Source organism: Terrabacter sp. 05T424 (assembly GCF_056396225.1).
Window position 1 is genome coordinate 168,562 of record NZ_JBFTLB010000005.1, and the last position, 56,320, is coordinate 224,881.

At 69.4% G+C, this 56,320-nt stretch carries 53 protein-coding genes and 1 tRNA gene (1 of these 54 cut by a window edge); 28 read left to right on the forward strand and 26 right to left on the reverse strand.

The window, feature by feature from the left end:
- Positions 1-1,403, reverse strand: partial view of an MDR family MFS transporter gene (locus AC1DE0_RS12995; RefSeq protein WP_478101100.1) — the 5' portion only. It extends 106 nt beyond the left edge of the window; only the first 1,403 of its 1,509 coding nucleotides appear in the window; its start codon is at positions 1,401-1,403; the stop codon falls past the left edge of the window.
- A gap of 150 nt (positions 1,404-1,553) precedes the next feature.
- Here AC1DE0_RS12995 and AC1DE0_RS13000 point away from each other — a divergent pair, with 150 nt between their 5' ends.
- The gene (locus tag AC1DE0_RS13000) at positions 1,554-2,675 is read left to right on the forward strand and encodes a carboxylate-amine ligase (protein ID WP_478101102.1); all 1,122 of its coding nucleotides are present in this window, start codon (positions 1,554-1,556) and stop codon (positions 2,673-2,675) included.
- 18 nt (positions 2,676-2,693) lie between these two features.
- On the opposite strand, the gene AC1DE0_RS13005 is transcribed toward AC1DE0_RS13000, so the two are convergent.
- The 3 genes from AC1DE0_RS13005 to AC1DE0_RS13015 all read right to left on the reverse strand — a co-directional run bounded on the left by AC1DE0_RS13005 (position 2,694) and on the right by AC1DE0_RS13015 (position 4,723).
- The gene (locus tag AC1DE0_RS13005) at positions 2,694-3,404 is read right to left on the reverse strand and encodes a hypothetical protein (RefSeq protein ID WP_478101104.1); all 711 of its coding nucleotides are present in this window, start codon (positions 3,402-3,404) and stop codon (positions 2,694-2,696) included.
- Between the two features lie 142 nt (positions 3,405-3,546).
- Positions 3,547-3,623 (reverse strand) — tRNA-Pro (locus AC1DE0_RS13010).
- A gap of 161 nt (positions 3,624-3,784) precedes the next feature.
- On the reverse strand, positions 3,785-4,723 hold the full coding sequence (locus tag AC1DE0_RS13015; protein ID WP_478101106.1) for a metallophosphoesterase: 939 nt from the start codon (positions 4,721-4,723) through the stop codon (positions 3,785-3,787).
- Between the two features lie 80 nt (positions 4,724-4,803).
- Between AC1DE0_RS13015 and AC1DE0_RS13020 the strand changes: the two genes are divergently transcribed.
- Entirely contained in the window at positions 4,804-5,259 is a 456-nt protein-coding gene (locus tag AC1DE0_RS13020; RefSeq protein WP_478101108.1) for a GatB/YqeY domain-containing protein, read from the forward strand.
- Between the two features lie 155 nt (positions 5,260-5,414).
- Here the strand turns inward: AC1DE0_RS13020 and AC1DE0_RS13025 are convergent, their stop codons facing one another.
- The gene (locus AC1DE0_RS13025) at positions 5,415-7,841 is read right to left on the reverse strand and encodes a penicillin-binding protein (RefSeq protein ID WP_478101110.1); all 2,427 of its coding nucleotides are present in this window, start codon (positions 7,839-7,841) and stop codon (positions 5,415-5,417) included.
- 284 nt (positions 7,842-8,125) lie between these two features.
- Between AC1DE0_RS13025 and AC1DE0_RS13030 the strand changes: the two genes are divergently transcribed.
- A complete protein-coding gene (locus tag AC1DE0_RS13030) occupies positions 8,126-8,431 on the forward strand; it encodes a WhiB family transcriptional regulator (RefSeq protein WP_478101112.1) in 306 nt (101 codons plus the stop codon).
- An 85-nt stretch (positions 8,432-8,516) separates the two neighbouring features.
- On the opposite strand, the gene bagB is transcribed toward AC1DE0_RS13030, so the two are convergent.
- From bagB to AC1DE0_RS13050, 4 genes are all read right to left on the reverse strand, one after another.
- Entirely contained in the window at positions 8,517-9,692 is a 1,176-nt protein-coding gene (bagB, locus tag AC1DE0_RS13035; RefSeq protein ID WP_478101114.1) for an ATPase BagB, read from the reverse strand.
- Positions 9,689-10,723: an ATPase BagA gene (gene bagA / locus AC1DE0_RS13040; RefSeq protein ID WP_478101116.1), complete on the reverse strand. Its 1,035-nt coding sequence runs from the start codon at positions 10,721-10,723 to the stop codon at positions 9,689-9,691. Before bagA ends, bagB begins: the two co-directional genes overlap by 4 nt.
- A 70-nt stretch (positions 10,724-10,793) precedes the next feature.
- Positions 10,794-11,660: a hypothetical protein gene (locus tag AC1DE0_RS13045; protein ID WP_478101119.1), complete on the reverse strand. Its 867-nt coding sequence runs from the start codon at positions 11,658-11,660 to the stop codon at positions 10,794-10,796.
- A gap of 198 nt (positions 11,661-11,858) precedes the next feature.
- Positions 11,859-12,728: an alpha/beta hydrolase gene (locus tag AC1DE0_RS13050; RefSeq protein ID WP_478101121.1), complete on the reverse strand. Its 870-nt coding sequence runs from the start codon at positions 12,726-12,728 to the stop codon at positions 11,859-11,861.
- Here AC1DE0_RS13050 and AC1DE0_RS13055 point away from each other — a divergent pair.
- The 5 genes from AC1DE0_RS13055 to AC1DE0_RS13075 are packed head-to-tail and all read left to right on the forward strand — an operon-like array spanning position 12,727 to position 15,697.
- Positions 12,727-12,882, forward strand: a complete 156-nt coding sequence (locus AC1DE0_RS13055; RefSeq protein WP_142179199.1) for a DUF4177 domain-containing protein — start codon at positions 12,727-12,729, stop codon at positions 12,880-12,882. The two genes, AC1DE0_RS13050 and AC1DE0_RS13055, sit on opposite strands and share 2 nt — an antisense overlap.
- A gap of 11 nt (positions 12,883-12,893) precedes the next feature.
- A complete protein-coding gene (locus AC1DE0_RS13060) occupies positions 12,894-13,358 on the forward strand; it encodes a RidA family protein (protein WP_478101124.1) in 465 nt (154 codons plus the stop codon).
- The gene (locus tag AC1DE0_RS13065) at positions 13,355-14,209 is read left to right on the forward strand and encodes an NUDIX hydrolase (protein ID WP_478101126.1); all 855 of its coding nucleotides are present in this window, start codon (positions 13,355-13,357) and stop codon (positions 14,207-14,209) included. Before AC1DE0_RS13060 ends, AC1DE0_RS13065 begins: the two co-directional genes overlap by 4 nt.
- Before the next feature lie 40 nt (positions 14,210-14,249).
- The gene (locus AC1DE0_RS13070; RefSeq protein WP_478101128.1) at positions 14,250-15,047 is read left to right on the forward strand and encodes an MBL fold metallo-hydrolase; all 798 of its coding nucleotides are present in this window, start codon (positions 14,250-14,252) and stop codon (positions 15,045-15,047) included.
- Positions 15,044-15,697, forward strand: coding sequence for a nucleoside/nucleotide kinase family protein (locus tag AC1DE0_RS13075; protein ID WP_478101131.1), 654 nt, complete (start codon positions 15,044-15,046; stop codon positions 15,695-15,697). Before AC1DE0_RS13070 ends, AC1DE0_RS13075 begins: the two co-directional genes overlap by 4 nt.
- Before the next feature lie 69 nt (positions 15,698-15,766).
- Here the strand turns inward: AC1DE0_RS13075 and AC1DE0_RS13080 are convergent, their stop codons facing one another.
- Together AC1DE0_RS13080 and AC1DE0_RS13085 are read right to left on the reverse strand one after the other, a co-directional pair.
- On the reverse strand, positions 15,767-16,444 hold the full coding sequence (locus AC1DE0_RS13080) for a Crp/Fnr family transcriptional regulator (RefSeq protein WP_045190795.1): 678 nt from the start codon (positions 16,442-16,444) through the stop codon (positions 15,767-15,769).
- A gap of 88 nt (positions 16,445-16,532) precedes the next feature.
- Positions 16,533-17,129, reverse strand: a complete 597-nt coding sequence (locus tag AC1DE0_RS13085; RefSeq protein WP_478101134.1) for a YqcI/YcgG family protein — start codon at positions 17,127-17,129, stop codon at positions 16,533-16,535.
- A 183-nt stretch (positions 17,130-17,312) separates the two neighbouring features.
- Between AC1DE0_RS13085 and nth the strand changes: the two genes are divergently transcribed.
- The 5 genes from nth (at position 17,313) to AC1DE0_RS13110 (ending at position 21,904) form a co-directional block, all read left to right on the forward strand.
- Positions 17,313-17,972, forward strand: coding sequence for an endonuclease III (gene nth, locus AC1DE0_RS13090; RefSeq protein ID WP_478101315.1), 660 nt, complete (start codon positions 17,313-17,315; stop codon positions 17,970-17,972).
- The gene (locus tag AC1DE0_RS13095) at positions 17,969-18,706 is read left to right on the forward strand and encodes an NUDIX hydrolase (protein ID WP_478101136.1); all 738 of its coding nucleotides are present in this window, start codon (positions 17,969-17,971) and stop codon (positions 18,704-18,706) included. Before nth ends, AC1DE0_RS13095 begins: the two co-directional genes overlap by 4 nt.
- Positions 18,706-19,908, forward strand: coding sequence for a MarP family serine protease (locus AC1DE0_RS13100; protein WP_478101137.1), 1,203 nt, complete (start codon positions 18,706-18,708; stop codon positions 19,906-19,908). The genes AC1DE0_RS13095 and AC1DE0_RS13100 overlap by 1 nt, the downstream gene beginning before the upstream one ends.
- A 38-nt stretch (positions 19,909-19,946) precedes the next feature.
- Positions 19,947-20,930, forward strand: coding sequence for a magnesium transporter CorA family protein (locus AC1DE0_RS13105; RefSeq protein ID WP_478101138.1), 984 nt, complete (start codon positions 19,947-19,949; stop codon positions 20,928-20,930).
- Between the two features lie 173 nt (positions 20,931-21,103).
- Positions 21,104-21,904, forward strand: a complete 801-nt coding sequence (locus tag AC1DE0_RS13110; RefSeq protein ID WP_478101140.1) for a GNAT family N-acetyltransferase — start codon at positions 21,104-21,106, stop codon at positions 21,902-21,904.
- 89 nt (positions 21,905-21,993) lie between these two features.
- On the opposite strand, the gene AC1DE0_RS13115 is transcribed toward AC1DE0_RS13110, so the two are convergent.
- The 4 genes from AC1DE0_RS13115 to AC1DE0_RS13130 are packed head-to-tail and all read right to left on the reverse strand — an operon-like array spanning position 21,994 to position 25,523.
- Positions 21,994-22,386 (reverse strand): universal stress protein, encoded by a 393-nt coding sequence (locus tag AC1DE0_RS13115; protein WP_478101142.1) that lies wholly within the window; start codon positions 22,384-22,386, stop codon positions 21,994-21,996.
- Positions 22,383-23,936: a tripartite tricarboxylate transporter permease gene (locus tag AC1DE0_RS13120; protein WP_478101144.1), complete on the reverse strand. Its 1,554-nt coding sequence runs from the start codon at positions 23,934-23,936 to the stop codon at positions 22,383-22,385. Before AC1DE0_RS13120 ends, AC1DE0_RS13115 begins: the two co-directional genes overlap by 4 nt.
- Positions 23,936-24,478 carry a tripartite tricarboxylate transporter TctB family protein gene (locus AC1DE0_RS13125; RefSeq protein WP_478101147.1) on the reverse strand — a complete coding sequence of 181 codons (543 nt, stop codon included), beginning with the start codon at positions 24,476-24,478 and terminating at the stop codon, positions 23,936-23,938. Before AC1DE0_RS13125 ends, AC1DE0_RS13120 begins: the two co-directional genes overlap by 1 nt.
- Before the next feature lies 1 nt (position 24,479).
- Positions 24,480-25,523 (reverse strand): Bug family tripartite tricarboxylate transporter substrate binding protein, encoded by a 1,044-nt coding sequence (locus tag AC1DE0_RS13130; RefSeq protein WP_478101149.1) that lies wholly within the window; start codon positions 25,521-25,523, stop codon positions 24,480-24,482.
- A gap of 101 nt (positions 25,524-25,624) precedes the next feature.
- Here AC1DE0_RS13130 and AC1DE0_RS13135 point away from each other — a divergent pair, with 101 nt between their 5' ends.
- Both AC1DE0_RS13135 and AC1DE0_RS13140 read left to right on the forward strand, forming a co-directional pair.
- Positions 25,625-27,322, forward strand: a complete 1,698-nt coding sequence (locus tag AC1DE0_RS13135) for a sensor histidine kinase (protein ID WP_478101151.1) — start codon at positions 25,625-25,627, stop codon at positions 27,320-27,322.
- Positions 27,319-27,993, forward strand: coding sequence for a response regulator (locus tag AC1DE0_RS13140; RefSeq protein WP_478101153.1), 675 nt, complete (start codon positions 27,319-27,321; stop codon positions 27,991-27,993). The genes AC1DE0_RS13135 and AC1DE0_RS13140 overlap by 4 nt, the downstream gene beginning before the upstream one ends.
- A gap of 96 nt (positions 27,994-28,089) precedes the next feature.
- Here the strand turns inward: AC1DE0_RS13140 and AC1DE0_RS13145 are convergent, their stop codons facing one another.
- From AC1DE0_RS13145 to AC1DE0_RS13165, 5 genes are all read right to left on the reverse strand, one after another.
- Positions 28,090-32,007 (reverse strand): S8 family serine peptidase, encoded by a 3,918-nt coding sequence (locus AC1DE0_RS13145; RefSeq protein WP_478101155.1) that lies wholly within the window; start codon positions 32,005-32,007, stop codon positions 28,090-28,092.
- A gap of 141 nt (positions 32,008-32,148) precedes the next feature.
- Positions 32,149-33,372, reverse strand: a complete 1,224-nt coding sequence (locus AC1DE0_RS13150; RefSeq protein WP_478101157.1) for a glycosyltransferase 87 family protein — start codon at positions 33,370-33,372, stop codon at positions 32,149-32,151.
- Between the two features lie 120 nt (positions 33,373-33,492).
- Entirely contained in the window at positions 33,493-34,320 is an 828-nt protein-coding gene (locus AC1DE0_RS13155; RefSeq protein WP_478101160.1) for a serine hydrolase, read from the reverse strand.
- A gap of 1 nt (position 34,321) precedes the next feature.
- Entirely contained in the window at positions 34,322-35,233 is a 912-nt protein-coding gene (locus tag AC1DE0_RS13160; RefSeq protein WP_478101163.1) for an alpha/beta fold hydrolase, read from the reverse strand.
- Positions 35,234-35,252: 19 nt separating this feature from the next.
- Positions 35,253-35,756, reverse strand: coding sequence for a phage holin family protein (locus AC1DE0_RS13165; protein ID WP_478101165.1), 504 nt, complete (start codon positions 35,754-35,756; stop codon positions 35,253-35,255).
- A 379-nt stretch (positions 35,757-36,135) separates the two neighbouring features.
- Here AC1DE0_RS13165 and AC1DE0_RS13170 point away from each other — a divergent pair, with 379 nt between their 5' ends.
- The gene (locus AC1DE0_RS13170) at positions 36,136-37,257 is read left to right on the forward strand and encodes a hypothetical protein (protein ID WP_478101167.1); all 1,122 of its coding nucleotides are present in this window, start codon (positions 36,136-36,138) and stop codon (positions 37,255-37,257) included.
- Between the two features lie 23 nt (positions 37,258-37,280).
- Here the strand turns inward: AC1DE0_RS13170 and nhaA are convergent, their stop codons facing one another.
- Complete coding sequence (gene nhaA, locus AC1DE0_RS13175) at positions 37,281-38,654, reverse strand: Na+/H+ antiporter NhaA (RefSeq protein WP_478101169.1); 1,374 nt, start codon at positions 38,652-38,654, stop codon at positions 37,281-37,283.
- 219 nt (positions 38,655-38,873) lie between these two features.
- Between nhaA and AC1DE0_RS13180 the strand changes: the two genes are divergently transcribed.
- Positions 38,874-39,128, forward strand: coding sequence for a hypothetical protein (locus AC1DE0_RS13180; RefSeq protein ID WP_478101171.1), 255 nt, complete (start codon positions 38,874-38,876; stop codon positions 39,126-39,128).
- A 76-nt stretch (positions 39,129-39,204) separates the two neighbouring features.
- Here AC1DE0_RS13180 and AC1DE0_RS13185 read toward each other — a convergent pair whose 3' ends face one another.
- Entirely contained in the window at positions 39,205-40,659 is a 1,455-nt protein-coding gene (locus AC1DE0_RS13185) for a hypothetical protein (protein WP_478101173.1), read from the reverse strand.
- A gap of 263 nt (positions 40,660-40,922) precedes the next feature.
- Between AC1DE0_RS13185 and AC1DE0_RS13190 the strand changes: the two genes are divergently transcribed.
- The 10 genes from AC1DE0_RS13190 (at position 40,923) to AC1DE0_RS13235 (ending at position 51,104) form a co-directional block, all read left to right on the forward strand.
- The gene (locus tag AC1DE0_RS13190) at positions 40,923-41,096 is read left to right on the forward strand and encodes a Flp family type IVb pilin (RefSeq protein WP_478101175.1); all 174 of its coding nucleotides are present in this window, start codon (positions 40,923-40,925) and stop codon (positions 41,094-41,096) included.
- Positions 41,097-41,405: 309 nt separating this feature from the next.
- Positions 41,406-41,582, forward strand: coding sequence for a Flp family type IVb pilin (locus AC1DE0_RS13195; RefSeq protein ID WP_478101177.1), 177 nt, complete (start codon positions 41,406-41,408; stop codon positions 41,580-41,582).
- A 58-nt stretch (positions 41,583-41,640) separates the two neighbouring features.
- Entirely contained in the window at positions 41,641-42,069 is a 429-nt protein-coding gene (locus tag AC1DE0_RS13200; protein ID WP_478101179.1) for a TadE/TadG family type IV pilus assembly protein, read from the forward strand.
- 38 nt (positions 42,070-42,107) lie between these two features.
- Positions 42,108-43,262 carry a Tad domain-containing protein gene (locus AC1DE0_RS13205; protein WP_478101181.1) on the forward strand — a complete coding sequence of 385 codons (1,155 nt, stop codon included), beginning with the start codon at positions 42,108-42,110 and terminating at the stop codon, positions 43,260-43,262.
- A 48-nt stretch (positions 43,263-43,310) separates the two neighbouring features.
- The gene (gene cpaB / locus AC1DE0_RS13210) at positions 43,311-44,111 is read left to right on the forward strand and encodes a Flp pilus assembly protein CpaB (RefSeq protein ID WP_478101183.1); all 801 of its coding nucleotides are present in this window, start codon (positions 43,311-43,313) and stop codon (positions 44,109-44,111) included.
- Complete coding sequence (locus AC1DE0_RS13215; RefSeq protein WP_478101186.1) at positions 44,108-45,286, forward strand: CpaE/TadZ family protein; 1,179 nt, start codon at positions 44,108-44,110, stop codon at positions 45,284-45,286. The genes cpaB and AC1DE0_RS13215 overlap by 4 nt, the downstream gene beginning before the upstream one ends.
- Positions 45,283-46,677, forward strand: coding sequence for a CpaF family protein (locus AC1DE0_RS13220; RefSeq protein ID WP_478101188.1), 1,395 nt, complete (start codon positions 45,283-45,285; stop codon positions 46,675-46,677). The genes AC1DE0_RS13215 and AC1DE0_RS13220 overlap by 4 nt, the downstream gene beginning before the upstream one ends.
- A gap of 4 nt (positions 46,678-46,681) precedes the next feature.
- Positions 46,682-48,673: a type II secretion system F family protein gene (locus AC1DE0_RS13225; RefSeq protein ID WP_478101192.1), complete on the forward strand. Its 1,992-nt coding sequence runs from the start codon at positions 46,682-46,684 to the stop codon at positions 48,671-48,673.
- Position 48,674: 1 nt separating this feature from the next.
- Entirely contained in the window at positions 48,675-49,586 is a 912-nt protein-coding gene (locus AC1DE0_RS13230; RefSeq protein WP_478101194.1) for a type II secretion system F family protein, read from the forward strand.
- 861 nt (positions 49,587-50,447) lie between these two features.
- Entirely contained in the window at positions 50,448-51,104 is a 657-nt protein-coding gene (locus AC1DE0_RS13235) for a hypothetical protein (protein WP_478101196.1), read from the forward strand.
- Between the two features lie 30 nt (positions 51,105-51,134).
- Here AC1DE0_RS13235 and AC1DE0_RS13240 read toward each other — a convergent pair whose 3' ends face one another.
- The 4 genes from AC1DE0_RS13240 to AC1DE0_RS13255 form a co-directional block, all read right to left on the reverse strand.
- Positions 51,135-51,551, reverse strand: a complete 417-nt coding sequence (locus tag AC1DE0_RS13240) for a hypothetical protein (protein ID WP_478101198.1) — start codon at positions 51,549-51,551, stop codon at positions 51,135-51,137.
- A 312-nt stretch (positions 51,552-51,863) separates the two neighbouring features.
- A complete protein-coding gene (locus AC1DE0_RS13245) occupies positions 51,864-52,412 on the reverse strand; it encodes an NADPH-dependent FMN reductase (RefSeq protein ID WP_478101200.1) in 549 nt (182 codons plus the stop codon).
- A 104-nt stretch (positions 52,413-52,516) separates the two neighbouring features.
- Positions 52,517-54,343, reverse strand: a complete 1,827-nt coding sequence (locus AC1DE0_RS13250) for a DEAD/DEAH box helicase (protein WP_478101202.1) — start codon at positions 54,341-54,343, stop codon at positions 52,517-52,519.
- A gap of 114 nt (positions 54,344-54,457) precedes the next feature.
- Positions 54,458-54,790 carry a hypothetical protein gene (locus AC1DE0_RS13255; protein ID WP_478101204.1) on the reverse strand — a complete coding sequence of 111 codons (333 nt, stop codon included), beginning with the start codon at positions 54,788-54,790 and terminating at the stop codon, positions 54,458-54,460.
- A gap of 61 nt (positions 54,791-54,851) precedes the next feature.
- Between AC1DE0_RS13255 and AC1DE0_RS13260 the strand changes: the two genes are divergently transcribed.
- Positions 54,852-56,090: an HNH endonuclease signature motif containing protein gene (locus AC1DE0_RS13260; RefSeq protein WP_478101206.1), complete on the forward strand. Its 1,239-nt coding sequence runs from the start codon at positions 54,852-54,854 to the stop codon at positions 56,088-56,090.
- Positions 56,091-56,320 lie beyond the last annotated feature (230 nt).

Here is a 56,320-nt window from a genome sequence, read left to right on the forward strand (position 1 = left end):
ACGTCCTCGGCTCGGGTGTGCGGCATGAGCAGGCCTGCCACGATGCTCACCGCCGCCGCGACGAGCATCGCCAGGAAGACGGCGCTGGAGCCGGCCTGGATCGCCGTTGCCGAGCCGTCCCCGCCGCGGGCCGCGATGACGGCGTTGGCGATGGCGCCGAAGATCGCGACCCCGACCGCGCTGCCGACCGACCGCATGAACATGTTGGTGCCCGTGACGACGGCCCGCTCGTGCCAGGCAACCGACGCCTGCGCGGCGACCAGGGTCGGGGTCGCCACGAAACCGAGCCCCAGGCCCACGACGAAGCACGCCGCAGCCGCGGTCCACGGGCTCGGGGACGCGGAGGCGACCCACAGGCCGAGCGCGCCGACGGTGGCGAGCGACAGGCCGATGAGGGCGGTGGGGCGGAAGCCGATGCGCAGGTAGAGGCGGCCCGACTGTGAGGCCGAGATCGGCCAGCCGACCGTGAGCGCGGCGACGGCGAGACCGGCCACGATCGGGGTGGCCCCGGTCGTGCGCTCGAGGAAGGTCGGCACGTACGACGTCATCCCCACGAGCACGGCGCCGATGCCCACCGAGATGAGACACGTCGCGACGATGAGTCGCCGCGTGAAGATCTCGAAGGGAAGCACCGGCTCGGCCGCCCGACGCTCGATCGCGACGAAGACGGCGAGCAGGACCGCTCCGACCCCGAACGAGGCGATGCTCTGCCACGAGCTCCACGCCCACGCCTGGCCACCCTCGAGGACGGCGAGGATGAGCAGTGTCAGCGACACCGTGAGCACGACGGACCCGGCGTAGTCGATGCGGTGCGTTCGGCGCTCGAGCGACTCGGAGTAGGTGCGCCACAGCATCGTCGCGGCCAGCAGGCAGAGGGGGATGTTGACGAAGAAGATCCAGCGCCACGAGACGAACTGGGAGAAGACGCCGCCGAGCGTCGGCCCGACCACGGACGAGGTCGCCCACACGCTCGCGAGGTAGCCCTGGGCCTTGGCGCGCTCGGCCACGGTGTAGATGTCACCGGCGATGGTGACCGTCACCGGTAGCACCGCTCCTGCCCCGAGCCCCTGGACGGCGCGCATGACGATGAGCGAGGTCATGTCCCAGGCGAACCCGCACATGACCGACCCCACGAGGAAGAGACCGACGCCGAAGAGGATGACCGGCTTGCGCCCCACCGTGTCCGCGAGCTTGGAGTAGACCGGCACCGAGACGGCCTGCGCGAGGAGGTAGACGGAGAAGAGCCACGGGAACTGGCCCATCCCGCCGAGGTCGTCGACGATCGACGGGACGGCGGTCGCGAGGATCGTCGAGTCGAGCGCGATGAGCGACGTCGACAGCATGAGGGCGATGAGCACGGGTCCGCGTTCCGAGCGGAAACCGACGGTTGACGAGATCGACATGGTCCTCCTGGTGGGCTGCAGGGCGACATCGAGTGACAGCGCCACCGGCCCGAGGATCATTCCCTGCAACCCGGTTGGCAGCCCGCCGGCCGCACTCGGGTGGCGGGCTCGGGTGGCGGGTTCGGGGCCCGCGCTGGGTAAGGAGCGGTCATGGTGCGCACCCTCGGGGTCGAGGAGGAGATGCTCCTCGTCGACGTCCGCAACGGGAGGCCGCGTTCGGTGTCGGGGCGGATGCTCGTGCGGGCGCCGCACGCGCCGCCCGAGGTCGCGGGCGTCGGCGTGCACGGAGCGCTGGAGGGCGAGTTCCAGCAGCAGCAGATCGAGACGCACACCGCCCCGGCCGCCGACCTCGAGACGCTGCGCGAGGAGGTGCTGAGGTGGCGGGGCGCGGCCGTCGCGGCGGCCCGCGAGACCGGCTCGAGCGTCGCGGCCCTCGGCACGTCGCCCCTGCCGGTGCACCCGATCGCAGCCAGGTCGACCCGGTACGCGTGGATGGAGGACCGCTACCAGCTGACTGCCCGCGAGCACCTGACGTGCGGCTGTCACGTGCACGTGTCGGTCGAGAGCGACGACGAGGGCGTCGGCGTGCTGGACCGGATCCGCGTGTGGCTGCCGACGCTGCTCGCCCTGAGCGCGAACTCGCCCTTCTGGAACGGCGTGGACTCCGGTTTTGCCAGCTACCGGTCGCAGGCGCTCGCGAAGTGGCCGTCGTGGGGGCCGACCGACCGCTTCGGCTCGGCGCAGGCGTACCACCGTCTCGTGCGGCAGATGGTGCTCTCGTCGGTGATCCTCGACGAGGGGATGGTCTACTTCGATGCCCGCCTGGCCACGCACTACCCGACAGTCGAGATCCGTTCGGCCGACGTGTGCTTCACGGCCGACGAGGCCATCGTCGTTGCCGCCCTGTGCCGCGGTCTCGTCGAGACCGCCGCAGGGGAGTGGCGTTCTGGCAGCGAAGCACCCGACGTGCCGACCCAGATGATCCGCCTTGCCACCTGGCAGGCCGGACGGGAGGGACTCGACGGGCACCTGGTCGACTGGCGCACCGGACTGCCGAAGCCGGCCTGGTCGGTGCTGGCCGCTCTCGTCGACCACGTAGGGCCGGCCCTGGAGGCGGCGGGCGACCTCACCGTCGTCGAGGACGGTCTGCTCCGCGTCCGAGAGGAGGGGAACGGGGCCGTGCGTCAGCGCGCGATGCTGGAGAAGACCGGCCAGCTCGTCGACGTCGTGGCCGAGGCGGTGCGGGCGACCACGCCGTCGGGCGAGGAGTGAGTCGGTCAGCGGTGGACCTCAGCCCGGCGTCGGATAGCGCGCGTTCAGGGGCTTGCCCTTGAACACTCGCCGTCCCACCGCCAGGTGCCCGGCGACGTAGGCCAGCCCGGCGAGGACTCCCGCCACCGTGACGATCGGTGTGCTGGCATCGACGGCGCTCGCCACGAGGGCACCCAGCGTGCCGGCCACGATGCCGTTGACCGTCATGAGGAAGAAGGACGTGCTGCCCATGACGTGCAGCGGCAGACTGCGTGGCTGCCCGACGGCATACGTCAGCAGCACCCCGCGGTCGTCGTCGTGGGTCGAGACCGTGAGGTACGGCTCGATCTCCGGCGTCAGCTCGACGTACGCGTGTCGGAGGCGGTTCATCGCGGCCACGAGGCAGGCGTCCTCCTGGCTCGCCATGTTGACGCGGATCGCGGTCAGGGTCCCCATCACGAGCGCGACCGACGCGAACCCGATGGCCATGACCCGGAAGGGCGCGCCGAAACCGGTCTTCTGCACCGTGAGGACGAGGACGACGAGCAGCGCCGAGACCACGGTCAGGTGAATCGTGATGCGGTTCATCACCTCGGACCACGTCATCGACCGGGTGCCGAGCAGGCTCCAGTGCTCGGTGGACAGGAAGACCGGGAGTGCCGACGACGTCGCGCCCGCGCCGGCCGGCCCGGTCGCCTCGGGTGCGCCGGGGACTGCCGCCAGTCGGGTCGGGTCGACATCTGCGCTCACAGGAGACTCCCTCCGGGCGGGCACCGGGCGCCGTGCTGGGTCCGACGTCCCGCGTTGCTACCCAGTGTCGCGCCGAGCCGTCGGCACCACAGGAAAAAGCAAGGACCCCCTGCCAGTGGCAGGGGGTCCTTGAGCTGCAGTCTGGTCGGGGTGACAGGATTTGAACCTGCGACCTCTTCGTCCCGAACGAAGCGCGCTACCAAGCTGCGCCACACCCCGGTGCTGCATCTGCCACCCGCTCCGTGGGCTCGTCCGTGGACGCTTCCGTGGATCGGAGGCAGCAAGGAGAGACTTTAGCGCAGCCCCCCGCCCAACTCCGAATCGGGCCCGGAGCCCGGTTCGACGAGCAGTTCGGCGGCGTGTTGCGTGCCCGCTGGAGGTCAGCCGCGCGACCGCGGGACGAGCGTCAGGAGGGTGGCCTCGGGGCGGCAGGCCAGGCGTACGGGAGCGGTCGGAGCGGTGCCCAGACCGGCTGACACCTCCAACCAGGCGGCGTCCGCCGGCGCCTCGGACGACGGCGTCGAGCCCGCCCCCGGCCACCAGCGCGAGAGGCCCTTGACGCGGGAGGTGTCGAGGTCGCAGTTCGTCACGAGGGCGCCGTAGCCGGGCACGCACACCTGGCCGCCGTGGGTGTGGCCGGCCACGATGAGGTCGGCGCCGTCGGCGGCATACGCGTCGAGCACCCGCTGGTAGGGCGCGTGCGTGACGCCGAGCGTCAGGTCGGCCTCGGCGGAGGCCGCGCCCCGCACGAGGTCGAGGCGGTCGTAGCCGAGGTGCGGGTCGTCGACGCCGACCACGTCGATGCGCAGTCCGCGCACGCTCACCGTGTCGCGCCGGTTCGTCAGGTCGACCCAACCGCCCGCGCGCAGCCCACGCACGAGGTCGGCCGTGGGCAGCCGTTGGGTCGTGCCGACGCCCTTGGCGTGGTTCCTGGTGAGATAGCCGAGAGGGTTCTTCAGCTTCGGCGCGAAGTAGTCGTTGGAGCCGAGCACGAAGACACCCGGCAGCGGCAGCAGCAGCTCGTACGCGTCGAGCAGCGACGGCACCGCGTCGTCCGCCGCGATGTTGTCGCCCGTCGTGATGACGAGGTCTGGGTCGAGCGACGCGAGGCTGTGCACCCAGCTGCGCTTGGCCCGCTGGCGCGGCAGCAGGTGCAGGTCCGAGAGGTGCAGCACGCGCAGCGGCTCGGTGCCCTCTGGCAGGACGGGCACCTCGAAGCGGCGCAGCACGAAGGCGTTCCGCTCGACGAGCGAGGCCCAGCCCAGCACCCCGGCTCCGGCGGCACCGAGGCCGAGGACTGTCTTGGTCACGGCACGCATGGGCCCCATCCTCGCACTGCTGCGCACGCCCCCATGCGAGCGCCTCGGGGGCCGTGTCGCCGACCTGACAGACTGGGCGCATGAGCACCCTGAAGGAGCAGCTGAAGGCCGACCTGACGTCCGCGATGCGTGCGCGCGACCAGGTGCGGGCCGGCTCGATCCGCATGGCCCTGACCGCCGTGACCACCGAGGAGGTCGCCGGCAAGGAGCACCGCGAGCTCAGCGACGACGACGTGCTCAAGGTGCTCACCAAGGAGGCCAAGAAGCGCCGAGAGGCCGCCGAGGCCTACACGGGCGCGGGGCGCGCCGAGCTCGCCGCCAAGGAGGAGGCCGAGCTCGCCGTCCTCGAGACCTACCTGCCGAAGCAGCTCGGCGACGACGAGCTCGAGGCGATCGTGCGTGAGGCCGTCACTGCCTCCGGCGCCACCGGTATGCCGCAGATGGGCCTCGCGATGAAGGCAGCCAATGCCGCCGTGGCCGGGCAGGCGGAGGGCGGCCGCGTGGCGGCGGTCGTGCGCCGCGTGCTCGCCGGCTGACGAGGAGCGGAGGCGGCCGGGCCACGGGACGGCAGGTCCCGACCGTTGCCGGACGGTTGCCGGACCGTTTGCAGGGCCGTGGGAGACAGGAGGCCCGACGCGATCTGCGTCGGGCCTTCTGTCATGCCTGGGCTCTGGTGGCGCCGCCGGGCGGGTCAGCCGCCGTGGCCGCGACCGCCACCGCCACCACGTCCACGGCCATTGCCGCCTCCGTTGCCGCCTCCACCGCCGGCGGGCGGAGGGACGACCACCTGGGGCTGTGGGCCCGGCTGGTTGCCTCCGCCGCCGCCACCGCGCGAGGTGTAGAGGGTCACGAAGCTGCCGCCGGCCGCCTTGCCGTAAGGGGAGGTGCCGGCGACGAGACCGCGCGGGACCGACGAGCTCATCGTGCCGCCGACGCCGGCCGAGAAGCCCGCCGCCTGCAGGGCCGCGATGGCGTCGGTCACGGAGAGCCCCGTCACGCTGGGCACGTCCACCTGGTCGCCCTGCGTGAGCTTGGTGGAGGGCTCGCCGAACTTGATCTCGGGTTGGCCCTCCAGGGCCCCGTTCATGATGCCCTTCCAGATCGGGGCGGCGACGGCGGCACCGTGCATGACGGGCACGAAACGGTCACCGATGCGCAGGTTCGACATGACGCGCTTGTTGCCGTCGTCAGGCGTGCCGACCCAGACCGCGGTGGCCAGCTGCGGGACGTAGCCGACGAACCACGACTCGTTGTTGCGGTTGGCCGTGCCGGTCTTGCCCGCGGACTGGCGACCGTCGAGCTGGTTGCGGCGGCCGGAGCCGTGGGTCATGTTGTACTCGAGGAACTTGTCGGTGGCACGCACCACGTCCGGCTCGACGACCTGCGTGCACTTCGTCGCAGGCAGCGCGATGTTCTTGCCGCCGCGGGTGATCTTCGTGATGGCCACGACCGGGCACTTCTTGCCGTCGGCCGCGAGCACGCCGTAGGCCTGCGCGACGCCCTGCGGCGAGACCTCGGACGCGCCGAGGATGTACTGGGGGGCGTAGCGGCCGACCGGCTGCCCGTCAGCCTGGTGCAGGCCCAGGCGCAACATCGTGTCGCGCACCTTGCAGCCACCGAGCTGCTCGGCGAGGGCGATGAACGCGGTGTTGGTCGACAGGGCCGTCGCCTCCATCAACGAGATGCGCCCGCCCTTGAACGGGCTGTCGTTGAAGACGTTCCACTTGCCGCCCGGGCCGCAGTTGGCGATGCCGCCCGGCCACTCCTTGGGGGTGTAGGTGGCCTGCGTGTTGCCGCCGGCGGCCTTGGCGTTGACGCTCGACTTCGTGTTCAGGCCGGACTCCATGGCCGTGACCAGCGCGAACGCCTTGGCCGTCGAGCCGAACTGGAACCCGCCGCTGCCGCCGTACTTCTTGTCGAGGGCCCAGTTGATGCCGGTCTTGCCGAGGGACTGCTTGCCGACGGTGTACTGGGTGTTCTGCGCGAAGGCCTTGACCTCGCCGGTGCGCGGGTCGGTGACGTATGCCGCAGCACCGACGTCGGACTTGTCGCCGATCGGGACGTTCTTGGTCACCTCACGCTGCGCGATGCGCTGGATGCGCGGGTCCAAGGTCGTCGTGATGGTGACGCCGCCCCGGTAGAGGGTGCGCTTGCGCTCCTCGAGCGTCTTGCCGAGCTGCGGCATCGCGAGGGCGTAGTTGATGACGAAGTCGCACCAGTAGGGGAACTCGGACGAGAGGCACGTGCTCTTCGGCGTGGTGACCTTCATGTCCTGCTTGAGCGTGCGCTTCTTGGCTGCCGTCCACTGCTTGGTGGTGATCCGGTTCAGCGCGTGCATGCGATCGAGCACGACGTTGCGGCGGGCGATGGCCTTCTTCGGGAAGTTGACGGGGTCGGTGGTGCCCGGGTTCTGCGTCAGGCCGGCGAGGAGTGCGGCCTGCGACAGGCTCAGCTTGCTGGCCGAGACGCTGAAGTAGTGCTGGGCCGCGGCCTCGACGCCGTACGCCCGGTCGCCGTAGTAGACGAGGTTGAGGTAGCCCTCGAGGATCTGGTCCTTCGTCAGCTTCTTCTCAAGGGTGATGGCGTACTTCAGCTCCTTGAGCTTTCGCATGTAGTCCTTCTTGACGGCCGCCTGGGCCGCCTCCTCGTTGCCTGCGCTGATGGCGGAGTACTGGAGGGAGATCTTCACGTACTGCTGGGTGAGCGACGAAGCACCCACCGAGGAGCCGCTGCGCAGGTTGGAGATGACCGCGCGCGCAGTTCCCTGGATGTCGATGCCGCCGTGCTCGTAGAACCGGTGGTCCTCGATCGCGACCTGCGCCTCGCGCATGATCGGTGCGATCGACTTGAGCGGCACGATAGTGCGGTTCTGCTCCTGCGGCGTCGCGATGACGCTGCCGTCGGCCGCGAGGATGCGCGAGGTCTGGGCGAGCGGGTCGGTCGTGAACTCACTGGGAAGCTCGTTGAACACGTCGACGCCGCTGCGGGCGAGGGCCCCTGTGGCGCCCACCGCGGGCATCACCAGGCCGGCGGCGAGCAGTCCGAGCACCAGCGCGGACGCGAGGAACGCGCCGAGCAGGCTGATGACGCCGCCGATCGAGGTAGTGCGTGAAGACATGCGGCCAAGGGTAACGGCTCACCCTATGGCCACCGGTTCTCCGCACGTTCGGCGGTGCAGAGATGTCTCAAACGGACGATTCGCGACTCTGGATGACCATGAGGGATGCGCGGCGGTGACTAGTCACCCGGTCTGCGAAATGGTCCGTAGAGGCTATGTCCGACGGGGCTCTCCGCTCGTAATGTCTCGTTTGGGCCTTAGGGGGGTCCGCTTGATCGGGACCGGTGGGACGGTCCGGGTCTGCTCGGTGTCATGGGAGGTGCCGAGCGGGGAGGGGAAACATCATGAGTGCAGTCGCAGTCATCGACCAGTGGGTCGACGAGTGGGCCACGCAGGCCAACTGTTCGGGTCAGGACCCGGACGCGCTGTTCGTCCGGGGCAAGGCCCAGCACGACGCGAAGGCCGTCTGCAAGACGTGCCCGGTTCTCGCGCAGTGTCTGGCCGAGGCCCTCGACAACAAGACCGAGTTCGGTGTCTGGGGTGGCATGACCGAGCGTGAGCGTCGGGCTCTGCTGCGCAAGCGGCCTGACATCACCTCGTGGAAGTCGGCGCTCCGCGCGGGCATGGCCGCTCAGGCCAAGCCCGTCTGAGCCTCCGCGCCGCCCAGATGTGGGGTCCGGCGGCGAGGAACGACACAACTTCACGCGTGAGCGGGGCCGTGGCCACTCGGTGGTGTCACGACCCCGCTAACGCGTGCCCGATCTGACGCAGGCTGTCGAGGTCGTGGACGTCACATCCGAGCGCGGGAACCTGCACCACGGGTATGCCGGGGTGTGACCGTGAGAAGCGCTGTGCGAGCTCGCGCTGTCGTTCCGCCGTGCGGACCAGGGCGGCGTGGAGCCGGAGCAGGGCGGCCGCATTCGTCGCCGACTTCGGTCCGCCGCCGTCCTCGAGCGACTCTGCGACCGACAGCGCACGCGACGGCGAGATGCCGGTCGCCGCGACGCGGCCGATGCGGTTGACGACCAACCCGGCGAGCGGCATCCGGTCCGCCTCGAGCCGGTCGACGAAGTAGGACGCCTCGCGCAGCGCGTCCCGCTCCGGCACCGCGACGACGAGAAAGGCCGTGCCGTGCTCGGACAGCAGGCGGTAGGTCTCGTCGGCCCGCTCACGGAAGCCGCCGAACATCGTGTCGAGGGCATTGACGAACGTCTGCACGTCGGTGAGGAGCTGGCCGCCGAGGATCTTCGTCATCGCCCCGGTGACCAGCTGCACGCCGACTCCGAAGACCTTGAGCCCCGCCCGTCCTCCGGCCTTGGCCGGAGCGGTGAGCAGCCGGATGAAGCGGCCGTCGAGGAAGCTGCCGAGGCGGTTCGGGGCGTCGAGAAAGTCGAGGGCCGAGCGTGATGGCGGCGTGTCGACGACGACGAGGTCCCAGGGGGCGTCCTCGGTGCCGGCGACGGCCTTGAGCTGGCCGAGCTTCTCCATCGCCATGTACTCCTGCGTGCCGGCGAACGAGCTGCTGACGGCGAGGTAGAAGGGGTTCGCGAGGATCTGCTCCGCCTTGTCGGGTTCGGCGTGGGCGAGCACGACCTCGTCGAAGGTCCGCTTCATGTCGAGCATCATCGCGTGGAGGCTGCCGCCGGCCGACGTGTCGATGTCGGTGACCGGCCGAGGCGTGTTGTCGAGCTCGGTCAGGCCGAGCGACTGGGCGAGCCGGCGGGCCGGGTCGATGGTCAGCACGACGACCCGCCGGCCCGCCTCGGCGGCGCGCAGCCCGAGGGCGGCCGCGGTCGTGGTCTTGCCGACCCCACCCGCGCCGCAGCACACGATGATCGAGGTCTCGGGGTCGGCGAGGAGCGCGTCGACGTCGAGCGCCGGTGCCTCCTTCGCGACAGGGCCGGGGCTCATGGCTCGACCCGCTCGAGGTGCGGCACGAAGGTGGTGACGAGCAGGTCGGCGAGCTCGCGCACCGAGCCCGAGTCGACGCCGCCGGGCAGCGCCGGAAGCTGGACGATCGGCAGTCCGGTGGCCTCGAGCATCTGCAGCTGCTCGCGCTCGAGGTCGATGCGCTGCGCGTGGTCGCGCGCCTCCTCGAGCAGGCCGTCGACGAGCGCGGGGGTGGCCTCCAGGCCGGCGTCGGCGAGCTGGGCGCGGATCGAGGCCTTGTGCAGGCGCCCGGCTCGGGCCTGGTCGAGGGCGACGTCGTCGAGCAGCGGGTCGCGCACCATGTTCACGACGATGGCGCCCGGGTGCAGGCTCCTGGTGCGCAGCTCGTCGACCGCTTCGAGGGTCTCCTGCACCGGCATCTCCTCGAGCAGGGTGACGAGGTGCACGACGGTCTGCTGCGACTGCAGCAGCCGGGTGATCGCGCCCGCCTGGGAGTGGATCGGGCCGACCCGGGCGAGGTCGGCGACCTCGGAGTTGACGGAGAGGAACCGTCCGATGCGCCCGGTCGGAGGGGCATCCAGCACGAGCGCGTCGTACGCCGGGGCGGCGTCGCCCTTGTGCCTCCCGTCGCGGCGGCGTCGGTTGGCCTCGTAGATCTTGCCGATGAGCAGGACGTCCCGGACGCCCGGCGCGATGGTCGTGGCGAAGTCGATCGCGCCGAACTTCTCGAGCAGCCGGCCGGCGCGCCCCAGCTTGTAGAAGAGCTGGAGGTACTCGAGCAGGGCGGCCTTCGGCTCGACCGAGAGTCCGACGACCTCGCCGCCGCCGGAGAGGCGCACGATGCGGGTCTCGTCGGTGCCCAGTGGCGGCACGTCGAAGGTCTGGCTGATGCCCTGGCGCCCCTCGACCTCGCTCAGCAGCACGTGCCCCGGCTTCGAGGCGAGCGCGAGGGCGAGGGCCGACGCGACGGTGGTCTTTCCGGTGCCGCCCTTGCCGGTGACGACGTGCAGTCGCGCGTTCGCCCACGGTGGTTCTCTGCGGCCGGTCGTCACGGTCCCACCCTAGGGCGCCGCTCAGCGGAGACCCGTTTGAGGTATGCGCGCCGCTGTTTCGTCGAGCGAATCACCTCAACCCGCCGCGGAGGAGCAGGGCCTGCTCCACCTGGTCCATGAACGCGGCCTCGTGCAGCCGGAGCCCGATGTTGGGGATCCGCAACACGGTGTCCTTCGAGAGCGTCACGAGGTTCTGGCGCAGCGCGTCGAGGACCGGCGCCATCCCCCACGTGTGCTGGATCCCGTCGATCTCGACGACGACGCCGCACCGCCAGCGGACGTCGAGATAGACCCGGCCCTTCGCACCCTGCCGGACGACCTGGCGATCCGGCTCGGGCAGGCCTCGAGCGCGGCACAGTCTGGCGAAGTCGAGCTCGCCCAACGACTGGGCTCCGAGCGCGATGTCGCGGATGACGCCGCCCACGAAAGCACGACGTCGTCTGCCACGGATGGTGCGGGCTGTCTCGAGCAGGTCGGCCGCCCGGACGAGGCGCTGCTGCACCGGCAGGACGAGGAGCAGCGCCGCCTGGGGGTCTGAGTCAGCCCAGTGGGCGGCCCGAATCGCGGCCACGGCAGGGCGCACCCGAGGTATGCCGTGTGGCTCGATCTCGCGGGCATGACGTCTGGTGATCTTGTGGACTCGCACCCCGGTCAGGCGTTTGACGGTGTGGGAGTGCACGACCGAGAGGTGGATGCGGTCCTCGCAGTAGCCCGTCATCCCTGCCGCGAGCAGCGCGGTGACTCCATCGAGGGCGGCCACGCCGAGGCCCGTCTCCCACACGGCCTGCCACAGCCGTTCCTCATCGCCCAGCGGACGGGTGTGGAGGGCGACGGTCTGCAAGCCGTGCACCGTCCACCGCTCCGCCCGGACCTCCGCCCGCACGTCGACGTCGTCGATGCCGACGGACCGGAGTGTCGCGCGGGAGACCACACCCACGTCCGCACCGTGGATGGTGCGCACTCGGTCCCGGCGTCGGCTCGATCGCATGGCCCGACCCTGCAACCGCCTGCAGGCAACCGGCCGGTTCGCAGGAAGAGCCTGTGGAAAGCCCGGCCCGGGCGGGAGGGGCTGTGGATCGCTCGTCGACCCACCGCGTTGAGGTAAACCCGCCGCGAAAACCACGGCGCGTTTACCTCAACCGGGTGGGGGGAGGAGGGCGCGCACTGCTGCGAGCACGTGCGTGAAGGCCGGAGCTGCGGGGTCGATGACCGCGAAGTGGTCGGCGCCCTGAACCACGTCCTCTGTGACATCGCCACCGCCGGCCTTCGCCTTCACCACGTACGCGTCGGCGACCCCGAGCGGCACGGTGTCGTCGTCAGAGCCGTTGACGAGGCGCACCGGCACCGTGGGCGGGAGGGCGCTCACCGGGTCCGCCGACGTCCAGGCGGGGGAGCCCGGGCCGGACCCCACGAAGTCGCGCGTCGCGTCGTTGCCGAGGTGCAGCCGGTCCGCCGCCCCGAGGTCGACCACGCCCGCGAGCGACACGACGCCCGCGATGCCGCGCTCACGGGCCCAGGACTGGCCTGCCACCCAGGCGACGAGGTGCCCGCCGGCCGAGTGCCCGACGAGGACGAGCGGCTTGGGCAGGTCGGACTGGGCGGCAATCGACGCGAGGACGGCGCGCACGTCGTCGAGAGTGCCGGGGACGCCGCCACCCGGCATACCTGCTCTTCGGTACTCGACGAGGGCGACGTGGTAGCCGGCTGCTGCGAACGCCTTCGCCTCCGGGACCGCGTGCTCGCGGTCGTACTGGGCCCGCCAGAACCCGCCGTGGACGACGACGACCGTGCCGATGGCCGCGGGAGCCCCCTTGCCGGGTGGATAGACGTCGTAGACCTGCGCCGGGTCGGGGCCGTAGGAGCGGGTGCCGACGGTGGGCGTGGTCTGGCCGGGGCCGGTCGAGGAGCTCGTCATGGTGGTCGACATCGTGCTCGCCGAGGTGTCTCCAGCGCCACCCGAGCAGGCGCCGAGGGTCGAGGTGACACTGAGTAGGGTGATGGCCATGACCCAGTGGGAATACCTCACCGCACCACTCCTGATCCACAACACCAAGCAGATCCTCGACAACTTCGGGGCCGACGGGTGGGAGCTCGTCCAGATCGTCAACGGTCCCGATGGTACGAGCCTCGTGGCCTACTTCAAGCGCCCGAAGTCCTGAGGAGCCTGCAGATGTCTGCTGTTGAAGTCCGCCTGTCCGAGCTCGGCCTGACTGTTCCCGAGGTCGTGCCGCCCGTCGCCGCCTACGTCCCCGTCGTCCGTGAGGGCGACCTCGTCTTCACCTCCGGTCAGCTGCCCATGGTCGACGGTTCCCTCGCCGCGACCGGCAAGGTCGGCGCCGAGGTCGACGCCGAGACCGCGAAGTCCCTCGCCGAGACGTGTGCCCTCAACGCGATCGCGGCCATCAAGTCCGAGATCGGCGACCTCGACACGGTGAGCCGTGTCGTCAAGGTCGTCGGCTTCGTCGCCTCCGACCCGGGCTTCACCGGCCAGCCCGGGGTCATCAACGGCGCGAGCGAGCTGCTCGTCAAGGCGTTTGGTGACAAGGGGATCCATGCCCGTTCGGCCGTCGGTGTCAGTGCGCTCCCCCTGGACGCACCCGTCGAGGTCGAGGTCATCGTCTCCGTCGCTCGATGAGCATCGGTGGTGCCATGACCGCGGGACGGCAGTTCCCGCTGACCACGACGCCGAGCATCTCCGACGCCGCCACCCGGTGGCTCGCGGGCGAGCGCTGGGACGAGGCCGAGCCGCGCCGTGCGAGCACCGTCATGCTCGTGCGCGACGGCGACTCCGCCACCGAGGTCTTCATGCTGCGACGCGTGTCCGAGATGGAGTTCGCGCCGAGCACGATGGTCTTCCCCGGCGGGGGCGTCGACGACCGCGACGGCGAGGTGGGCCTGCCCTGGGCGGGGCCCTCGCCGTCGGAGTGGGCCGAGCGCCTCGGCTGCTCGCCCGCCGAGGCCCAGATGTACGTCGCGGCCGCGATCCGCGAGGTGTTCGAGGAGTGCGGCGTGCTCCTAGCGGGGCCCTCCGCCAGCGGGCCGCTGGCCCGGGTCGACGACCCCGAGTGGCTCGAGGTCCGTCGCCGGCTTGTCGACCGCCGTCTGGCGCTCGCAGAGGTGCTGCGTGACAAGGGCCTCGTGCTCCGTTCGGACCTCATCGTGGCCAAGGCCCACTGGGTCACGCCGGTCTTCGAGCCGCGCCGCTACGACACGTGGTTCTTCGCCGCGCTGATGCCACCCTTCCAGGTGGCCGACGGTGAGACGACGGAGGCCGACCAGGCCGGCTGGATCGTGCCCGACGACCTCCTGCGTGAGTATGCCGCCGGCTCCGCACTCATGCTGCCGCCCACCGTCGTGTGGGTGGAGGAGATCCGCGAGGCGGCCTCTGCCGCAGGCTTCGTCGTGCACAGCGAGGCGCTGCCTCTCGTCATGCCAGAAGTCGTCGAGGGCCCATCGGGCGCGGCCATGGAGATCGTCGAACGATGACGCGACCGACGTCGCCGGGCCCGGCCCGGGAGGTCGCGCCGTGAACGGCGCCGCGGCCGACCCGGGCTGGACCGGCGGCGTCACCAGCGAGCGCGCCGAGTGCGTGCTCTGCCCCAACCCGTCGCCGATGACCCTCGACGGCACGAACACCTGGCTGCTCGCCGAGCCCGGCACCGACGAGGTGGTCGTCGTCGACCCCGGGCCGCTCGACGAGGGCCACCTCCGGCACGTGCTCGACCGGGTGGCGTCGACGGGCCGACGGGTGGCACTGACGTTGCTGACCCATGGACACGACGACCACGCCGAGAGCGCAGACCGGTTCCACGAGCTGACCGGCGCGCCCGTGCGCGCCTTCGGCCGTGGCCACGACGACCTCTGGGCCGGCGAGACCATCCGGGTCGGTGGCCTCGAGATCCTCGCCGTCGAGACGCCCGGCCACACGAGCGACTCCTTCTCCTTCGTGCTCCCCGCCGACAACACGCTGCTCACCGGCGACACGATCCTCGGGCGCGGCACGACCGTCGTCGCCTGGCCCGACGGCAGCCTCGAGGACTACCTCGCCTCGCTCGACCGCATCGAGGGCCTGACCCGGTCCGGCACCGTCACCAGCCTGCTGCCCGGGCACGGGCCGTTCGTCGCCGACGCGGCCGCGACCGTCACCTTCTACCTGAAGCACCGCGCGGAACGGCTGGACCAGGTGCGCGACGCGGTCGCCCGAGGTGCGCAGACGGCATACGAGGTCGTCGAACGCGTCTATGCCGACGTGCCCCGCAGCGTCTGGCCCGCGGCCGAGCTGTCGGTGCAGGCCCAGCTCGCCTACCTCCGCGAGCACGGGTGAGCCTCGAGGAGGTCGTGCACGCCGCCCTCGACCTCGTCGGCGACCACCGCCGAGTCGTTCTCGGTATCGCCGGGGCCCCGGGTGTGGGCAAGTCGACGCTCGCCGACGCCATCGTGTCCGGCGTCGCTGCCGCCCGCGGTGACGAATGGGTGGCGCACGTGCCGATGGACGGCTACCACCTCGCCGACGTGCAGCTCGCGCGACTGGATGCCTTGTCCCGCAAGGGCGCTCCCGACACGTTCGACGTCGACGGCTACGCGCACCTGATCCGTCGCCTCGTCGACGAACCCGACTCCTGGGTCTACGCCCCGGGCTTCGAACGCACCCTCGAGCAGCCCCTCGCGGCGGCCGTGGCCGTGCCACCGAGCGCCCGACTCGTCGTCACCGAGGGCAACTACCTGTTGCTGGCTGAGCCCCGGTGGCAGGCGGCGCGATCCGCCATGACCGAGGTCTGGTACGTCACGGGCGACGACGACCTGAGACGCTCCAGGCTCGTCGAGCGGCACGTGACGTTCGGCAAATCGCCGGTCGCAGCGGCCGCCTGGGTCGAGCAGACCGACGAGGTCAACGCCGCGCGTGTGGCCGCCGCTGCAGGCGGCGCCGACCGGGTCGTCGTCAACGGCCCGGACGGCTGGTCGTTCGCGCGTTGAGGTGATCCACCGACGGTTTCCACGGCGGGTTTACCTCAAACGGGTGGGCGGGTGGGCGGGTCCTGAGGGTCAGCGGGCGCGGCGCTTGAGGCGCTCGACGTCCTGGAGCAGCACCGCTCGCGCCTCGAGGCGCAGCCAGCCGCGCGTCGCGAAGTCGGCGAGCGCCTTGTTGACCGTCTCGCGGGAGGCGCCGACGAGCTGCGCGAGCTCCTCCTGCGTGAGGTCGTGGGAGACCATGATGCCGCCCTCGACCGGACGCCCGAACCGCTCGGACAGGTCGAGCAGCGCCTTGGCGACGCGGCCGGGTACGTCGGTGAAGACGAGGTCGGCGAGGTGGGCGTTGGTGCGACGCAGGCGCTGGGCCAGGGCCGCGAGGAGCGCCTTGGACACCTCGGGACGCCCCGAGAGGAGGCCGGTCAGCGACTCGTTGCCGACCCCGAGCAGCTGCGTCTCGGCGACGGCCGTGGCGGTCATCGTGCGCGGGCCCGGGTCGAAGAGGCTGAGCTCGCCGAACATCTCGCCCGGGCCGAGGATGGCGACGAGGTTCTCGCGACCGTCGGGGCTCGTGCGTCCGAGCTTGATCTTGCCCTCGGCGATGACGTACAGCGTGTCGCCGCGGTCACCTTCGTGGAAGAGCACGTCGCCGCGTTCCATGTGCGAGCGGCTCATCTCCGACAGCAGCGCGGAGGCCGCCTCGTCGTCGAGAGCCTTGAACAGGGGGGCGCGCCTCACCACGTCGAGATCCACGGGGTCAGTGTGTCACGTCGGTCGGGTGGCCGCCCTGCCACCGGACGCGACGCCCGTCACGTGTCGTCGGGGGCCGCAGGGCATCGGCCTACGCGCCCGCGGGCGTGAGGACGAGCGTCGGCAGGGGCGCTCGGCGTGCCACGTCCGCCGCAGCCGGGTGCAGCGCGACGACCACGTATGCCGTGCCGCCGAGTTCGATCGGGACGTGCGGATCGGCGAGTGGCGGGGCCCCGCCCGGGGCGGCGATGCCGAGACGTGCCGACAGCCGGCCGAGAGAGACCGTGAAGTCGTCGGCGTCGACGGGCAGCGGGCCACGGAAGGTGGCGACGAACGCGTGCGGTTCGTCGTCACCCGCGGTCGCGCGCGCGAACGACGCGAGTCGGTCGAGGAGGACCGGACCGACGTCAGGTGACTCGAGGTCGTCGAGGACGGCATACGCGAGGGCGCCGTGCCGGAAGATCGATCGGGCGACCGTGCAGGGGAACTCGGCGTGGGTCACCATGAGCTCGAGGGCCCGGACGACGTCGGCGTCGGGCGCGTGCGCGAGGTCCATGGCCGCGAGCGTGGCGAGGGTCGTCTCGAGCGCGTGCAGGGCAGGGCTGAGGGGAGGAGAGGGCGCAGGGTCTGACGTTGGTGCTGGAGCGAAGACGGCAGCCTGCTGAGGGGTGAGGGTGTCCGTATACATGGAGGGGGCTCCTTCGGGGGCGCGACGAACGTACCCACCGACGGAGCCGCTCGCACCAGGAGGCCGGGCGGACGTGGCGGCGACCGACCGACAGTCCCGCGGCATACAGTGTCGTCCGTGTCCCCCCGCGCCATCGTGACCGACGACGAGACCTCGATCTCGCGGACGCGTCGCGCCCGCAAGATGTACCGGTCGCTCCACGAGCGCTACCCGTACGCCCACTGCGAGCTCGACTTCACCAACCCGCTCGAGCTGCTCGTCGCGACCATCCTGTCGGCGCAGACCACCGACGTCGGGGTCAACAAGGTGACGCCGATCGTCTTCGCGAAGTACCAGTCGGCCGCGGACTACGCGGGCGCCGACCGCACCGAGCTCGAGACGATCATCCAGCCGACCGGCTTCTACCGGAACAAGGCCGACGCGCTCATCAAGCTCGGCATCGCCCTCGTCGAGAACTTCGACGGCGACGTGCCGCCCCGGCTCAAGGACCTCGTGACGCTCCCGGGCGTCGGCCGCAAGACCGCGAACGTCGTGCTCGGCAACGCCTTCGACATCCCGGGCATCACGGTCGACACGCACTTCGGCCGGCTCGTCCGGCGCTTCGGCTGGACCGCGGAGGAGGACCCGGTCAAGGTTGAGCACGAGATCGGGCGCCTCTTCATGCGCAAGGACTGGACGATGCTCAGCCACGTCGTCATCTTCCACGGGCGCCGCACGTGCCACGCGAAGAAGCCCGCGTGCGGGGCGTGCCCCGTCGCGCGCTGGTGCCCCAGCTACGGCGTGGGCGAGACCGACCCCGACAAGGCCGCGAAGCTGCTGAAGTACGAGCTGGCGCCGAAGTGACGAAGGTGGTCAGCGGCATCGCGTATGCCGGCAGCTCGGGTTCCATCGACCCTGCACCCACGCAGGGGCGGGGTCCCTTGCCGCGCCCGGCGTGGATGGACGCCGCCGTGCAGCGGCTCGAGAGCTTCCGGCCCGAGTGGTTCTCCCGGTTCGCGCCGCCGGACGACAGCGCTCGCGAGTCGGCGGTGCTCATCCTCTTCGGGCCGCCCCCCGCCGACGCCGACGACCCCGGTGAGCACGTCGTGCTCATCGAGCGCTCGCACACGATGCGCACCCAGCCCGCGCAGATCGCCTTCCCGGGCGGGTCGCGCGACCCCGAGGACGCCGACCTCGTCGCCACGGCGCTCCGCGAGGCGCAGGAGGAGACGGGCGTCGACCCGTCCGGCGTCGACGTCGTCGTGGAGCTGCCCCCGATCTTCCTCGCACCGGCGCAGTTCGTCGTCACGCCGGTGCTCGCCTGGTGGGCGCAGCCGTCGCCCCTCTCGGTCCGCGACCCGGCCGAGGTGCACGACGTGCTGTCGGTGCCCGTGTCGCACCTCGTCGAGCCCGCCACCCGTTTCTCCGTGACGCACCCCTCCGGCTACGTCGGCCCGGGGTTCGACCTCGACGACCTCTTCCTCTGGGGTTTCACCGCCGGGCTCGTCAGCAGCGTGCTCGAGCTGGGCGGCCTGTCCCTCCCCTGGGACCCCGACGTCAGGCGTGAGCTGCCCGAACGCTTTCTCGGGAGGCGCTGATGAGCGGGGGCACCCTGCTCGACATCGCGCTGGCACTGCTGCTGCTCGCGTACGCGTTCTCGGGCTACCGACAGGGCCTGATCCAGAGCGTCTCGTCGCTGGTCGGCTTCTTCGCCTTCGCGATGCTCGCGGTCTGGCAGCTGCCCGGGATGCTCGCCCGCTGGGACGCCGTCGCCGAGAACGACCGGACGCGCGTCGTCGCCCTCATCGTCGGCGTGGTCGCCTTCGGCTGGCTGGGCCAGTACCTCGGCAGCCTGCTCGGCGCCCAGATCCGCAGGCGGGTCGGGCAGACGTCCCTGCGGCGGCTCGACTCGGTGCTCGGCGCGGTCGTCGTCATGCTCGCAGCCAGCCTCATCATCTGGTTCATCGGCGGTGCGCTGCGCACCGCCGGCAACCCCGCGCTGTCGAAGGCGATGGCCGAGTCGCGGGTCATGCGGGTCGTCAACTCGGTCGTGCCCGAGCAGACTGGTGACGTCTTCGCCAGCTTCCGCGGGTTCCTCTCGAGCCAGGGCTTCCCGCAGGTCTTCGGCGGCCTCGCACCTGAGCCGATCACCCCGGTGCAGGCCCCCGACCCGGCCGTCGCGCAGTCGCAGGCGATCCGGGCGGCCGGCCGGTCCGTCGTCAAGGTGACCACCCAGTCCCAGTCGTGCCAGCGCGGCCAGGAGGGCACCGGCTGGGTGCTCTCCCCGGGTCGCATCGTCACGAACGCCCACGTCGTCGCCGGAGCCGACGAGGTGCGCATCGAGGGCGGCGACCAGACGCTGCGCGCCCGCGTCGTCGTCTTCGACCCGCGGCGCGACCTCGCAGTGCTGAGCGTCCCGGGCCTCGCCCTGCCGGCGCTCGCGCTCGGCGGTGAGGTCAGGCGCGGTGACTCGGCGGCCGTGCCCGGCTTCCCCCTCGATGGGCCCTACCAGGTCGTCTCGGCCCGGGTGCGCGCCCAGCTCGACGCCCGCGGACTCGACATCTACGGCCGCGAGCGAGTGGTCCGCTCGATCTACTCGCTCGCCACGACCGTCCAGCCCGGCAACTCGGGCGGCCCCCTCCTCGACCCCCAGGGCCGCGTCGTCGGGGTCATCTTCGCGAAGTCGCTCGAGGACGCCACGACGGGCTACGCGCTGACCCTCGCCGAGGCGAAGCCGGTGCTCGACGCGTCAGGGTCCGCTCAGGCCGAGGTCCCCACCGGCGCCTGCGTCGCCGGCTGACGCTCCCGCTGGAGGGCCGCTGGTGCCAGCATGGGGTCATGCAGGTGTCGTTCGTCAGTGCTGACGGGATCACCGACCACGCGGTCGCAGACCTGGAGGGGCTGCTGACGCGAACCGACGGGTTCGCCTGGGTCGACGTGCCCGACTGGGACGCCGAGGCGGAGGCCGTGCTCGCCGGCCCGATCCGGGCGCACCCGCTCGTCCGGCAGGCGTGTGCCGAGCGCAACTTCGTGCCGACGGTGCACGCGTACGAGCACCAGCTCTTCGTCATCCTCCACACGGCGCTCGCGGGGGAGGGCGGTCACGTGCACGTGCTCGAGCTCGACATGGTGGTCGGCGACCACTGCCTGGTCACGGTGCACGGGCCACGCAACCCCGTCGTCTCGGCGGAGGCAGCCGGCGAGGAGACCCGCGGCGTGCGGGAGAGGGTGGAGGCCGGTCGCCTGCGGCCGGATTCGCCGCACGACCTCGCGTATGCCATCGGCTCGGCGGTCGCCCGCCGCCAGAGTGCCGCCGTGCGTCAGGTGGCGACCCGGCTGCCGCCGATGGAGGAGAAGGTCATGGCGGCCGACTTCCGCCGGCCGGAGGACCTGCTCGAGCAACTCTTCCTCGTGCGGCACGAGCTCATGACGTCGCGCACGATGGCGGCGCAGGCGCACGACATCCAGGCGCGGATCCACTCGCTCGAAAGGTTCGTGCCCGAGGAGGCCAAGCGCCACGCCCGCGACCTGGCCGAGCAGTTCGAGCGGGTGCGCAACCTCGCCGACGGCGAGATGCAGTTCCTCGTCGGGGTCATCGACCTCTACCAGACGCGGGTCACGACGAAGATGACCGTCGCGATGGAGCGGCTCGCCGTCATCGCCGCGATCACGCTGCCCATCACCGCCATCGCGTCGGTCTACGGGATGAACCTCATCGTCAACAACGAGACGCACGTGGCGCAGCTCGTGATCGTGCTCGCGATCATGGCCGTGATCAGCCTCGGCCTGCTCCGCTGGGCCCACCGGCAGGGCTGGTGGTGACCGTGTGCCCCAACCGTCGAGAGGCCAAATTTGGCCGCCCCTCAACCGTCGAAAGGCCAATGTTCGCGGGGTCCGTCCGGTCGAGTGGCCGAAGTTCGTGACCACCTACTGGCCACTCGACATGACCCGGGCCGCGAACTTCGGCCTCTCGACGGGTGAAGGGGGATGAGCGCGTGGATCTGACCGCACCGGGGCTCGTGACCGACCTCGCGCTGCTCGAGCTGCAGGGGTCGACGGTCACCGACCGGGGCGACCACCTCGTCGTGCGCACCGAGTCCAACCCGACGTTCTGGTGGGGCAACTTCGTGCTCGTGGAGGGCTCGGCCCGCGCCGACGAGCTCGGTCGCTGGGTCGCCACCTTCGAGCGCGAGCACCCCGACGCGGCGCACCGCGCGATCGCCTTCAGCGAGGTGGGTGGCGACGCCGAGACCTGGGCCGAGCAGGGGTGGGACGTCGAGGTGGACGTCGACCTCGCCACGACGACGCTGCCGTCGGGCGGTCACATGCCCGACGGCATTCCGGCGCTGAGCGACGGCATACGCCTCCGGGAGCTCGTGAGCGACGCCGATTGGGAGCAGTCGGCCGAGGTCGGCGGCAGCGGCACGCCTGCCGACCGGCGCGACGGCCGTCTCACCTTCGAACGCCGCCGCGCCGCAGCGCAACGCGGCCTCGTCGAGACGGGCCGAGCACGGTGGTTCGGGGCGTTCGAGGGTGAGCGGCTCGTGAGCAACCTCGGCATCGTGCGGCTCGGCGATCTCGCGCGCTATCAGGACGTCGTCACCCTCGAGAGCCACCGACGTCGCGGCATCGCAGGCTCTCTCGTCCGCGCTGCCGGCGAGTGGGCCTTCGAGGACCCTTCTGTCACACAGCTGGTCATCGTCGCCGACCTCGACGGGCCGGCCCGGCGCCTCTATGAGCGTGCCGGCTTCGTCGAGGTCGCGCGCCACCTCGCCGTCTCGCGTTCCGTCCAGTAGACGCCCAGTGGCCGGTGCCCGAGCCGGGCACCGGCCACTCGACGCGTGGCCACTCGTGGCCTCACGACGGTCGAACGGGTTGGTGGTGGTCAGCCTGCCTTCACGGCGAGCACGGGACACGTCGAGTCCAGCAGCAGGCGTTGCGCCGTCGACCCGAGCAGCAGCTTGCCGACGGGGGAGCGGTGCCGGATGCCGATGACGAGCATCCGTGGGGACTCCGCGTCGATGATCGCGAGGATCGCGTCGGCGGGGTCGGTGCCGTGCTCGACCCGACGCACCTCGTGGTCGACGCCGGACTCGGCCAGGTCCTCGTCGAGGCGGTCGAGGTCGGAGCCGTCGGCGCGGTGGGCGTCGACGAGCTTGTCGTCGCGCGACATGTTGACGACGAGCACGCGGTCGCCGTGCGCTCGGGCCTCGGCGGTGGCGGCTGCCAGCGCGGCCTCGCCCTGCGGGGTCGGGATGTAGCCGACGAGGATGGTCATACCGTTGCCTCCTGGTTCAGCTCGGCCAGCAGACCCGAGCCCGGGCCGCCCCGACCGCCTCGACCGCCACGGGCCGCGCGGACGAGCTTTGCGATGAGCGGCCAGAGGATCGTCAGCAGGATGATGCCGTAGCAGACCCACGCGACCGGTCCGCCGACCAGGCCGCTGACCTCGCCGTGCGACAGCTGGAGCGACCGGCGCAGGTGCAGCTCGGCGATCGGGGCCAGGATCACGCCGATGATGAGTGGCAGGACGGGGAAGCCGAAGCGACGGATCGCTAACCCGACGAGCCCGATGGCCAGCAGGAGGTAGAGGTCGAAGGGCTGACCGTTGACCGCCCAGGCGCCCATCGTCGCGAAGAAGAGGATGCCGGCGTAGAGGTAGGGCCGTGGGATCTGGAGCAGCTTGGCCCACAGCGGAGCGAGCGGGAGGTTCAGCACCAGCAACAGGGTGTTGCCGACGAAGAGGCTCGCGACCAGCGTCCACACGAGCGCCGGCTGTTTCTCGATGAGCAGCGGTCCGGGCTCGAGACCGCGGCCCTGCAGGAAGGTGAGGATGATCGCAGCGGTCGCGTTGGTGGGCAGACCGATCGCGAGCAGCGGGACGAGCGTGCCGGCGGCGGACGCGTTGTTCGCGGCCTCCGGGCCCGCGACGCCCTCGATGGCGCCGTGGCCGAACTCCTCGGGGTGCTTCGTCAGCTTGCGCTCGGCGACGTACGAAAGGAAGGTCGGCACCTCGGCGCCGCCGGCGGGGATGGCGCCGAACGGGAAGCCGAGAGCGGTGCCGCGCAGCCACGGCTTCCACGAGCGCTTCCAGTCCTGCCGGCCCATCCACGGCTGCCCCACGGGGATGACGCCACCGGCTTTGCGCCGCAGGTGCGCTGCGACCCAGAGGGCCTCGCCGACCGCGAAGAGCCCGACCGCCACGACGACGATGTCGATGCCGTCGGCCAGCTGCGGGATGTCGAAGGTCATGCGCTGCTGACCGGTCACCTTGTCGATGCCGATGATGCCGATCGACAGGCCGATGAGCAGTGCCGCGAAGCCGCGGAGCCTGGACGACCCGAGCACCATGCTGGCGCCCACGAACGCCAGCATGATGATGGCGAAGTACTCGGGCGAGCCGAGCTGGATGGCGAGCGAGACCACCTGTGGCATGACGAGCACGAGCAGGGCCGTGGCGATGGTGCCGGCCACGAAGGAGCCGATCGCTGCGGTCGCGAGCGCCTGGGCGGCACGACCGGCCTTGGCCATCTTGTTGCCCTCCAACGCCGTGACGACGGAAGAGGACTCGCCCGGGGTGTTGAGCAGGATCGAGGTGGTGGACCCGCCGTACATGCCGCCGTAGAAGATGCCGGCGAACATGATGAGTGCCTGGGTCGTGTCGAGGGTGAACGTGATCGGCAGCAGCAGAGCGACGGTCATGGCCGGACCGATGCCCGGCAGCACGCCGACGGCAGTGCCCACCACGACCCCGATGAACGCGAAGAGCAGGTTCAGCGGCGTCATGACGTGGCCGAACCCCTCGATGAGGTGGTTGAGGTTGTCCATCACAGAATTCCTTGCAGGATGCCGGCGGGCAGGTTGACGCCGAGCCCGATGGCGAACACGTAGAAGGTGACGAGCGAGATCGCGAGCCCGACGAGGACGCCACGGATGTAGTGGCGGTTGCCGAGCGCGAAGGCGCAGCCGGCGAACAGGAGCGTGCCGGCGATGACCCAGCCGAGCGTCTCCATGAGAGCGGCGCTCGCACCGAAGACGACCACGAGCAGGCCGACGGTCTTCCAGTCGGCCTTGCTGCCGAGGTCGATGTCCTCGCCCTCGTCGGCCGCGCCCACGCCACCGCGACGGATGTCGATGGCGTAGAGGACCGAGACGATGAGCAGGAGGATCCCGAGGACGGTCGGGATCACCTTGGGTCCGAGCGAGTCGTTGGTGCTCGCCACCGGGGCGAGCTGGGCGGCGTTCACGAGCAGGAGGATGCCGAGGCCGGCGAGGGCCGCGCACATTCCGTACTGTGCGCGGTCCCCACCCTGCGTCTCGACGTCCTGCGCCGCGGTCTCGCCCGTGCGGTCAGGTGTCACGTCAGACATGTCAGCTCGTCAGCCCCAGGCCCTTGAGGATCTCGGCGACGGCGGTGTCCTGGGCCTTGAGGAAGGACGTGAACTGGTCACCGGTCTCGAAGGCGTCGGTCCAGCCGCGCTTCTTGAGCTCGGCCTTCCAGGCCTCGCTGCCGTGCATCTTGGTCAGTGCGTCGATCCAGACCTGCTTGTCTCCGGCCGAGATCTCCGGCGGGGCGACGATGCCGCGCCAGTTCGTGAAGGTGAAGTCGACGCCCGACTCCTTGAGCGTCGGGACGTCGGCGAGGGCGTCGACGCGCTTGTCGCTCGTGACGGCCAGCACGCGGATGGAGCCGGACTTGACCTGCTCGAGGAACTCGCCGAACCCGCTGGCGCCGAACGCGATCTTGTTGCCGAGGACCGCGGGGAGCAGCTCGCCGCCGCCGTCGTAGGAGATGTAGGACACCGTGGTCGGGTCGATGCCGACGGCCTTGGCCAGCTGCATGGGCAGGAGGTGGTCGGGTCCGCCCGGGCTGGAGCCGCCGCCGACGTTGATCTTCGACGGGTCCTTCTTCCACGCGTCGAGGAGGCTCTTGACGTCCTTGTAGGGCGAGTCCTTGGGCACGACGATGGCGCCGGCCTCCTCGATCAGCTTGGCGATCGGGGTCGTGTCGTTGAGCGTGGCCTTCGACTTCTGCGTGTAGGCCGCGCCGACGACGCCGAGGCCCATCTGCATGGCGAGCTTGCCGTTGCCCTTCTCGTTGACGACGCGCTGGAGGCCGACGGTGCCACCGGCGCCCGGCAGGTTGAAGACCTGGATGGAGCTCGTGATCTTCTGGTTCTCCAGGACCTGGGCCACCGTGCGGGCGGTCGTGTCGTAGCCGCCGCCGGGGCTGTTGGGGACCATGATCTGGAGGCTCGAGGCGGGGCCTGCGGCTGCGCCGGTGGACGTTCCGTCCTTCTTGGCGGTGGCTCCACAGGCGGAGAGGGCGAGGGTGCCGGCGGCGGCCAGGGCGACAAAGGCGCTGACGCGGACGGTGCGGGTGCGCCCGCCGGAGGCGGGGGTGTGAGTGCTCATCGGTGAGATCTCTTTCGCGTTCATGGGCTGGAACGGCATGATCGTGCCCGCGTGCCCCGACGGGTGTCGCCCTTGTGTCACCAATGGAGGTTGAGTTCGTTGTGGTCAAGCAGAGCACGGGCCGGTGGTTCGGTCGGCTGACCCTCACGGGGCAGCTCTTCGCCGTCCAGGTGCTCATTCTCGTCGGCATCCTCGTGGCCGTCGGGCTCGTCTCACTGGCGCAGTCGGAGGCCACCTTCACGCGTACGGAGGGCCGGCGCGTCTCGGCGATCGCCGAGCAGCTGGCCAGCACGCCGATCGTGCGCACCGAGATGGCCCCGAATGGCGTCCTCAACGTCCTCCCGTCCCTGATGCAGTCGACCGTGACGCAGTACAACGTCACCTCCATGACGTTGGCCGACGCCGACGAGAACGTACGCGTGTCGACCGACCCCACCCTCGAGCGCGCCCCGCTCCCGCTCGGGTCCCGGGCTGTGGCGGACGGCGCCAGCTGGACCGGCGTCATGGACCTGGACGGCGAGCGCATGATCGTCGCCCAGACCCCCCTGCTGTCGGTGCCCGACCCGACGGTCAAGGAGCCGCAGCCACCCGTCGGCACCCAGCTGGGGACCGTCATGATCGCGGTGGAGATGCCCTCGGCGCTGGACCGGCTCCAGGGTGCGTCGGCCTACCTGCCGACCTACCTCGGCATCGCGCTCGGGGTCGGCGGGCTGGGGGCGTGGCTCCTGTCGCGCCGGATCAAGCGTCAGACCCTCGGGCTCGAACCGAGTGAGATCACCGGCCTCGCGGAGAGCCGTGAAGCGATGCTGTTCGGCCTCGCCGAGGGAGTCGTGGCGCTGGACACCAACGAGCGGATCACGTTGGTGAACAACATCGCCCAGCGACTGCTGGACCTGCCGGAGCATGCCGTGGGGATGCGTCTGGACGACCTTCCGATCGGCCCTCGACTGCGCGACGTGCTGCGCGGTGTCGTCGACGCCGAGAGCACCGAGGAAGGCGATGCGGACGTCCCGCGTGACCAGGTGGTGCTGCGTCGGGGGCGGGTGCTCGTCATGAACCGCATGCAGGTGAGCAAGGACGGCCGGCCCCTCGGATCGGTGACCACGTTGCGCGACCGCACCGAGCTGGCGGATCTCGAGCGCGAGCTGGGGTCGTTCCGCAGCACGACCGAGCTGCTGCGGGCGCAGGCCCACGAGTTCGCCAACCAGCTGCACACCATCTCGGGTCTCATCCAGCTTGGCGAGTACGACGAGGTCGTCGGCTTCGTCGACTCGGTCAGCGAGAACCGGGCGCAGCTCGACCTCGCCGTGTCTCGCCGGGTCGGCGACACCGCGGTCGCGGCCCTGCTCATGGCCAAGGCGGCCCAGGCAACGGAGCGTCGCGTCGAGCTGCGGGTGTCCGAGGAGACCTCGATCGGGCGCCTGACGCAGCGTGACTCGGCCGACGTGTCAGTGGTCGTCGGCAATCTCGTCGACAACGCCATCGACGCCACGGCGACGTCGGCGGGTCCGGAGCGCTGGGTCGAGCTGACGATCCGACAGGACGCCTCGGCCGTCGAGGTCAGCGTGGTGGACTCCGGACCGGGGGTCGCGCCGGATGTCGTCACCGAGGTGTTCACGCACGGTTTCACCACCAAGGCGGCCCAAGCCGGCGAGCGGGGCATCGGGCTGGCCCTCACCCGGCTGATCTGTCAGCGTCGCGGCGGCGAGGTCGAGGTCCACAACACGCCCGACGGCGCCCGCTTCGTGGCCCGCCTCACCGTCGACGCCGGCGCCGCTCTCGGCAAGGAGACTTCATGATCAGCGTTCTCGTGGTCGACGACGACTTCATGGTGGCGCGCATCCATCGCGGGTTCGTCGAGCGCGTCGAGGGTTTCGAGGTCGTGGGCACGGCACGGTCCGGTGCCGAGGCGCTCCAGCTCGTCGAGGAGCTGCGTCCCGACCTGGTGCTGCTCGACCTCTACCTGCCCGACACGTTCGGACTCGACCTCCTCACGCGCCTGCGCGCGGCGGGCGCGTCGTGCGACGTGCTCGTCATCACCGCGGCCAAGGAGGCAGACTCCGTGCGACGCGCCGTTCGTGAAGGTGTCGTCGGCTACGTGCTCAAGCCGTTCGCCTTCCCCGACCTGGAGCAACGGCTCCAGGCGTATGCCGCCGAGCGGGCTCGGGCCCTGGCCGACGACGACCTGACCCAGGCCGAGATCGACGCTGCCTTCGTCTCAGGGCCACCGGGCGTCACGGGGCGATCGTTGCTGCCCAAGGGCATGAGCGCAGAGACGGCAGAGGCCGTGGCCGGTGCGCTGCGCCAAGCTGACGAGACGCTTTCGGCGACGGAATGCGCTGAGGTCGTGGGGATCTCACGGGTCAGCGCGCGCCGCTACCTCGAGCACTTCGTGTCAGGCGGGCAGGCCGTGGTGTCGCTGCGCTACGGCACGACCGGCCGTCCCGAGCGTCGCTACCGCCGCTCCTGAGCAGTCGCCCTGTCGGACGACCGGGCCGTATGCCGCAGGGCACCGTCCACGTGGACGGTGCCCTGCGGCATACCTGCTCGGTGACCTGCGGACGGGTCAGGTGACCTTGACCACCCGGCTGGGACCGTAGGAGGCGAGGTGGTCGCCGTCGTCCCAGAGGAACACCCGGTACGTCTGCGTCGCGCGGAAGGTGGGCTTCACCGAGAACGAGTAGGTGCTCGTCGAGCTGAGCGGCTTGGACGCGAGGGTGGTCCACTTGCCGCTGCCGACGTAGCGCTGGATGTAGACGGTCTGGCGGGCATGCGACGGGGCGACGGAGCCGGACAGCGCGAAGGTGCCGCCGAGCGGGACCGAGGTCCGGCTGAGGTTGCTCGTGATGGCCATCCGGACCCCCACGCGCCGCGCGGCGGAGGCGGAGCCCATGGCAGTCGCGGACCCCCGGTAGACCCAGAGGTAGTCCAGCGACGCCGACGGCTTGTGCGCGACGGCGACGGTGCCCGTCGAGCTCGTCGTCCGCGTGGCTGCGAGGACCCAGGCGGAGGTTCCCACCTTGCGCGCGAGCAGCTGCATCGGCACGCCGGCGATGGCCGCTCCGGTGTCACGACGAGTGAGTCTGCTGCTGACAGTGACGGATCCGCCGTAGGTGAGGGCCGTGACGTTGGAGGTCATCGTCTCGGCCGTGCCGACCAGCGTCACCGTCGCCGGGGCGCTGTAGTGCTGCGTGCGGTCCCTGGCCCAGATGCGGAAGCTGTAGGTCGTGCCGCTGGCGAGCTTGGGGACCGTCACCGTCGTGCCCGTGCCGAAGTAGACCTGCGTGCCCGAGTTGACGGTGGCCGGGGGAGTGGCCCCCGCGGCCATCTTCACGAAGTAGTTGTCCAGGTCGTAGGCCGCCGGCGGAGTCCAGGAGAGGGTCGCGCTGCCCCACGCCCCGACACCCTTGAACGAACCCGGGGTCGGGGGCGCGATGTCGGTGGTGCGGTAGGTGAACGTGAACGGCGTCGTCATCGTGGCGCCGGTCGTGTCCTGCACGCCGGAGACGAGGACGCGGTAGGCGGCGTTGTCGTAGAACGTGGCGGTCGGCTTGACCGTCGCCACTCGGGTCGCCTGGTTGTAGGTCACGGTCGCCGCGAGTCGGGCGCCCGTGCGGCCGTTGAGGATTCCCACCGTCGAGCTGTTCACGGACGCCGGGTCGACGTCACGAGCGAAGGTCACCGTCGGGGACGTCGTCACGGCTGCGCCGCCGAAGTCCGGCGGTGCGGCGCTGCGCACCCACTCCTGCTCGCCGGCGACCGTGGGTCCGCCTGTGTTGGAGAGGATCTCGAAGCCGTTGACCGTCCCGACAACGGCATCGACGCGACCGTCACCGGTGACGTCGCCGAGGACGAGGCCCGAGGGGTCGTGGTGCAGGCTAGAGACCATCGGCGACGTGCTCGGAGGCATGAGGGTGCCGTCGGGCCGCTGCTCCATGACGCTGGCCGTGCTCCAGAAGTCGTGGGCGCTGACCAGGTCGCGGCGTCCGTCTCCCGTGAGGTCGGCTGCCTCGAGGGGGCCGGGGATGTCGGGCATGCCGGAGACGACCGGGGCCGCGAGCGTGTGGTCGACCTTCTGGTGCCACACGAGGAGGCGGGCCGAGGGCGAGTTGCCGCCGGTCACGGCCGAGAGGTCGGCGAGGGAGTCGCCGTTGACGTCTGCCACCTCGATGCCGCTGGCATCGAAGTCCGTGAGCAGGGTCTGGACCTCGGTGGTCCAGCCGTCCGCGGCGTTGTGGAGCACGTGCAGCTCGCGGCCGTGGTTCGTGGCGACGTCTGGGCGCTCGTCGCCGTCGAGGTCGCCGACCTCGAGCTCGATCGCCGGCGCGGTGTCGATCACGGTGCGCACCCACGTGCCGTCGGACTGGACCGTCAGCGCCGCGACGTCTGTCGCGGTCGCCTGGACGAGGTCGACGTGTGCGTCACCGTCGAGGTCGACGGCCTTGACGAGGGTCGTGCCGGTCGTGCCGGGGACGACCTGGGGCGAGCCCAGTGTGTGGGCGGCGGTCTGCGGGAAGACCTGGATGCCGGCGTCGGTGCCGACGACCACGTCGAGCAGGCCGTCACCGTCGAGGTCGGTGACCGCGATGCTGCGCACGAGCGACGATCCGGACGTCGTGTAGGCGACGGGAGCCCCGAAACCTCCACCGGCGATGCCGCGCCGGACGTGGAACTTCCCGGCCTCGCCACCGGACTCGACACCGGCGACGAGGTCGTCGACGCCGTCGCCGTCGACGTCGGCGAGCTCGAGGGGGCCATAGCCACCGGACGAGGCCACCGGCGTACCGGCGTTGAGCACGCCTGCACTGCCCGGCTGGACCGTGAGCGTGTACGGGCGGTCTGCTCCGACGCGGGAGCCGTTGAAGTTGCGGACGCTGACGTAGTAGGTGCCACCACCCAGTCGGAGCGAGGCCGACTCGGGGTCACCCTCCGCGCCCTGGTCGACCTGGGCGACCAGCCGCAGGTTCTGGTCGTAGACGGCGAGGACCGCGTCGACGTTCTGCGGCAGGTTCGGGTCCATCACCGGAGGCGTCACCGTCACCTGCGTGGTGCGCTGGCTGGGGGAGTCGTAGCGGTACCAGTCGACGTCGCCCTCGACGCCGATGTTCCCCTGGATCGTGTCGGTGAGGACCGTGGCGCGGCTCGGCACGTCGTTCGGCTCGTTGACGCCCGAGGCCGGCTGGGGGAACTCACCACCGTTGCCGCCCCTGAGCGCGGTGCCGGCGTCGACGACGCCGTAGCCGTAGAAGGGGTCGATGCCACGGGGGCCGGCGTCGTTCGCCGTCGCGCGCAGTCGGGCCGAGATCTGGGCCGGGGTGTACGTCGGGTTCTGCGTGCGGATCAGCACGGCGATACCCGAGACGATCGGAGCGGCGAACGAGGTGCCGTCGCCGAAGTAGTAGTCCTTCAACCTGGTGGACAGGATGCCCCACCCCGGCGCTGCGACGTCGACCCAGTCACCGTGGGTGCTGAAGTCGGTGAGGGCGCCTTGGGCGTCGGTCGCGCCGACGGCAAGGGCCTCGGGGTAGGCCGCGGGGTACTCCGGCACGTCGGAGCCGGAGTTGCCGGCTGCCACGACGACAAGGGCTCCCTTGCCGACGGCGTACTTCACGGCGTCGTGCAGGGCCGGGCTGTCGTCAGGTCCACCGAGCGAGAGGTTGATGGTCTTCGCGCCGTGGTCGGCGGCCCACTTGATGCCCTTGATGACGTTGGTGTCGCTGCCCCGGCCGGTGGAGTCGAGAACCTTGACGGGCATGACCTTGGCGTCCCAGGCCACGCCCGCGATGCCTTCGGAGTTGTTGGTCCCTGCGGCGATGATGCCGGCAACCATCGACCCGTGGCCGTTGTTGTCGCTCTCGGCGCCCGTAGTGATCCCGACAGGGACGGGGGGAACGAAGTTCATGCCGGACATGGTGCGGCCGATGAGGTCGGGGTGCTGTCCATCGACGCCGGTGTCGACGACTGCCACCACCTGCGTGAGCGAGCCTTTCGAGCGGTCCCAGCCATTCGGCATGTGCACCGTGTCGAGGTAGCTCTGGTCGCCCGTGCCGTAGTAGAAGTCATTGGGGGTTGCGTACGCCTTGCGGACATAGTCGAGGGTGACCTCGGCCACGGCCGGGTCGGAGGCCAGACGGCTCGCCAGCTCGTCGGCCTTGCCGGTCGTCGTGACCTTGACGAAGCCGGTGCCGTCGACGGCCTCGGCTCCGCGCCCGCCGCGACTGTGCGTCGCCTTGTCGCGATCCGCCTTGGAGGCGTTCTTCTTGAACTTCACGAGCACCGTGTGCGGGTCGTGCGCCTGGTTCGTGTCTGGCTGACGCTTGGGCCTCGACTGGTGCTTGGTCGTCGGGCCGGGCTTGGCCTTGGGCGACGGGACCGAGGCTGCCGACGTGGTCGGCGCAGCGGAGGCGGTGGTGGTGGACAAGGCCGTGACGGGTGCGACGAGCGCAAGCGTCAGGGCCGCCGCAAAAGGACGGCGACTGAGCATATGGAGCCCCTGTGAGAAGTGGTCTGGCGAGCGAATCATGACAGACCGGAAGTCCCAGCTGACGTCTATGCCGGAAAGTACGAATCGGGGCCCGTTTGACGGGATGGTCGGTTGAGGACGCGGCGAACGCTGGCGGTGGCCCTACGCGCCGGACGAGACGCGTGGTGTCGTGCCCACCGGCTCCGGGACCGTGGAGTGAGTCTGCGGAGCCTCCGGTCCCGATCCCGCTATTGGGCGTGACGCCTCGCTCACCAGGATGGCCACGCCCACGATGACGTAGACGGCGGACAGCGCTGCCTTCCACCACGGAAAGGCGAGCTCGCCGAACGGTGTCTCGGTGTAGGTCATCCAGATGATGGGGTACCAGAAGAGGAACAGGACCACGGCCGCACGCCCGCGTTGACGACGCGCGACGAAGACTGCAAGCGCGACGATCATCCAGACCCAGTGGTGGCTCCAGGACACAGGCGAGCCGAGGAGGCCGCCGATCGCGATCCAGACGACGGCCGCGACCTCGGCGTCCGGCCCGTTCTCGCGCAAGCTGCGCCGTGCCGCTGCCGCTCCGAGTGCAACTCCGGCGACGGCCAAGGCGGCCTGCGCGGCGAGCGGGAGCTCCGGCCGGCCGAGCAGCCTGAGGGCCGCCGCCAGCAGCGACTGGTTGTCGGTGCCGACCACTGAGTCGGTGCCGAACTTGCCCAGGCCGAGGAAGCCGCCGCCCCAGAAGGACGCACTTGCTGCCGGCGCCAGGAGCCAGCCGATTGCCACGGACGCGGCGAACCCGATGCCCGTGCGTACGAGGGAGGCCCAGTCGCGCTTGAGGAGGAAGTAGACGATGAAGACGGCCGGGGTCAGCTTTATCCCGGCGGCCATACCGATGAGGAAGCCGCGCCAGCGCGCGGGGAGCACGAGGAGGTCGATCACGACCAGGGCCATCAGGATCAGGTTGACCTGGCCCAGAAGCAGGTTGCGCATCATCGGTTCGAGCGCCGCCGTCGCGACGACGATCCAGGCGATGGCGACCGGCCGCAGCCCGAGACGCCGCGATACGACGGTGATCACGGTTGCGAGGGCGGCCAGCGACGCGACGGTCAGCAGGAGCCGGGCGACGGCAACAGGTAGGAGGGCGAGCGGCACGAACATCGCCGCAGCGAAGGGCGAGTACGTGAACCGCAGGTCGACACTGCTCGCGACGGCGTAGAGGTCTCCTCCGTCGAGGAGCGTGCGTGCTCCCATGACGTACACGTCGAGGTCGACCCAGATGCCTTTGCTGATGCCCCGCCACTGCGCCCACCCGAACATGGCGGTCACCATGAAGGCGAGCGCGACCGTAAGGCGCTTCACCGGCCGTGACGTGACGTCCTGCATGCTCATCCCGTTCGTGAGGTGGCCGGCGGATCCGGCCCGGTCGTGTCGACCACCCCGGCCATTCTCGACGAGCAAACCTCGGAAATCCGCCCAATCGGCACAATCAGCCCACGGCTGCGGTCAGAGCTGGGCGAGGACCTGCTCGCCGACATGGCGCATTCCGCGCAGCACGGCCCAGACCGTGAGGTGGTCGAGGGTGGTGCCGGGGGTTGGGTCCCAGTTGGCGATGGCTGCCCACGTGACCGTCCGGTCATCGACGGTGACGGCACCGACATCGGCGCGCACGCCGGCGTCGGTGCCGGTCTTGTTCCAGAACGCCGTCGGCAGGGCGAGCGAGGCGTGGTGGGCGATCGGGTCGAGCCCGCCCTGCTCGACGAGCGCCGAGCCGACCATCGACTGGTCGACGTTGGCCGACAGCCACTGGCGAACCAGGTGATCCGCCTCGGGGCCTGCGGCGGTGCCGCTCGCCAGGCGGCTCATGAGGGTGCTCAGCTCGCCAGCAGTCCCGGTCGAGAGGGTCGCCGGATGGTCGGCCTCTCGCACGTCGCGGACCTGGTCGTGCAGGGCCGTGGCCCGGAGCCCAAGGGATGTGGCACGCGCGGCGACCTCGGCCAGCCCGACCCGACGGAGCAGGACGTTCGTCGCGAGGTTGTCGGAGACGGCGCCGACGAGAGCGGCCACATCGACCAACGGCAGTGTCTCGACCGAGAGGGTGTGCCAGAGTCCGGAGTCCCCGACCCAGAGATCGACGCTCCGAGTCAGGGGCTCGTCAGGGGACAGCTCGCCAGCAGCGATGCCCCGTGCCGTCTCGACGAGGAGGAGCACCTTCCCGACGGATGCCGTACGCATCGGCTCGTCGCTGCCGGCCACGCCCAGCGGCATACCTGATTTGTCACGTACGCAGACCGACCACGTGACCCCGCCGGCCTGTGGAAGCTCGAACTCCATGTCAGACAAGGGATCCGAGCCACTTGACGAGAGCGGCATTGACCTGGTCGGGTGCCTCCTCGGTGAGGAAGTGGCCCGCGCCCGGGACCTTGACCTGGTGGTAGTCACCCGGGACGAAGGCGCCCGAGCCGTGGGTCGCGGACGCGATGACGCAGCCGTCATCCGAGCCTTGGAGCTGCAGCACCGGCACCCTGATCGCGTGTCGGATGCGCCGCATGAAAAGGGGGCCGTCGGGCCGGACCGATGAGCGGCCGAGCCACCGGTAGTGCTCCGCGGCTGAGTGAGCGACGAACGGGATCATCATGGCGTCGCCGTAGCGCTCGACGTCCTCGCGATCGGGGAACGACCCGAAGGGCGAGGCCCACGCGCGCAGGAGGTTCTCGACGTAGTCGTGCGACTTGGCCATCTCGCGCTCGGGCACGAAGGGTGTCTGGAGCGCGCCGATCCACGAGGAGGCCCGGCGCTGCTTGGAGTTGGTCCACGTCGCGTGGCGCATGATCCGCGGGTGGGGCATCGACAGTGACGCGATCGCGCGCGTCACGTCGCGACGCAGCACGGGCATGCACCACGCCACCCAGCCACCGAGGCCCTGGCCGACGACGATGGCGTCCTTCTCGCCCAGGGCACGGATGACGCTGGCCGCGTCGAGGGTCGCCATGTACGTGTCGTAGCCACGTGGAGGCTTGTCGGAGGCACCATAGCCACGAAGGTCCATCGCGGCGACGCGGTAGCCGGCGTCGGCGAGCGCGACCATCTGGTGGCGCCAGGTGAACCAGAACTGCGGGAAGCCATGCAGCATGAGCACGAGCGGCCCGTCGCCCATCTCGGCGATGTGGAAGCGCGCCCCGTTCGCGGAGACGTACCTGTGCTCCCAGGGCCCGTCGATGTTGACGAAGGCAGCGTCGACTGGCATCGGAGGGGTCGGTCGGATCTCAGGCGTCGCGCGACGGATCGGGCTGCGCCGTTGGCGCCGTCGCCGTGGCGGGGATGTCCTTGCGGTCCCACTCGGGACGCGCGGCCGGCACGACGGTGCCGGGGTTCTCGGTCGCGGACTTGAGCGCGGCGACGGTCGTCTGCGCTTCGGCGATCGTCTTCTCGGGTGTCGGCTTGACGGTCTTCATCTTGCGGATGCCGAGGTAGGCGAGGAGCCCCGCGACGAGGAGCATGAAGACGGTGACGATGAGGAAGCTGAGCCACCGGGGGAGGCCGAGCGCCTCGATGCCCTCGGCGATCGTGATGAAGATGAAGTAGACGGAGTAGAAGACGATGACGCCTGCGGCCGCGAGCAGGCCGCCGCCGATGCCCGCCTTCTTGACCTGCACCGAGACCTCAGCCTTGGCCAGGGCGATCTCGCTGCGCACGAGCGTCGAGATGTCCTGTGACGCGGACGCGACCAGCTGGCCGAGTGTCCGCTCCTGCCGGGGATCCGTGCTCATCGGCTCACTTCCTCGGTTCTCGAAGGCGAATGTCTGGATGGCTACTGCGCGGGCGCGCCCACCGGTTGCCACCCTACTGCGAGCCCCGTACCCGAACGACGGTCGGCTCCGACTTGGTCGTGTGTGGACGATCGAGGCGATTTGTCCAATTTTGGAGAATGGACGCCCTGCGCGCTCTAGCCTGTGGCTGGGTTGCCGAGAGCTAGTGGGGGTTGGGATGCGTGACGGCCGACTGGATGACAAGCCGGACGTTCAGCCGCTCAACGCGGAGTCGCGGATGAGCCGCGTGCGACAGCACCGGGACCCTCCAAGGACCTCTGGGACGAGCGGATATATCGCATTTCCGCTGGCGGTCTTCGCAGCCACTCGCATCGTAGTGATGGTGTTCGTGGCACTCGCGGCCGGAAGGCAGGTTGCTCTCCCAACGGGTCTCGAGTTCATCTTCATGAACCACCCCAAACCCGCCCACCCGAGCTACTGGGAAATCGTCACGAACTGGGACGGCCAGTGGTACGAGTCGATCGCAGTGAACGGCTACCAAGTCGCATCGGGGGAGTCACTGGCTGCCCGTGACAGCCTCTGGGCTTGGTCGTTCCCCCCTCTCTATCCCATGGTTGTTCGGGTCGTAATGGCCCTGACCACTCTGCCGTTCGCGTATGCGGCTTCGCTTGTAAGCGTCGCTGCCGGCGCTGCGGCAGCCGTGATGCTGTACCGCCACCTGCATCGGTCCGGAGGGCGATCCCTCGCCCGTGTGGCCGTGGTACTCGTGTGTTGCTTCACCAGCGCGCCCCTGTTCCAATTTGCCTACACGGAATCACTCAGCCTCCTCCTCCTCATGGTGTTCTTCTGGGCACTCGCGTCGAGGCGATACATGTGGGGGATGGTCGCCGTGGTCGCCCTGTCTTTCACGCGACTCATCACTCCCCCATTGGCGATCGTGATTGCCGCCCACGCCTGGCAGCGATTCCGCCAGGAGGGTCGCGCGTTCACCGGAAACCGCCGCTCGCTCGCCCTCTTGACGGTGACTGGGGTGTATGCGGTGGCGGGAGCGTTTGCATGGCTGTCAATCGCGTCCGTCTTTGTGGGCGCGGAGTCGGGGCTCGCACGCACCCGGAGCCAACGATCACTCCACCTCGGGTGGTTCGGTGATGCGTTGGAGTACTCGGGCGTGGTGCTGCTGGCGCTGTTGCTGCTGATCCTTGTGGTTCTGCTGCTCGCCGCCTTGAGCAAGCGAAGTGAACCGTGGGGACTTGAGCTTCGTGCATGGTCATTCGCCTACCCCCTGTTCCTCAGCGTGGCCACAACCATGCATCCGGGCATCCTCAGGTACCTGCTGCTCTCCCCGACGTTCCCACTGCTCCTGGTGGGCAGCGTCACGAAGCCTTCTCGTGCCAAGCTCGCCTGGGTATCGATCGTCTGCGTGCTGCTACTCGCGAGCCAATACTGGTTCGTCAGTCACCTGTTGGTCATCGACCGACATGTGAAAGCCTTCGGCCCCTGAGCTCTGGGCTCCCGACGGATCGTTCAGGAGCGTGGCTTTTCCGAACCGTAGACGTCAGGCACTCCGTCGAGATCGCGGTCCGCGGTCTCGTACGCCTCGACCAGTCGGTAATGGCGGTTGCGCACTCTCAGTACGGCTGTCGCGAATACTGCGGCGATGAGGCTTCCGCACAGGACGGCAAGCTTGACGTGGTCGTCGCGCTCGGAGCCTGACCCGAATGCCAGCTCGCCGACCAGAAGGCTCACGGTGAACCCGACGCCCGCGAGCAGGGACAGGCCGAGCACATCGGTCCACGAAAGGTCCTCGTCCAGCTCTGCGCGGGTGAAGCGGGCAACCGCCCAGGTGCCGCCCATCACTCCGACGGCCTTTCCCACGACGAGACCCACCACGACCCCGATCGCGGCTGGGTCGCGCAGTGCAGAAGCGAACCCGCCGCCGACGACCGTCACGCCGGCAGCGAAGAAGGCGAAGACGGGGACGGCGAAGCCCGCCGAGAACGGCCGGATCCGGTGTTCGATGCGCTCGGCCAAGGAGTGCCGGTCAGGGTCGTCCTCGACCTCGCGGTTGACGGGGACGACCAGCCCTAGAAGAACCCCGGCGACCGTGGCGTGGACCCCGCTCGAGTGGACGCACACCCACGCGAGGAGGGCCGGAACGGCCAACAAGAACGGGTTCGTCAGCTTTCGCTTCAGCAGCAGGCGCCACCCTGCTAGGGGAAGTGCCGCAGCCACGAGCCAGAGCAGGTTCACCGACTCGGTGTAGAAGACGGCGATGATCGTGATGGCGATGAGGTCGTCAACGACGGCCAGGGTCAACAGGAACGAGCGAAGCGCGCTCGGGAGGTGGGTCCCGATCACGGCGAGAACCGCCAGCGCGAACGCGATGTCGGTCGCCGTGGGGATCGCCCACCCCCGGAGTATGCCGGCGGGGTCGGCCGCGACGCCGCCTCTCGACATGAGCGTGGCAGTGACGACGAAGAGCGCCGCGGGGAGGACCACACCGCAAACCGCGGCCGCGATGGGCAGCGCCGCCTTGCGGCGGTCGGCCAGGTCGCCGGCCACGAACTCGCGCTTCAGCTCGATACCGGCGACGAGGAAGAAGACGGCGAGCAGTCCGTCTGCCGCCCACGTGCCGAGGGACAGGTCGAGGTGGATCGCGGAGGGTCCGACGACGGTGTCCCGCAGTGTTGAGTAGCTGTCCCGCCAGGGCGAGTTAGCCCAGACGAGGGCTGCCACGGCTGCGATGAGCAGGATGGTTCCGCCGACGGTCTCTGCGCGTAAAAGCTCTGCGACGTACTTGGCCTCGCGCCAGGTGCCACGACCCAGCAGGCGGTCTCGCCGAGACGGGCTTCCGTCATGCGTGGAGTGTGTCGTCGGCTCCGGCCGCTCGGATGCCATGGAGTTCCCTTCGGGCGCGTGGGTATCGAACGCCGACCAGACTTCCCGGCACACCAGGCGCGCTGAGGTTTCTCAGGGCCGCCACCAGTGTATCGAGAAGCCTTGGGACACGGGCAATTCGGACTATCAGGACATCGTCCGTGAACGGCGGTCGACGTCCGTACATTTGGTGCCGGGGCGGGAGCAATCCCGGAAAATCACATAGTTGGGGGGATCGACATGAGTGCAAACACGGAGCCTGGGTGGTACTACGTCGGTAAGGGGCAGTTGCGCTACCGCGACGAGGTCGGATGGACGGCATACGAGATGGACACGCGCGACGTCCGCGCGGCGGAGTGGCCGCCGCCGACGCCCGCGGAGCTGTTGCAGGAACTGCGCGCTAATGGAGCCGGCCAGGCCTCACGCAAGTTCCCGAGCGCCATCCGACGCATCCGCCGAATCAACCGAAACGCCGGTCGCCACAGAAGCACGTGATTGGCTCGGCCTGAACCGGGCTGATGAAGAACTGCCGGGCCGACTTTACGGTCCGGCAGTTCTCGTTTGCGCTACGTCAGCGTGCGCAGTCGAGCACCGATAGGTCCGCTGCCTGACCGACCTCGGTGCAGCCTGTCGACACTGCCAGGCGGTGCGCCGGTGAACTGGGCGCGGCGACGACCAGGCTTGAACCGACAATGGCCCGACGGCCACCGTCGCGGCCGAGCCACACATCGAGGTATGCCGCTTGGTCTTCGGGTTGAAACGCGTCGATGGGGTTGCTTGCCCAGACGGTGACACCCGCCGCCGCGAGGTCCTCGGCCAGCGGCTCCGGTGCCAGGACGACACGGTGGCCGGCAAGGGACTTGATTGTGGCAACGGCTTCAACCGGTCCGCCCAGCGCGGCCCCACGACCCAGCAACGTGATGGCGGCGACCGCCGCGAGGCTGAACGTCAGCGCAGGAATCAGCAGGCGGGTTCGCGGTCGCGACTCGACCGGGCCCTTGTCTGCCCAGGCTGGGCTGCCGCCTTGAGCGTCGGTCGCCTCCGCCGTCTGACCTTTCGTGCGAGAAAGTCCCACGGCGCCAGGGCCCAGCAGGAAGAGCAGCAGCCACATTCCGTGCCTTGCGGACATGGTCGTGGCGGCGGCCATGCCGAGCACTGCCACGACCTCCCAGACCGGCAAGCGACCCTTGAGTAGGCCCGCCGCGCCGAGCGCGAGTGCCGCGAGCACCATGAGCAGATCGAACGTCGACCCGAGGTTCGGCCTCGCCCACAGCTCGGTGCCTCGACGTGCGGCTTCGTTGGACAGGACGCCGAGGTAGTAGTGGCCGGTTCGGAGCAGTGCGGGGTTGAGCCACACCGATGCGAGCGTGGCAATGCCAACGAGCAACGCGGTCACGGGAGTGGCGCGAAGGCGAGACATCGCCAGGTAGCACCCGGTGAGGGCGACTCCCACCAGCACTCCGCCATGCAGGTTGCCCCACAGCGCGATCAGGGGCACCACCAGCCAGACCCGCTTGGTTGGGTTGCGCGCCTCGCTTCGAAGAAGCAGGACCAGCAACGTAAAGGGCACCAGCGACAACATCTGTGCGCGCACAACACCGAAGGTGGGGAGCATGCCCGCCCCGACGAGTGCGACCGCGCCTGCGACCGCCACGGGGTGAGCCGCAGCCCGCGCGGCGTCGCGCGACAGGAGCAGCAGGGTCGTAGCGGTCAGGCCGAGCAGCATCACGGCCAGGCCGACGGTCGCTATGGAATGGACGGCGTACAGGAGCAGTTCGCCCAGGACAGGCACGTTCGCCCAGGCGCTCGTGTCTGCCGCTGCGAAAGGAACCCCGCTGGGCACCGTTCTCGTCGAGGCGACCCCGTCGCCGAGTGCCACCATCCACATTGCGTCGGCCCCGACGAGCAGGCGCGGGACCAGGTAGCAAGCAAGTGCCGCGACCGCAAGGCTGGGCAGCCACTGGGGGCTTTTCGATGTGGTGCCTGTATGTCGCGAATCAGACTGTCGCGCAACGGTGCTCGTCATGCCACTCCTCGCCCTGCTGGACTTGGGGCGAGTTGCGTGTGGATCGCAGCTCACCGACTGGCCCTAGCCGGCTAGGCCCTTTTGTGCGGGCACGACGCGTCTTGTCGCCGCGGCAACCCGCGGCCGCGGTGTCCGATTTGGACGGTACAGGCGCGGACGTCCTATAGGGGACTTTTGCGATTTCAAGTACGACCACCCTGTACAACCTTTACCTTCGCCTCGGGAGGGCTGCGCAAGGCGGCCCAAAAGGGAGGAAACGCACCATGACCAAGCTCGCTGCCAAGCTCCAGACGCTCTTGGCCGCTCGCGACAAGGGCGCCACCGCCGTCGAGTACGGCCTGATGGTCGCTCTCATCGCAGCCGTGATCATCGCAGGCGTGACGCTGATCGGTAAGAACTCGGGCAACACGTTCAACAACGTGGCAGGCGTCATCTGAGAAACCAAGTCGGGCGCGGGGGCGTCCTGCTGGCTTTCTGCAAGATTGCAAGAATGCTGCAAGACGGCTGCAAGGAGCGGGGGTTCCTTGCTCGTTCGAGTGGCTCCGACGGGGCGCAGTGTCCACGACTTTGTGGGGACTACGCCCCGTTTTGTTGCAATTTATCCGGCACAGATTTGCAAGGCGACGCGCCGGTTGATCGTTGCAAGACTTTTCGCCCATTCCTGAGACACGAGGTCACAAGCCCACCTACCTTCTGCGTGGGGGGCTCACACCGGGTGGCCCTCGCAACGTGAAGGGAACACCACAATGACCAAGCTCGCCGCCAAGATCCAGACCCGCCTCAACGTCACCCGTGACAAGGGCGCGACCGCCGTCGAGTACGGCCTCATGGTCGCCCTCATCGCCGCGGTCATCATCGCGGGAGTGACGCTGATCGGTAAGAACTCGGGCAACACCTTCAACAACGTCGCCGGCAAGATCTGACGACTCCGCCGAGGGAAGTTCAACCACAAAAACACCCACACGAGGGGAGGGGAGACACATGCGCACATCACCCAGGCCGCGGTCCCGAACGCAGCGATCACGTCGCGAGCGAGGGGCGGCCGCGGTTGAGCTGGCGATCGTGTTTCCCCTCCTCTTCCTGGTGGTCGCGGGGATCATCGACTTTGGTCGGGCGTTCTTCACGCAGATCCAGGTCACAAATGCTGCACGAGAGGGCGCTCGGGCGGCCGTACTGCTGGCGTCGAACGCCGACGTCATCACGCGTTCGACGAATGCTGCGGCCGGAGTGCCGTCGGTGACGGCGAGCGTGATGGCCTCGTGCACAGCCGGGGCAACCACCAACGCGTCGGTGCAGGTCAGGGCAAGTTTCAACTGGATCCTGCTCGGGCCAGCCATGTCGATGATCGGGAAGTCTTTCGGCGGCGGAAATGTCATCTCGTCGACGGGGGTCATGCGATGCGGTGGTTGAGCCGTGCGGCGTCGCGCCGAGAGCGTGAGAAAGGTGCCGTGGCCACCATCGCCGTCGTCCTGGTGGCGAGTGGTGTCGTCATGGCGATGCTTGCGCTTACCGTCGACGTCGGCAACATCGTGGCCGAGAGGCGTCAGTTGCAGAACGGTGCCGACGCAGCGACCCTCGCGCTTGCGCGCAGCTGCGCCAAGCTGCCCGTCCTGACCTCATGCAGCACCGCTGCTCTCGCCTCGAGCACTTTCGAGAGTCTTGCCGGCGCCAACTCGGTGGACGGACTGCAGTCACTCCCGGCCACTGACGCGTCGTCCCAGCCCCTCATCTGCGGCCGCAACGTTCCCACCCTGCCCGCCTGCACCATCTCGGCATCCGCGGCGGATCTCGCCGCGTGCCTACCGCTGCCGAGCGGGCTGGATGCCTCGGTGCCCTACGTCGAGACCCGGACCACGACGAAGTCCGCGGGCTCGACACCAAACGTCCTCACTTCCTTCTTCGCCAAAGCTGCGATCGCCGGTTACACGGACAAGCAGTACACCGCGTGCAGCCGGGCGGGCTGGGGGTCGCCAGCCGGGACCGGCAACACGCTGCCCATGACGATCGGCAACTGCGAATGGTTGAAGGTGACGGGTGACGGGACGAAGTACGCCCCCAGCCCCCCGTACTCACCGGCTCCTGGCACGTCGTCGACCAGCTTGCCCAGCAACATCAAGGCCGGAGGCTACGTCCTGGGCATCCAGTCGCACGCCGACGCGAACAACGTGGACGCGTCCTGTCGCAAGGCCAACGGGCAGTACTACCCGGGTGGCTTCGGCTGGCTCCAGGAGACCAACTGCGTCACGACCGTGGCTGCTGACGCCACGGTCACCGGCGACACCGGCGCTTCCGTCCCCAACGGGTGCAAGACCGCTGCGAACCTCGATCAGTACCTCGGCAAAGAGGTCTTCATTCCGGTCAGCGTCACGGCCACCGGGTCGGGAAGCAGCGGTTCCTACACCATGGATGGGGTGGCCTCCTTCTTCCTGGCCGGCTACTCACAACTGCCGGCCGGGGGCTCCAACGCTGTGTATAAGGACGAGCTGAACGTGTGCGACAAGAAGTGCATCTGGGGCTGGTTCACGTCCGGCCTGCAGCCCGTCGGCTCCTCACTCAGCACCGGGTCGAGCAAGGGCGCCAAGAGCGTCGTTCCGGTCGGATGACCGCCTCATAACAACCGTTTTCTGCATCGACCTGGGGGACCAGAAACCATGAACCGTCGAATCCTTGCCATCGCACTCGCGGTCGTACTCGCCATCGGTGGCGGAGCCATGGTCATCACCTATGCCCGCAACGCCGACGCTCGCGCGATCGCCGCCGAGTCGCCCGCCCGGGTCTACGTCGCGCAGAAGCCGATCCCTGCGGGCACGACGCTCAAGGACGCTGAGCGCCAGGAGATGATCGCCGAGACGGTCGTCGCCGCAAAGGCACTTCCCGTTGGCGCCCTCGAGGAGATCAACGCCGACAACAACAACCTCCTCGCTCTGTCTGACGTGCAGCCCGGGGAGTTCATCCTGGCCGCACGCTTCGGCTCGACTCCGGTGGGGGACAAGGCGATCGAGGTTCCGTCGGGCATGCTCGCGGTCTCGCTCCAGCTCAGCGATCCCGCCCGCGTCGGCAAGTTCGTGACGCCGGGTTCGAAGATCGCGATCTACCAGAGCTACCAGATCAAGGACCTTCGGGACACGCCCGAGGCCAAGATCCTCAACGACAACGACGTCCACGGCACGAGCCTGCTGCTGCCTGACGTCCTGGTCATCGGCATGGGCGACTCGCCGCTGTCGGCGCCCGTGAAGTCGACCGCAGAGGGTGAGCAGCCCACCGCCTCGGCGCAGTCGCAGGCCGGCGGCTTCTTGGTCACTGTGGCCGTCAGTCCGGATGACGCACCCATCCTGATCCACGGCATCAACAACCGCACTCTGTATGCCGCGCTCCGTGGTTCTGACGTCAAGGTCGACCCACGCCTCGAGGTGACCGACCTCAAGCTGCGGGCGGCGGTGACGACGCCATGACCATCCTCTGGGACGGCTCGGCTGAGGGCGCCGACTCATACCGGTTCGCCCTGGGTGGCGACGCCCTCCACCTGACCTCGGGGCCGCGCGTGAGCCGTGCGCTCGAGGAGGACCCGTCGCACGCCCTCGTGGTCATTGGTCCGGACATCGACCTCGACTCCGCCTGCAACCTGGCCGAGGAAGAGCGCGTGGCCAAGCCCGAGCTCGGGGTCATCCTGCTGCGCCACCGCCTCGACGTCACGGTGCTTGCCCAGGCCCTGCGGAGCGGAGTGCGCGAGGTGGTGGCCGCGGACGACCAGAACGCAATCGCCGAGGCGGTGCGTCGCTCAAACGCGCTGACCGCACAGCTTGTCGGCAATAGCGGTTCGCAGGCAGGTTCGCGAGACGGCAAGGTCGTCACGGTTTTCAGCGCCAAGGGTGGCGTCGGCAAGACCACCATCTCGACGAACCTCGCGACGTACCTCGCCTCGACGGGGGCCCGCACGGTGCTCGTGGACCTCGACCTCATGTTCGGTGACGTCGCGATCAGCCTCCAGCTCCAGCCGCCCGGCTCGGTGCGCGACCTCGTGGCCATGAGCGGACACCTCGACGCCCAGGGCGTCGAGTCGGTCGTCACCCGCCACGAGCCAAGCGGCCTCGATGTCATAGCGGCACCCCCGGACCCGGCGGATGCCGAACGGGTGCCGTCGCATGTCGTCGTGGAGCTGCTGCGAGTAGCCCGCGCCAACTACGACTACGTGATCGTCGACACCCCGCCGTCATTCACCGAGCACGTGCTCGCCGCCTTCGACCTCAGCGACCTCACGATCCTCGTTGCGACCCTCGACATCCCGGCGGTCAAGAACCTCCGCATCGCGATCAACACGCTCGACACGCTGGGTGCGTCGAGGGAATCGCGAACGATCGTGCTCAACCGTGCAGACGCCAAGGTGGGCCTGCGCGCCGATGACGTCGAGGCGGCTCTCAAACAACCCATCTCAGCCAACATCCCGAACACCTTGGCGGTCCCGGCGTCGGTGAACCGAGGCGTCGCGATCATCCTCGATGAGCCGCGGAGCCCGGTCGCCATGGCTTTGCGCGAGCTTGCCGACACCGAGGTCCGCCAGCGCTTCGGCGAAGACCTGCAGAACGGTGCCAAGCGAAGTGGCTTCGGACTCCTGAGGAGCAAGCGATGAGCAACCTTGCCGAGAGGCTCGACCGCGCGCGTGCGCAGCAGCAGGTCGTCGTCGACAACGGGGCGTCACAGGCCCGACCGACAGCCGGACCGGCGCCCGTTGCCAAGCGTCGCGCCGTCGACCCATTTGCCGGCGTCAAGGAGCGCGTGCACCAGGCGCTCGTCGAACAGCTCGGCCCGAGGCTCTACGACCCGCACCTCGCCGAGCCCGAGCTCGCGACGCAGGTTCGCACGACGCTCCAGGAGGTCATCGACCTCGAGCAGACGCCACTGTCGCACGCCGACCGCACGCGCATCGCCCAGGACGTGTCCGACGACATCCTCGGCCACGGACCTCTCGAGCCGTACCTGCGTGACCCGGAGGTCTCGGAGATTATGGTCAACGGGCCGGACAACATCTTCATCGAGCGTGCCGGCAAGCTCTTCCCCGTCGAGGCGACCTTTTCCAACGACGCCCACCTACGGCGCACCATCGACAAGATCGTCGGCCGCGTCGGTAGGCGCGTCGACGAGTCCAGCCCGATGGTGGATGCGCGCCTGCCAGACGGATCTCGTGTCAACGCCGTCGTGCCACCCATCGCGCTGGACGGATCGCTCCTGACGATCCGAAAGTTCTCTGCCGACCCATTCACCGACAAGGACCTCATCACGTTCGGCACCATCACGCCGAACATCCGTGACTTCCTCGCGGCCTGCGTCAAGGGCCGGCGCAACATCATCATCAGCGGCGGCACGGGCTCCGGAAAGACGACGACCCTGAACGTGATGAGCTCGTTCATCCCGGCCGACGAGCGCATCGTCACGATCGAGGACGCCGCCGAGCTCCAGCTTCAGCAGGACCACGTGCTGCGGCTCGAGTCTCGACCGCCGAACATCGAGGGTCGCGGTGCGATCCAGATCCGCGACCTCGTCAAGAACTGCCTCCGTATGCGCCCCGACCGCATCATCGTCGGTGAGATCCGTGACGGCGCAGCACTCGACATGCTGCAGGCGATGAACACGGGTCACGACGGTTCCATCACGACTGTTCACGCCAACACCCCCCGCGACAGCCTGTCCCGCCTCGAGACGATGGTGCTGATGGCGGGCGTGGACCTTCCCATCCGTGCTATCCGCGAGCAGGTGGCCGGCGCCGTCGACCTCATCGTCCAGCAGTCCAGGCTCAAGGACGGCACGCGGCGCATCACCGCGATCAGCGAGGTCGTCGGCATGGAGTCCGACGTGATCACGCTGCAGGACATCTTCCTCTTCGACTACTCTGCGGGGCGGGACGAAGCAGGCCGCTTCCTCGGAGGCATGGTCCCGACGGGCATCCGCCCGAAGTTCACGACCGACCTGCAGGACCTCGGTGTCGACCTCCCCGTGCAGCTCTTCTCCCGGATGGCCAGGTGACGTCGTGCTCAGCCGTCTGATCCGGACCGCCCTGACCGCAGGGCTCGCGGCCAGCGTTCTCGCTTCAGGCGCAAGCCCGGCAACTGCCGCCGACGCTGTCACCGTGGGCCTGAGTGGGGTCTCGTCGACGGCGTCCGGCTCGGGCTCATTGCTCAGCGGCGTGCTCACCCTGCGCAGCAAGTCCGCTGTGCAGGTTGACGCAGGCGCCCTGCGCGTACGCGTCGATGGCATCGTCTACAAGCCGACGGTCAAGCAAGCGCCCACCCGCTCGCGCAAGGCCATGCTCGTCATCGACACCAGCGGTTCAATGGGCGTCCCTGGAATGTCGACGGTGCGCACCGCCTCCAAGACGTTCCTAGCAACAGTGCCGACCGACGTTCTCGTCGGGGTCACCTCGTTCGCCGACACGGCCGGAGTCGACCTCGCGCCAACCCTTGACCGCAAGGCCGTCCAGGAGGTCGTCGACGGGTTGGCCTCGCGAGGTAACACGAGCCTGTATGCCGCCATGTCGGCAGCGACCAACTCTCTTGGGAAGACGGGGGACCGCAGCATTCTGCTGCTGAGCGACGGTGCTGACACCGTGGCGTCCGACGGCCCTTCCTCCCTGACGAGCACCGTTGAGAAGCTTCGTTCAGCTGGGGTGCGGGTCGACGTGGTGCGGTTCAAGACTTCCGACCCCGAAGCGGTGGCGGCTTTGAGTCGGTTCGTCTCAGCCAACGGTGGATCTGTGGTTCCTGCTGCAGACACGGCCGCAGTGGCGTCAGCGTTCCAGGCTGCGGCTAAGGCGCTCGACCAGCAGGTGCAGTTCTCCGTATCCCTGCCTGGCATCAAGCCGGGTCCACATCAGATCGACGTGACAGGGACCGCCGGGGGGAGTTCCTTCTCGTTCGCGAGGAAGGTCCAGGTTGACTTGCCTCTGCCGGTGTCGGCCCCGACCACCGCGGCGGCTCCTCAGGCCGGTGCGCAGGTCACCGCTGGCAGCTCGGTGGTTGACAGACTTGCAACGCTGACGAAGCCGAACTACACACCATGGATCGCTGCCGGACTCCTCGCGCTCGCCGTGCTGACGCTCGTCTTCGTGATGTCCGCGCCGACCCTTCAGACGCGGAAGGAGCGTCGGGTCGCCGCCATCGAGGGCTATGTCGTGGGCAGCCGAAGTGCCGCCCGCGAGGAGGCCCGGGCCGCCCAGCACAACATCACCGAGTCTTTGCTAGATCTGGGCGAGAAAGTGATGAAGGACCGGGAGTCGACGAGGACGACGATGGCGCTCATCGAGCGTGCAGACCTTCCTTTCCGGGCCGGCGAGTGGTTCGTCGTGCGCGCCATCGCCGTTGTTTTGGGCATCCTGGGAGGATGGTTGTTCGGTGCTGAGTCGCCACTCATCCCACTCGCGGCCGCGGCGCTGGTCGGGCTGGCTCTCCCACCGGTGGCACTGCGCTTTCTTGCCGCCAGGCGGGCAAAGCAGTTCGAGCGGCAGCTTCCCGGAATCCTCATGCTGGTTTCGACCAGCCTCAAGAGCGGCTTCGGGCTTGCGCAAGCGCTTGATGGTGTGGCAAAGGACACCGCCGAGCCGGCAGCGAAGGAGTTCAGCCGGGCACTGGCGGAAACGAGAATCGGCACCGACATCACGGAGGCCCTTGAACGGATGGGCGCTCGAATGGGCAGCGTCTCCATGCGCTGGGCCGTCATGTCGATCCGCATTCAACGAGACGTCGGCGGCAATCTGGCCGACACCCTGCGGACCACGGCGAACACCCTGCGTGAGCGCGAGTCGCTCCAGCGTCAGGTGTCCGCCCTGTCGGCCGAAGGGCGACTGTCGGCGTACATCCTGATTGCCATGCCCATCTTCCTGTTCTTCTACATGATGAAGGTCAACTACGAGTACGTCTCACTGCTCTGGACGGATCAGTACGGCATCTTCATGGCCATCGGCGGCATTTGCATGTTGCTCGTTGGCATCGTCTGGATGCGCAACGTCGTGAAGATCGAGGTGTGACGTGGCCGCTCTGTATATCGGTGCCGGGATGATGGCCCTGGCTATCGTCTGCGCCGTCCTGTCGATCGGCGTCAGCTCGGGCGAGCCGAGAGGTGTCGCCAAGTCCCTCATGCTGGTGGACGGAATGGTCGACCAGCGAACTGTGGTCAAGAACGAGCTGGGCTCGAAAGACCGCCTGCTCGTGCCCATCTTTCAGCAAATGCATGCACTGGCCGGAAAGTTGTCTCCTACAGGAGCAGAAGCGCGGCTGGCAACGCTTCTCGACCGTGCGGGGAACCCTGCCGGATGGTCTGTCGAGCGAATCATGGGGCTCAAGGGCGCGACTCTTCTGGTCGGAGGGCTGCTGGGAGCCGCCTACGGGGGGATGGAGGTCAAGGGCTTGTTGTTCGCCGTGATCGGGGCGGCGGTCTGCTTCTTTCTGCCCGACATGCTCATCTACAACCTCGCGCTGAAGCGGCAGGAGGAGACCGGCAAGAGCCTGGCCGACGCCCTCGACATGCTCACCGTCTGTGTTGAGGCGGGACAGGGTTTCGACTCGGCGCTTCTACAGGTGGCGCGCAACGTCGAGGGACCGATTTCCGGCGAGTTCGCCCGAGTGCTCTCCGAGATCCAGATCGGCAAGTCCCGTGGTGAGGCCTTCTCGGCGATGGGGGACCGAGTGACCCTGCCCGAGGTCAAGAACTTCATCACCGCGTTGGTCCAGGCGGACCGGCTCGGTCTCCCGATCGCCGGCGTCCTGCGCGAGCAGACCGCGACGATGCGACTGGCCAGGCGGCAGAAGGCCGAGGAGAAGGCACAGAAGGTGACGGTGAAGATTCTCTTCCCGCTGATGCTCTGCATCCTGCCTGCGCTCTTCATCGTCATCATCGGCCCGGGTGTCATCCGGTTGATGCACACCCTCCTCGGGATGTGAGCACCCAGCGGGGTCGTGTTGCGCTGGGCCGGCAGATCAGTCAAGCGGTCGAGCAGCCCGCAGGCCCCAGAACGCGGCGCGTATGGACCGGCGTGCTCGCGCCTGTGCTCGTGGTCGGCGTCCTGGCCACGCTGAGGCTGCATTGGTTGCATGCCCCCCTCGTCTCGCAGGACGAGGGCATCATCCTCGTGTACGCCCAGCAGATCCTCGACGGACGCCTGCCACACCGCGACTTCTACACGGTCTACGGGCCCGGAGCCTTCGGGCTCACTGCGGGGGCCTTTGCGCTCTTCGGTAGCGCGCTCGTCGTCGAGCGGATGGTCGGGTTGGCCTTGCAGGCACTCGTGGTTGCCGGCGTCTACCGGCTCGCCCTGGGCAGGCGCTGCGGCCGCGCCGTGGCGGTCGGGGCCTCGCTCGTGAGCGTGCTGTGCCTGACTCCACTTGGACTCGCCGCCTACGCTTGGGTGGGGGGCCTCGCCTGCATCGTGTGGGGGCTTGTGCTCCTGCAGGGGCGGGCTCGCCTCGTTCCTGCGTTCGCCCTCCTGGCGCTGAGTGCGTTCTTCCGCCCCGAGATGGCAGTGCCCGCTCTCGCGGCCGGTCTGCCCTTCCTTCGAACGTGGGGCGCCTGGCGTGGCGCCACCGTCGGGGCGATAACGGGTCTGGCTCCCTCCCTTGCGTTCTATTCCACCTGGGGTAGCCGTGCCTTCGACAACGTCGTACTCCAGCGTGGCCTGGTCAATGCGAAGCACGAGCTCGACGGCGCCGTAGTCGTCGTACTCGTTGCCGCGCTCGCCATGGCGGGGGTGCTCGTCTACGCCGTATGGCGCGAGCACAGCGCGAAGCTTCTCGTCGGCCGCACTGGTGATCTTCATGCTGCCTCAGCTCGTCCAACGAACGGATCTCGACCACTTTGCGTACGTGCGGGCGATCGCTGCGCCCTTGACGTTCCTTGCCCTCTCGAACCCGGCTTCGGACCCCACAGGGGCCACCATTCAGATGCGTCGTCTGGGGCTGGTCGTTGGCATCGCAGCCCTCGTCGTGCCAGCGCGGCTCTTGGTCCCGCTGCCCAAGACCGTCACGTACGAGGTTGCAGGTCGATCGATCGATGTCGAGTCCGATACGGCTCACGACCTGGATGCGTTCCGCCGTTCGGTGCTCGCGACCGTGCCTGCCGGGGGAAAACTCTTCATCGGAACGCAGGACATGAGGCTTCCATCGATAACCCCCCTCCACCTCTACTTCCTCTTTCCCGAGTTGCGGACCAACGCGTACTACCTGGAGCTGCCGATCGGCATCTCGGACACCGTTGGCAAACGGATCGCCGACGACGTGCGCAACGCGGATGTGCTTCTGCTGTCACGCTTCCCGGAGGATGTGGCCCGCCGCCTCAACCCCTATGTCCCCCTGGGCCCGAGCGACGCCGACGAGGCCGTACGCGCGAACTTCTGCCCAGCCGGTGGGTCGAATGACCTGAAGATCATGGTCAGGTGCGCCCCTGCTGGGAGGGGTCCGCAGTAGGGCGGACCATCGGGCTCGCCAGCACCGCCCTCAGGGAGTGATGGCGTCGGCGATCCGCTGGAGCTCGACCACGAGCGGGTCGCTCGGATTGATCGGGTGCTCGCACGACGTCATCGAGCGGGTGACGCCGCCAACAGTCCAGGCGTATCCGACCGACGTTCCGTCGTGGTTCGCTGCGCAGTCGGAAGTCCCAGCCGCGAGGTGCAGCTGCGTGACCCGAGCGGATCGGACGAGCACCTCGACCTGTTGCCTCGAGAGCGCGCCCTGGGTGATCTTCCCGTCCGAGTGCAGAACCCACGCGCCGGAGGCTGGGATCACGAGCAGGGTGCCGCATGGACCGGCCGCACACATGCCGCCCCACGTCCGACGCTCGACCCAGAAGTCGGCCGGGATGTCGGCGGGGATGGCGGCGGGGATGTTGGCCGGCACGGTTGGACTACTGTTCACAGGCGGATCCATGAGAACCACACCAGCGCCCGTCGTGACACGCGAATCCGATTGCGGCGCAACCGCACTGCCGCACCCGGCAAGCATCATGACCGCCACGCACACGGCATACGCCCTCGGACTGCGCACGAGCGCGCGCCACTTCACACCAGCAAGACCCATCGTGCGCCCCTGTCGCTCACCAACGTGTCTGCTGATGGTGGCATCAGAGCAGGCCGGCGAGGGCAGGATCCGCAGAACGCACTCGCGGGCGCGTCGTTCTCGACGCGCCCGCAGGGCCCGACCGAAAGAAGGCCGGGAGGAAGAGAGAGGTCAGCCGGCGCTGACGGAGTCGAGGTCGGTGACCTTGGCGCCGAGGGCCTCGAGCAGCCAGGCCAGCTCGGTGCGGCGCTCGGCCGTGACGTCGAGCTCACCCTCGGGCGAGATGTCCTGCGTGAAAACGAGGCCCGTCGATCCGACGACGTCGGCCTTGACGTGCTGGAGCACCCTGGTCAGGTCGGCGGTCGCGTCGGACGCGCCGGTCCAGCCGTAGCCGACGAGGGCGATCGGCTTGCTGTCCCACTCGGCGAAGAGGTAGTCGATGGCATTCTTGACGGGCGCCGGGAAGCTGCGGTTGTACTGCGGCGTGACGACGACGATCGCGTCGGACACGAAGACCTTGGAGGCCCAGTCCTTCGTGTGCGGCTTCGCGTAGTTGCCGTTCTTCGGCATGTCCTCCTCGTCGAAGAAGGGCAGGGTCGACAGGTCGAGCAGCTCGACCTCCCACGCGTCGGAGGGGGCCTGGGCGGCCACCCACTCGGCGACCTTCGGGCCGATGCGGCCGGGACGGGTGCTGGAGACGATGATGCGCAACTGGTTCACGCTTCAACTAACTATCACGGGCGGCTGGGCATTTCCTGACGGGGCGTGCTCGCGTTGTGGCCTCTGTCACACGAAGATTGCGTATGCCGTCCGCCACGTGGGCGTCAGTCGCGAGGCCCCTTGCGGTGACCCGCACCGCCCCGCGGGGCACGACGACCCTCGTCGAGGGCGAGCTCGATGAGCTGCCCCGAGATGCGAGTGCCCCGCAGCCGCTCCCAGGCGCCCGCGGGCAGGTCGGCAGGCAGCTCGACGAGCGAGTGGTCGGCGCGGATGTCGATGTGACCGAAGTCCGATCGCCCGAGGCCGCCCTCGTTCGCGATGGCCCCGACGATCTGGCGGGGCTCGACGTGCTGTCGACGCCCGACGGCGATGCGGTAGGTCGCGAGTGGGCCGCTGGACCCGCCGCGGCCGCGTGAGTCGCGTCCGCCACGGCCGTCGCGGTCGCCCCTCCCTCCGGGGGAGCGGTCGTCTCGGCGCCGGTCGCCCCGCTGCCCGTCGCGCCGGTCCTGCCGGTCGTCCCGGTCGAAGCTGCGCCGGGCCGGGCGCTCCGGCTCGGGCTCGAGCAGCATCGGCTCGTCGCCCTGGAGCACGACGGCCAGGGCCGCGGCGACGTCGGCCTCGGGCACGTTGTGCTCGTTGACGTAGTGCGCGATGACGTCGCGGAAGAAGTCGACGCGGTCTCCCGAGAGCGCCTCTGTGATCGCGTCGTCGAACCGGGTCAGGCGCGTGGCGTTGATGTCGTCGACGGTGGGCATCGTCATCGGCACCAGTGACTGGCGGGTGGCCTTCTCGATGGCCTTGAGCAGGTGCCGCTCGCGCGGGGTGACGAACGAGATCGCGTCGCCGCTGCGCCCGGCCCGGCCGGTGCGCCCGATCCTGTGGACGTAGGACTCGGTGTCGGTCGGGATGTCGTAGTTGACGACGTGGCTGATGCGCTCGACGTCGAGTCCGCGGGCGGCGACGTCGGTGGCCACGAGGATGTCGAGCTTGCCGGACTTCAGCTGGTCGACGGTGCGCTCGCGCTGCGCCTGGGCGACGTCGCCGTTGATCGCCATCGCTGAAAAGCCTCGCGCGCGAAGCTTTTCGGCGAGCGTCTCGGTCTCGTTCTTGGTGCGGACGAAGACGATCATGCCCTCGAAGTTCTCGACCTCGAGGATGCGCGTGAGGGCGTCGACCTTCTGCGGGTAGCTCACCGTGAGGTAGCGCTGCGTGATGTTGGGGGAGGTGGTCGTCTTCGTCTCGACCGTGATCTCCACCGGATCGTTGAGGTACTTCTTCGAGATGCGACGGATCTGCGCCGGCATGGTCGCCGAGAACAGCGCGACGTGCTTGTCGTCGGGAGTGTCGGCGAGGATCGTCTCGACGTCCTCGGCGAAGCCCATCTTCAGCATCTCGTCGGCCTCGTCGAGCACGAGGAAGCGCAGCTGGCTCAGGTCGAGCGTGCCCTTCTCGAGGTGGTCCATGATGCGGCCGGGCGTGCCGACGACGATGTGCACACCGCGGCGCAGCGCGCTCAGCTGCACGCCGTAGGCCTGGCCGCCGTAGACGGGCAGCACGTGCACGCCGGGCAGGCGGGCAGCATACCGCTCGAACGCCTCGCAGACCTGCAGGGCGAGCTCGCGCGTCGGGGCGAGCACGAGGGCCTGCGGTGCCTTCTGCCTGAGGTCGAGCTGGCTGAGGATCGGCAGCGCGAAGGCGGCCGTCTTGCCGGTGCCGGTCTGTGCGAGGCCGACGACGTGGCGCCCTTCCAGCAGTGCCGGGATCGTCGCGGCCTGGATCGGCGACGGGTGCTCGTAGCCGACGTCGCGCAGTCCCTTGAGCACGCGCTCGTCGAGGCCGAGGTCGGCGAACGTCACCTGCTCGGGCTGGTCGGTCTGGTCAGGCTGTTCGGTCTGGTCAGGCTGCTCGGGCTGACTGCCTTGATCGCTCACCCCCCGACGGTAGTGGGTCGGGGCGGGTGGGCGACATGGGCTGGGTCGCCCACGCCTGCTTGCGTATGCCGTCAAGCCACTTGCGTATGCCGCCACCCGGCTGCCATCGACTGCTCAGTGCTCGGCCACCCACCTCTCGAGCGCCTCGATGCGGGCGGCCAGGCCGGCGACGAGCTGCGCCTCGAGGGCTGACAGCTGATCGCCTTCGACCGCTGTCGATTCGGGTTGCCTGGATCGGCTCGACCGGCGTGACGGGCCCGACGCTGGCGAGCTGCCCGTCGGCTCAGACGCCCCAAGCGCCAGGGCGCTCCGGACAAGGGTGCGGGCCAGGGTCGAGGGGCCCACGCCGACCTCGGTGGCCCGAGCAGCGAGGGCGTCGAACTCATCGCTGGTGAGGCGGACGGAGAGGACCTTGGTGCGGTCGGCGGCCTTGCCGGTGTCGGGCATCTGACTCCTTCATGTGTGACGAAGTAATGCGTTGTCAGTGGTCGACTCTACAGTGATTTCCATGAGCACAGCAGCAGCCGTCGAGACCGAGAGCCTGGTCGATGTGCTGCGCTCGATGGCCGACACTCTGCTCGACCTGACCCGCGACTTCCCGACGTGGTCGCTCCCCGAGTGCGAGGTCGGCGAGGTCATCGGCCACGCCCAGCAGGTGCGCCGGCTGAGCCAGTCGCTGACCGCCGTGCTGGCGCGCGAGGCCGACTCGCGCGGCCTCGGGGCCGACGACGGGCTCTCGCGCGCCGACTGGCTCCGCGCGCAGGTCGCCGGCGATCTCGACGGCCCCGAGGCTGCGGCGGTCACCCGGGTCGGGGCGGCGATGAACGAGCCGCGGTGGGCCCGGCTCGCCGAGCGGGTCGCGGCCTCCGAGGTGCCGGTGGCGCACGCCGCGGCGATCGTCCGCTTCCACGACGACGTGGCGCGCATCGCCGACCCCGACCACCTGGCGGGGATCGTCGACTCCATGGTCGAAGCGTGCGACGTGCTGAGCCGTCGCGAGCTCGCGCGGCTGATCGCCCATGCCCGCGCCACGCTGAAGCCGCCGACCGAGGCCGAGTCGGAGGAGGCCGGGTTGCGGCTCGGGCGCTCCTTCCGAAGGGTCCGGTCGTGTGCCGGCTTCTCCGTCTTCGAGCTGCGCCTCGACCCCGAAGGGGCCGCGATCGTCGAGTCCGCTGTCGACGCCCTGTCGCAGCCGCGTCCCGACCTCTGCCTCGACGGTGGCGTCGGTGAGGTCGACCCGCGCTCCCCGGCCACGCGGCGTGCTGACGCGCTCCTCGAGATCGTCGGCCGAGGCGTGGCTGCTCCCGAGGGCGTGACCCGCTCGCCACGCACCACCCTCGTCGTGACGATGTCCCTCGACGCCTTGCTCGAGCAGGTCCGTGGTGCCGGCATGCTCGACAGCGATGCCGCCCTGTCGCCGTCCGCGGTCCGACGTCTCGCCTGTGAGGCCGGCATCGTCCCGATGGTGCTCGGGGCGCGGTCCGAGGTGCTCGACCTCGGCTACACCCGCCGACTGTTCAGCCCTGCCCAGCGCCGTGCCCTGGCCGCGCGTGACGGCGGCTGCTCGTTCCCGGGCTGCACGGTCCCGCCGATGTGGTGCGAGGCGCACCACGTCATTCACTGGCTGCACGGGGGCTGCACCGATCTGTCAAACGGCGCCCTCCTCTGCGGACGTCACCACACCGTGGTGCACCAGAGGGGGCTGACGGCCGCCGTCACCGCGACCGGCGTCACCTGGCACCTCTAGCTTCCCCGCCCCAGACCCCGCCGAGGAGCGCGGGGCGCGAGGCATGTCCGCCTCCGGCGCCGAGTCGTGCAGAGGCGCGCAGACAGGGCCCCCCGATCGAAAGAACAATCCGTCACCAGTGGGCCGTTCAGAGGTGCAGGCCCCACCCCTTGATCGAAAGAACAGCCCGTCACCAGTGGGGCGAGGTGAGCGGGTCAGCCCGCCACGTAGACCGCCCACCTCGCAGCGGG

Bases quoted from the DNA above. Each gene is read 5' to 3' on its own strand.
- bagB (WP_478101114.1), bottom strand. From the start codon at position 9,692: ATGAGCCCCGGCCCTGTCGCGAAGGAGGCACCGGCGCTCGACGTCGAC.
- AC1DE0_RS13145 (WP_478101155.1), bottom strand. From the start codon at position 32,007: ATGCTCAGTCGCCGTCCTTTTGCGGCGGCCCTGACGCTTGCGCTCGTC.
- AC1DE0_RS13165 (WP_478101165.1), bottom strand. From the start codon at position 35,756: ATGAGCACGGATCCCCGGCAGGAGCGGACACTCGGCCAGCTGGTCGCG.
- AC1DE0_RS13190 (WP_478101175.1), top strand. From the start codon at position 40,923: ATGACCAAGCTCGCTGCCAAGCTCCAGACGCTCTTGGCCGCTCGCGAC.
- AC1DE0_RS13030 (WP_478101112.1), top strand. From the start codon at position 8,126: ATGAGTGCAGTCGCAGTCATCGACCAGTGGGTCGACGAGTGGGCCACG.
- AC1DE0_RS13100 (WP_478101137.1), top strand. From the start codon at position 18,706: ATGAGCGGGGGCACCCTGCTCGACATCGCGCTGGCACTGCTGCTGCTC.
- AC1DE0_RS13120 (WP_478101144.1), bottom strand. From the start codon at position 23,936: ATGGACAACCTCAACCACCTCATCGAGGGGTTCGGCCACGTCATGACG.
- AC1DE0_RS13150 (WP_478101157.1), bottom strand. From the start codon at position 33,372: ATGCAGGACGTCACGTCACGGCCGGTGAAGCGCCTTACGGTCGCGCTC.
- AC1DE0_RS13220 (WP_478101188.1), top strand. From the start codon at position 45,283: ATGAGCAACCTTGCCGAGAGGCTCGACCGCGCGCGTGCGCAGCAGCAG.
- AC1DE0_RS13025 (WP_478101110.1), bottom strand. From the start codon at position 7,841: ATGTCTTCACGCACTACCTCGATCGGCGGCGTCATCAGCCTGCTCGGC.
- AC1DE0_RS13215 (WP_478101186.1), top strand. From the start codon at position 44,108: ATGACCATCCTCTGGGACGGCTCGGCTGAGGGCGCCGACTCATACCGG.
- AC1DE0_RS13255 (WP_478101204.1), bottom strand. From the start codon at position 54,790: ATGCCCGACACCGGCAAGGCCGCCGACCGCACCAAGGTCCTCTCCGTC.
- AC1DE0_RS13185 (WP_478101173.1), bottom strand. From the start codon at position 40,659: ATGACGAGCACCGTTGCGCGACAGTCTGATTCGCGACATACAGGCACC.
- AC1DE0_RS13155 (WP_478101160.1), bottom strand. From the start codon at position 34,320: ATGGAGTTCGAGCTTCCACAGGCCGGCGGGGTCACGTGGTCGGTCTGC.
- AC1DE0_RS13055 (WP_142179199.1), top strand. From the start codon at position 12,727: ATGACCCAGTGGGAATACCTCACCGCACCACTCCTGATCCACAACACC.
- AC1DE0_RS13105 (WP_478101138.1), top strand. From the start codon at position 19,947: ATGCAGGTGTCGTTCGTCAGTGCTGACGGGATCACCGACCACGCGGTC.
- AC1DE0_RS13050 (WP_478101121.1), bottom strand. From the start codon at position 12,728: ATGGCCATCACCCTACTCAGTGTCACCTCGACCCTCGGCGCCTGCTCG.
- AC1DE0_RS13160 (WP_478101163.1), bottom strand. From the start codon at position 35,233: ATGCCAGTCGACGCTGCCTTCGTCAACATCGACGGGCCCTGGGAGCAC.
- AC1DE0_RS13195 (WP_478101177.1), top strand. From the start codon at position 41,406: ATGACCAAGCTCGCCGCCAAGATCCAGACCCGCCTCAACGTCACCCGT.
- AC1DE0_RS13140 (WP_478101153.1), top strand. From the start codon at position 27,319: ATGATCAGCGTTCTCGTGGTCGACGACGACTTCATGGTGGCGCGCATC.
- AC1DE0_RS13130 (WP_478101149.1), bottom strand. From the start codon at position 25,523: ATGAGCACTCACACCCCCGCCTCCGGCGGGCGCACCCGCACCGTCCGC.
- AC1DE0_RS13200 (WP_478101179.1), top strand. From the start codon at position 41,641: ATGCGCACATCACCCAGGCCGCGGTCCCGAACGCAGCGATCACGTCGC.
- nhaA (WP_478101169.1), bottom strand. From the start codon at position 38,654: ATGGCATCCGAGCGGCCGGAGCCGACGACACACTCCACGCATGACGGA.
- AC1DE0_RS13180 (WP_478101171.1), top strand. From the start codon at position 38,874: ATGAGTGCAAACACGGAGCCTGGGTGGTACTACGTCGGTAAGGGGCAG.
- AC1DE0_RS13000 (WP_478101102.1), top strand. From the start codon at position 1,554: ATGGTGCGCACCCTCGGGGTCGAGGAGGAGATGCTCCTCGTCGACGTC.
- cpaB (WP_478101183.1), top strand. From the start codon at position 43,311: ATGAACCGTCGAATCCTTGCCATCGCACTCGCGGTCGTACTCGCCATC.
- AC1DE0_RS13085 (WP_478101134.1), bottom strand. From the start codon at position 17,129: ATGTATACGGACACCCTCACCCCTCAGCAGGCTGCCGTCTTCGCTCCA.
- AC1DE0_RS13170 (WP_478101167.1), top strand. From the start codon at position 36,136: ATGGTGTTCGTGGCACTCGCGGCCGGAAGGCAGGTTGCTCTCCCAACG.
- AC1DE0_RS13060 (WP_478101124.1), top strand. From the start codon at position 12,894: ATGTCTGCTGTTGAAGTCCGCCTGTCCGAGCTCGGCCTGACTGTTCCC.
- AC1DE0_RS13260 (WP_478101206.1), top strand. From the start codon at position 54,852: ATGAGCACAGCAGCAGCCGTCGAGACCGAGAGCCTGGTCGATGTGCTG.
- AC1DE0_RS13115 (WP_478101142.1), bottom strand. From the start codon at position 22,386: ATGACCATCCTCGTCGGCTACATCCCGACCCCGCAGGGCGAGGCCGCG.
- AC1DE0_RS13015 (WP_478101106.1), bottom strand. From the start codon at position 4,723: ATGCGTGCCGTGACCAAGACAGTCCTCGGCCTCGGTGCCGCCGGAGCC.
- AC1DE0_RS13125 (WP_478101147.1), bottom strand. From the start codon at position 24,478: ATGTCTGACGTGACACCTGACCGCACGGGCGAGACCGCGGCGCAGGAC.
- AC1DE0_RS13020 (WP_478101108.1), top strand. From the start codon at position 4,804: ATGAGCACCCTGAAGGAGCAGCTGAAGGCCGACCTGACGTCCGCGATG.
- nth (WP_478101315.1), top strand. From the start codon at position 17,313: ATGTACCGGTCGCTCCACGAGCGCTACCCGTACGCCCACTGCGAGCTC.
- AC1DE0_RS13065 (WP_478101126.1), top strand. From the start codon at position 13,355: ATGAGCATCGGTGGTGCCATGACCGCGGGACGGCAGTTCCCGCTGACC.